This is a genomic window from Allobosea sp. NPDC055332, from assembly GCF_053645455.1.
Window position 1 is genome coordinate 1 of sequence record NZ_JBSHMO010000006.1, and the last position, 57,083, is coordinate 57,083.

The window sequence follows — 57,083 nt, forward strand, 5'->3', positions numbered from 1 at the left end:
GCCGCCGCTGCCGCCGCCACTGCCACCGCCGCCGCCGCCGCTACCGCCACTGCCGCCGCCGCCGCCGCCGCCGCTGCCGCCGCCGCTACCGCCGCTACCGCCGCCGCTGCCGCCGCTACCGCCACTGCCGCCGCCGCTGCCGCCGCTGCCGCCGCCGCTACCGCCGCTACCGCCGCCGCTGCCGCCGCTACCGCCGCCGCTTCCGTTGCTTGCCGAACCGCTTCCCGATCCGCCGCTGCCGGAGTTTCCATCTCCACCGCCGGCCGAGCCGTCATTTCCGTTGCGGCCATTGCCGCCGGAATTCGAATCGCTGCTCGGCCCTCCGGAAGACAGCGCTCCCGTCGTCAATGGCGGGCACATCCAGTACGGGCTGCCGCCCTGCTGAATCAGGGTGCAGGCGGCATTGGGAGCGCGCGTGCGCCGGCCATTGGCGGCAACGGCGCTGTAGTATTGGACATTGCCGGCGTTGGCGCCCTGAGGCGCGGGTGCCGGCGTGCCGATCGACGCGGTGGTCCGTGGCGGGCACGTCCACAACAGGTCGCGGTCATATTGCACGATGATGCAATCCCGGCTTGGCGCGCGCGTTCTGCGGCCGTTCGGGGATGTGGCGTTGTAGTATTGCACCCCACCGGCATCTGCCAGGGTCGGTCCTGCTCCCGACGCTACGCTTTGGCGGAACGGGTTGCTGCGCGCGGCCGGATCGCATTCCCACAGCCATTTGTCTCGGATGAGCTTGCGTTCGCAGGCTCCGTGAGGCCTCGGTGTCGGGCTGCCGTCGATCGCGAAACCCTCGTGGTACTCCGGCCATGAGCCTGCCCCTTGGGCATAAGCAAAGGTCGACGTGGTCGCGAGAAGTCCCGCAATAAAGATCTTGCTCTGCAGGTATCGCATGACGTGCCTCCCGCCCGGGAGGTCTGGTGGCCGCCCAGCGCAAAAAGATGTATTTCGGGAAGGCCTGCTTTGACTTCGGAGCTGGGCCAATCCGACAGGTTAAGCAATAGCATGCGGTATTGGCTTGATTTTATTCTATTCGAGTGAAAGCTTTAGGTCGCTCGAACTAATCCGATGGGATTACTGCTTGACGAAGCAGCCGGGAGGGAGGCGAGAGATGATGACGTCCTGGAAATGGGCAATGCCGGCGCTGGCGGTATTGCTGCTTGCCCATCCGGCGCTCGCCCAGATCGGCACGCCCGGCAATGCGCCGCTGACGCCAGGTGGGCCGCGCCAGGGTCTGGGGCCGCCCTCGATCTTCGACAATACGCCCGATATCAGGCTGCATGCGCCGGGGGCTGGTGGCATTCCCGGCGCCGGCCCGCCGGTCGACTACGGCGGCACGCCGCGTTCGGCGCCGCGCTCGTCGAACCCGATCTACATGCCGCGCTACGGGGCGGATGAAGATCCCTCCCTGCGCAGCACGCTCGCGGCCTATTGCCGGACGCCGCGCCGAAACTGTGCTGCGCCCAGCCGGGCTCGGGCCGGTGCGGCCTGCTTCTGCCGCCTGCCGAACGGGGCGCGGCTGCGCGGGCGCGTCGTGCGCTGAGGCGTTTTGCGAGGGAGCAATCGTTTTTGTGCCGGAGCCGATCTGGCTCACACGGCCTGGCCGGTCGTCGCCGCCGGCCGCGGCCAAACTTTCGCCGCGTCGCTCGGCTTGGCTGTCGTCAGCAATGCACAGATGAGAGGTATTGTTAAAATTTACTAGCAAAAACAATATCTTAAAGGAATAGTATTGCTGTTCAAGCTTTGGGCCGTCGTGCAGCCGCGCCTCGTCCTGCCTTCATTCGGTCGGTTCATTTTCCTGCGGGGCGGTGCTTACAACGCCGCCATCGCGCGCATGCTGCTGGCCGTATCGCTCTGGTATTCTCTCCATCACGCCGGCACCGCGGACAATTGGGACTACTATCTCAAATCGCTCGCGGCCTGGGGCTGGGTGCCGAAGGGGCTCGTCAAGATTCTCAGCCATGTCCTCGGCGGCCCTCCGTCGCAGGATTTCGTGATCGGGCTGCAGAAGGCCGGCTACGTCGCGATCGCGATGATGTTCGTCGGGCTGTTCTCGCGGCTGTCGACGATCGCGGCGGCACTGATCACGACGCTCTATGCCTCCCTCATGGTGTCGTTCGGGCCGTTCTGGTCGCACGCCCTCAACGTCCAGCTTCTGGCCGCCTTGATCTTCATGTTCGGGCGCAGCGGTGACCGGCTGTCCGTCGACGATCTCCTGCGCCGCCTGGCCGGGATGGCGGACCCGGTGCCCAAGCACGATGGCCGCTATTGGTGGCCGGTGCTGTTTGCCGAGCTGGCGACGCACATGTTCATGTGGGGCGCCTTCTTCCAGAAGATGCGCAACGGCAACGGCATCTGGTGGGCGCTCTCCGACAATCTCAGGAACTCGCTGGCGATCTCCTGGGGGCATGGCCGCTTCGATCCACCCGCGGCCGCCGAATGGTTCATGAGCAACCCCTGGATCTACAAGACCGGCGGCCTGCTGCAGCTCGCCGCGCAGGGCACGACGATCTTCGCGATCCTGCTCGTCCGCCGGCCCGTCGCCCGCGCGATCCTCGGCGGGCTCTTCTTCTTCATGGAGATCATGGGGCTGACGCATCTGTTCAGCTTCTGGCATCCGTTCTGGGTGCCGCTCTGCCTCCTGTCGATCGACTGGGAGTGGCTCTGGGGCGTCATCCGCAGGAAAATGCCGGCGCTGCCGGCCGATCGATCCCTGCCGCCGCTCGTCCGCACGCTCTGGATTCCCCGCCTCGCGCCGCAAGCCATCCGGCTGAGCCGCGCCTATCGGGCCGTCGTCTATGCGTTCGCAGCGGTGTTCTTCGGCTACTACACCGCCAATATCGTGTTCAGCCTCGGCGAAAAGCACCTGAACTTCCCGTTCTCCTCGATGGCCTTCTACAGCGAGAACCGGGACATCCCGCCCTATGACGTTCCCGGCTACTTCCCGCTTTATCGCGGCTGGGTCGAGCTCACCGAAACCGGGTCGACCCGGCCTCTCGCATTCGCCTGGCATCACAGCGACATCCTCGACGCCATCATGCGGGCCGAGCCGGGCGAGGCGCAGATGCGGGCGGTTCATGCCTCGATCCGGACCCGGTATGGCGAGCGTGACGTCGGCCTCCAGAGCGGCACGAGACTGCTCCAGGGACTGGGCGAGATCAGGACCTACCGGCAGATCGTCGCCGTTCCTCCGGTCCCGCGCCCGGCTCTGCCCCTGGTCGACCTCCATTCCGGGTTGCTGTCGGTCGAAGATGCCAAGGGCTTCCGGACCATCGGATCGGCGCTGAACTGGGACGAGGCGAGCCAGCGCTATGTCGTCAGCCTGCGGCCCCACGGCTTCCTGAACCCGTCCTTCCGCATCCTGGCGCGGAAGAATGTGCGCGAGGAGCCGAAGGAGGTGCCGGCCCAGCCATTGCCCGGGGAGTGGATCGACTCCAAGTTCTATCTGAGCAACACGCACGAGCCGACGGTCTTCGTCTACACGCTGATCGAAGTGACCGACCCCGTACTTGGGATCGTGGAGACCTATGCCGGCCCCGAGAATTTTCAGACGCATCGATGAGCGAGCCCGACAACTACCTGCTCTATGACGGCGATTGCCCGTTCTGCTCGAACTATGTCGCCTATACGCGGCTGCGGGAGGCGGCCGGGCCGATCGCCATGCGCGACGCCCGCGAGCATCCCGACCTGGTCAGGATGCATGCGCAGGCGGGGCGCGACATCAATCAGGGCATGATCCTGCATCTGGACGGCGCCACCTATTTCGGTGGCGATGTCCTCAACCGGCTCGCCCTGATGAGTACCCGGAGCGACGCCTTCAACGCGCTCACGGCGGCGCTGTTCAGGAGCCCGCGCCTGGCCAGGCTGCTGTATCCCGCCTTGCGCGCCGGGCGGAACCTGACCTTGCGATTGCTGGGAAAGAAGCCGATCGAGCTCTCTCCAGAAGCGAAGGCCGGATCGGATCGCTCCGGCCCGGCCTGATCGGTTCCGGCTTTCGCAAGCCGGTGGGCTGGCGCTCGGTCGGCGCGTCCCGGAGTTCCGCTGTCTTCACCCGCGCCGGGCGACTGCCCTGACCACGCCGTTCTTGCCGCCACCACCGCAATAGAAGCGGTCGCCGCCCGCCTCCATGCCGGCGACGAAGGTGCCTTCCGGCATGCGCATGGCGTCGAGCACCTCGCCGCTCTCAGGGTCGACCCGGCGGATCTCGCTCTCGTCGTTCTCCCAGGTCGCGTGCCAGAGCTCGCCATCGCTCCAGGTCACGCCGGTGACGAAGCGGTTCGACTGCAGGGTGCGCAGCACCTTGCCGCTCTCGGGATCGATCTGGTGGATCTGGCGCTCGCGGTAATGGCCGACCCAGAGCGTGCCTTCCGCCCAGGCGAGGCCGGAATCGCCGCCGCCGGCCGGTGCGGGAATGGTCGAGAGCACTTTTCCGCTGTCCGGATCGATCTTCTGGATGCGGTCCTCGGCGATCTGGTAGAGGTGCTTGCCGTCGAAGGCGGTGCCGGCATGGGCGGGGATGTCGAGGCTGCGGGTCGTCTCGCCGCTCTCGGGATCGAGCGCATTGAGCCTGTCGCCCGAGGCGAACCAGACGTTCCTGCCGTCATAGCTGACGCCGTGCACGGCCTCGATGCCGGGGAAGGGGCCGTATTCGCGGATGATCGTGGCTGTCCTGGTCATGAGATGATCTCCTCTGTTCGGTTGGACCGCCACAGGGTCTAGCCATCCGGCAACGGGGCCGGGAGTAACAAGGCTGTCGGGAAACCCGGCACTGGCGGCGTCAGCCAGCGCCGCGCTCGCGCCTTGCCGAAGGACTGGATCTTGCCGGCTGCGGCCAGCGCCTCGAGCGCGCGCTGCATGTTGCGCTGGCTGGTGCCGAGCGCCAGCGCCAGCGCCGAGCTCGACCAGGCCTCGCCATCGGCGAGCAGCGCCAGCACGTCGGCATGAGCCTCCTCCAGCGGCTGCGCCAGGACCGCGACTTCGCGAGCGCGATGCGGCTTCAGGGCGAAGCCGCGTTTCGTCGCGTTGACCTCGGCGATCCCATGCAGTTCGGCGCGCAAACGCCCGATCTCGACCCGCAGACGGGCGCGATGCGACTCGTCGGCTTCCTTCGCCCCGCAGGCGCGCGCCAGCAGCACCTCACGTGAGACATCCCCGGGCCAGGTTTCGGCGAGCGTGCGGGCGAGTGCGAACAGGACCGGGCGAGTCGCCAGCGGGACGGCAATGCCCGCCTCGCGCACCACATTGCGGCAGGCGTCGACGACGAAGCTGCCCGACGCGAGCAGCGCCGCGACCTCGCCCAGCATCAGCGGGCGTTCTTGGCCCCGGACAATCAACCGCGCCGCCGGGGCCTCCAATACGCGCGCCGCCGCTTCGACCTCGGCGGCGAGCGCCGGGATGCGAGCCCGCTGGGCCGCCTCCGCCGCCCGCGCGAATGCCGCGCGGGCCGGTTCCGCCTGCAGCCGGCGCAAGGCGATGCCGCCTGTCGCGAGCGCGCGCGCCGCCTCCAGTGCCGGCGGCAGAGGGGTCTCGTCGAAACCGGCCAGCATGCGCTCGGCCTCGCCGAGCCGGCCGATCAGCAGCAATCGGCGCACCTCGATGGTGCGGGCATGGGCGGCGTTGAGGCGGTCGCCATGGGCTTCGAGCACCGCACGCGCCGCATCGAGCGCCTTGGCGGGCCAGGAGAGATCGCGCGAGACCAGGGCGATCTCGGCCTCGGCGAGGGCGCAGCGCGCCCGCGCCACCGGTTCCTTGGCGCCGAAGCTCTGGCCGGCGCGCTTGAGCAGAAGCTTCGCCCTGGCGAGATCGCCGAGCTGCGCCATGGCGATGCCGCGCAGCGCCAGCGCCGGCGCATCCTCGCGCAGCGCGACGCGATTGAGCGCCCCGAACGGATCGCCCGCCGCCAGGGCCCGTCCGGCCGCCGTGATCAGCGAATCCATGCCTTAGATCACGATGATTTTGGATCGAAACGATCCAAAATCATAAACGTGATCGATTCCAAAAGTTTAGAGCGGGATCCCCGCGAAAAACCGGTTCCCACTTTTTCGCATCCCGCTCTAGCCCGAAATCCCGCCAAACTTGTCACTCCCGCTCCAAACCGCCCGAGGCCTACCCCTGTTCCCGGCGCCGCATCGCGAAACGGCAGGCGGCGAATGTCAACCGACGACAGGAGCAAGCATGATGACGGCTCACACCATCGGAACCCGCGAAGACTGGCTAAAAGCGAGACTCGACCTGCTCGCGGCCGAAAAGGCACTGACCAAGCAGGGCGATGCCGTGGCGCTGCAGCGCCAGGCCCTGCCCTGGGTCAGGGTCGACAAGGACTATCGCTTCGTCACCGAGGCGGGCGAGGTCAGGCTCGGCGATCTCTTCGCCGGGCGTTCGCAGCTCCTGATCTATCACTTCATGTTCGGCCCGGATTTTTCCGCCGGCTGCCCGTCCTGCTCGCTGATCGCCGACGGCTTCAACGGCATCTATGTCCATCTCGCGAACCATGACGTGACGCTGACCGCGGTGTCGCTAGCCTCGCTCGACAAACTCGTCGCCTTCAAGCGGCGCATGGGCTGGAGCTTCCCCTGGGCCTCCTCGGCGACAGGCGATTTCAACTTCGATTTCAGCGCCTCGTACACCGAGGAGCAGGAGCGGCAGGGCGCGGTCGACTACAATTTCCAGCGCGAGCCGCAGATCGACTGGGCCAGCAACGGTGTCGTCTCCGGGCTCGCCGTGCAGAGCGGCACGACGCCTTCAGGCTATATGCGCGAGCGGCCGGGAATGAGCGCCTTCATCCGCGAGGATGGCGCGATCTACCACACCTATTCCAGCTATGCCCGCGGCATGGACGCGATCTGGAGCATGTATCCTTGGCTCGACCGTGCGCCGAAGGGGCGCAACGAGCCCACCGGGCCCTGGTGGCGCCTGCGCGACGCCTATCCCGCATCGGCAGCCGCGACGGCGCAATCATGCTGTGCCTGAGCCCCCGGGCACACAGACTGATCGCGGGGCGCCGGACATGATGTCCGGCGTCTTCGCCGCCGATGCGGGCCGCGTCTTCCTCGCGGTCTGCATCCTCCTGTTCATCGCCAGCACGGCTGCGACCGTCGCGATCTGCCTCGCCATGGCCGAGATGGGCGAGGTGCCGATGGCCGGCGGCTGGTCGATGTCGACCGCCTGGACGCCGCTCTGCGGCGGTTCGTGGCCGGCCGCTGCCGGAGCGTTCACCGGGATGTGGGCCGCGATGACGACGGCAATGATGCTGCCCTCGCTTGCGCCTGTGCTCTGGCGGCTTCGCGATAGCGCTGCCGAAGCCGGTGAGGCCCGCCCGGGCCTGTTCGCCGCGATCGCCGGCCTTGGCTATCTCCTGGTCTGGTCCGTGCTCGGCCTGGCGGTTTTTGCCGGTGGTGCTCTCCTGCTGGAGGCTGCGCTGGGCTGGCCGCAACTGGCCCGCATCGTGCCCATCGCCGCCGGGCCCCTTGTGAGTGCGGCCGGCTTCTTCCAGGCTTCGCGCTGGAAGCTGGGGCTGCTCGGCCATTGCTCCGTTTCGGCTGCGCAGGGCATCGGCGCGGCGGCCGCAATGGGGCAGGGGCTGCGGCTCGGCCTCGCCTGCTGCGCCTCCTGCAGCGGGCTGACAGTGCTGCTGCTCGTCGGCGGCGTGATGGATCTGCGTGGCATGGCCGTCGTCGCGGCGGCGATCACGGCAGAGCGACTCGCGCCGGCCGGCGGGCGCGTCGCCTGCGCCGCCGGCGGCCTGATGCTCGGAGCGGGTGCGGTCCAGTTCGCGCAGGCGCTCTGGCAGCTCTGAGCGGCGTCGCCATGTCTGCCATGCATTTTTGCATCTGCTCAGAAACGCGCCACGCAGTGCCGCGCCGCCTCGCACTGGCCTATACAGGTCGCAGGCGATCCATGGGTCGGGTCGCACGCAAAGATTGCACGGCTAGAGAGGAAACGCACATGACGATCAAAGCCCGATTCCTGATGGGAGCGGCCTTCGCCACGGCAGTGCTCGCAGGAGCGCCGGCGCGCGCCGACATCACCATCGGCCTGCTCGCGCCGCTGACCGGCCCGGTCGCGGCCTATGGCGACCAGGTCAAGAACGGCGCCCAGGCCGCCGTCGACGCGATCAACAAGAAGGGCGGCATCGGGGGCGAGAAGGTCATCCTGAAGCTCGCCGACGATGCCGGCGACCCGAAGCAGGGCGTCTCGGCCGCCAACCTCCTGGTCGGCGACAAGGTCCGCTTCGTCGTCGGCCCGGTGACCTCGGGTGTCGCCATGGCGGCCTCCGACGTCTTCGCCGAGAGCGGCGTGCTGATGGTGACGCCGACCGCGACCTCGCCGGCTCTGACCAGCCGCGGCCTTTCCAACGTCTTCCGCACCTGCGGCCGCGACGACCAGCAGGCTGAAGTCGCTGCCGCCTATGTCCTGAAGAACCTGAAGGGCAAGAAGGTCGCGGTCGTCCACGACAAGGGCACCTATGGCAAAGGCCTCGCCGATTCCTTCAAGAAGGGCATCAATGCCGGCGGCATCACCGAGGTCGCCTATCTCACTGTGAACCCGGGCGACAAGGATCTGGCGGCGGTGATCACCCGGCTGAAGTCGGGCGGCGCCGAGGTGATCTATTTCGGCGGCTACCATCCCGAGGGCGGCCTGCTCGCCCGCCAGCTGCACGATGCCGGCGTCAAGGCGACGATCATCGGCGGCGAGGGGCTCTCCAACACCGAGCTCTGGGCGATCGGCGGCGACACCGCGGCCGGCACGCTCTTCACCAACGCCACCGACGCGCTGAAGAACCCGGCTTCGGCCGAGGCCGTGGCCGTGCTGAAGGAGAAGGGCATTCCGCCGGAAGCCTTCACGCTCAACGCCTATGCCGCCGTCGAGGTGCTGAAGGCCGGCATCGAGAAGGTCGGCAAGGACGCCAAGGCCGATGCGGTCGCCAAGGCGCTGAAGGCCGGTCTCGAGGTCAAGACCGCGATCGGTACGCTGACCTATGGCAAGACCGGCGATCTGAGCTCGCCGAGCTTCTCCATGTACAAGTGGGAAGCCGGCAAGATCGTCGCCGCCGATTGACGAACACGGTCCAGGACGGAGGGAAGGGGCCTGCGGCGTGCTGCGGGCCCTTTTTCGTTGCGGATCGCGATAGGCTTTCCGTTCTCCTGAACGCGCCGTTCGGGAACCGTTCAGGCGCGGGGCCGTTTTCTCCGGCGATCGAACGGGACTTGTCCATGCCAATCGCCGAACCCGCCACGCAGTCGCTCGCCAAGCCATCCCTGATCGCGATTCGGCGGGAAGCGGACGGCTACGGCATCCGCTTCGGCCTGAACGAGGCGGAGGATGCGGCAATGCCGGGCCCGGTCTTCGCCACGCTCGACGAGGCGATGGCCTGGATCGAGCGTATCGACCGCGCCGGCGGCCACTGAAGCGGCCTGATCGGGGCGATTTGCCCCATGCCTGTCGATCGCGCGTCCGGACGGCTTGTCAAAGCGGGTCGCGATCGGGCATAGAGCCTTCCAACGGAGACGTGGCCGAGAGGCTGAAGGCACTCGTTTGCTAAATGAGCATACCCCACAAGGGTATCGAGGGTTCGAATCCCTCCGTCTCCGCCATTCAATCTAGCTCAACGACATGTCGCCTGGCATGGGCCGAGACGGTCAGCCTGGCCGCACAGGCGCCCTTGAAGCTGCCTCGGATGGTCGCGATGTCTGGAAGGCGGCTGGCGAATGCCGTCGGGACCAGGCAATGTCCCGTTCCAGACTGAGCGAGCGGGTCAAGCATGCGCCAGCGCGCGCCCTCCCAGATCGCGAGCCAGGCATGGCGGCGAACCGGGCGCGCATCGTCGTGCAGCCCGGCCAGGCGATAGCCGCCGACGAAGCGGGCCGGCAGGCCCCGAGCGCGGATGATCTCGACTGCCAGCCGCGCGATCGCTTCGCAGGAGCCTGTGCGTCGCTGCGCGATCTCCCGCAGAGTCTGTGGCTGGTCGCGTGGGTCATCGCTGTAGCGCCAGCTGTCGCGGAGACGGACGAGGACCTGCGGCCAGGGCGTGGAACCTGTCACATCCGCCAGTCCTTCCAGCGCGAGATCCGCTGCAGTCGGAGTAAGAGCAGGCAAGGCCGCCTCAGGATCGACGCGATGATCGAAGCTGGCATTGAGGCGCAGGCGGGAGACCGGTCCGGCGAGCTTCAGCCTGTCGACGGCGACGCCGTTCGCATCGATTTCCGGCGGCTCGAAGCGGGCGTCCGGCTCGCTGGCGAGGCGGATGGGCGGGAGACCGGCCCCGGCGGCGAGCAAGGGCCGCACCCGAAGCTCGATATCGAGATGATGCGCCGGCCGATCGAAGGCGTAGGCGAGATCGAGTGTCAGCTGCACCTGCTCGGCTGGCGGGCGAGCTCCCGATGTCATGCTTCCGCTTCGGCGGCGAGACGCAGGCGCAGGAGCTGCTCGAGGTCCGCGCGGGAGGCGGCCGAATCGGACTTTGGTTTCGCCTGGTAGGGCGTCAGCGACGGATAGAATCGCGCCCGTCCCGCTTCTTCCTGCCAGATCCAGTGCGGCGCGCGCGGCAGCAGCGCGATGCCCGGCCGGCCGAGCGCGCCGGCAAGATGCAGGGCAAGGCAATCCGGCGCCAGCACCAGGTCGAGTGCGGCGATGGCGGCGGCAAGGTCTTCAGGGCCGGCGATCCGATGGCCGGCATCGATGACATCGGGCGCACGAGCGAGCTCGTCCCGCACCGCGCCCATCGCCAGACTCACCACTGTGCCGAACGGCCTGGCGACGGCCAGGACGTCCTCCAGCCCCATTCCGGGGAGGTGGGTCGACCAGACGACACCGATGCGCGGGCCGGGCAATGCGGCGACCGCATCCCGCCAGAGCCGGGCGCGGCCGAGCTCGACTGTGATGTAGGGCGCTGCCATGGCGAGCATGGCCGCATCGGCGCGCAGATGCGCCATCGCTTCGGCGAGAACGAGCGGCTGCGAGACGCCCGTGCCTTCCTCATGCGGGAGGACGGGCGCGAGCGGTGCCAGGAACGGATGCAGGGCGGCCGGCGCCAGCAGCGGCAGGTCCCGGCCGGCTCGCGCTGTCAGCGCCGGCAGCAGGCGCAGAGCGAAGACGACCTCGCCAAGCGGCATGTCGGGCGGGATTATCACCGCGTCGATCCCCGGGCTCGGCTCCGGAAGGTCGCCATAGGCTTCGTCGAAACGTCCGAGCGCGAACAGGCAAGCATGCCGGAGCGGGCGGGCCTCGGGAAGCTGCATCGCCGCCACCCGCTCGCTCGCCAGCAGTGCCTCCGGGAAACGCCCTGCGCCGGCCAGAGCCCGCGCCAGAGTGAGCAAGGCGGGGCCGCTCTGTGCCCCCTCGCGCGCCGCCGCGGCCAGCGCGGCAAAGGCCTGCCGGACCGTCGCATCATCCGTCGCGGTCAGCGCCTGCAGTTCCAGCGCCGGCAGGAAGCCCGGTGCGAGGGCGAGCGCACGCCGGATCAGATCACCCGAACGGCCGGGATCGCGGGCGGCAAGGAGCCGCGCCAGGGTGACGATATGGACCGGATCAGACGGCGCGCAGAGATAGGCCCGCTCGGCGCAGTCGATTGCGATGGCCTCGTCGCCCAGCGAGGCATGGGCTTCGGCGAGATTGTGCCAGGCCTCGATGCAGGCCTCGTCGAGGGCGACGGCCTCGTCGAAGCAGGCGATGGCGAGCGGCCGGTCCGAGGCGGCGAGTGCGCAAAGCCCGCGCAGCAGCCAGGCGCGCGGCCGCTCGGGATCGCATTCCAGCGCCTGCTGGGCCTCGGCGGCTGCCTGCGAGGGGTGCCGCCGCGCCAGGAGGAGCTCGGCCCGGCGTTCCCTGATGCCGGCATGGCGGGGGGCGAGGCGGACCGCCTCGTCGAGGCAGGTCTCGGCGTCGTCGAGGCGACCGCATTCGGTGTGCAGGGCCGCGAGATTGGCGAGGATCTCGGGCTCGCCCGGCAATAATCTCGCGGCGGCACCGATCAGTCTTTCCGCTGCCGCCGTGTCGCGCCGCAGCAAGGCGACGCCGCCGAGCCCGTTCAGAACCCAGGGATCGTCGGCCCCGGTTGCAAGCGCTTCGCGCAGGATCGCCTCGGCCTCGGCGGCCTTGCCTTCGGAGAGGCGCTTCAGCCCGGCCCGTACTCTGGTCGCATGGCTGGTGGCTGCTGCCAGCGCGCTCATCCGATCGTCACGCGCTTGGCGTCGAGGCGGATATCGTCGCGCGCCAGATGCGTCTCGACAGTGGCGCTGACCGTGGTGAGCTCGGTCTGCGAGAGATGCGTGCCGATGCGCTCGCTGTCGATGCCGGCGATCGCGGTGTTGCGCTCCTGCGACGTCACCTCGATGCGCTGCGCCACGGTCGACTGCCGCCCGACCACGGTGGTCAGGGCTTCGCCCACGACGGACGCCAGTCGCGAGATCTGAGTCAGCACGTCCGTGACCAGATGAAAGCGCCGGCTGGTCACGGCCACTTCCGGCGCTTCAAGCCCGAGCCGGGCCGTGGCGTTGAGCGCGATGCTCGGCGCCGCGATGGCAAGGCTCGCGGCTCGGTCCGGTAGGGTAAGCGTCGCGTCGCCGAGCCCGGCGCGGGTCAGGACCGCGAGGATGAAGACACGCCGGCCAGAGGTGACGATGAGCACTTCGTCCTCGGGCTGCGGCTGGATCAGGCAGGAGACGGCACGTGAGGCCTCGCGCGTTCCCGTCTCGTCGTGCACCAGGCAGCGTTCGCCGGTGATAGCGAGCACGCGCGCAGAGTTCAGCCGATCCGCCTCGCGGAAAGGCGCGGAGTTCGCGCCTGCTGACGCTTCGGCCGTCGTGAAGAGGCTGTGCAAAGATTGACTCATGATCTGAAAAGGAAACCAACTTCAACTTTGGTGTCGGCTTTGTTGACGTGAACTGTCTTTGCTCCCACCGAGACCGCTTTGAGATAGGCGGTCATGTCGGCATTCTTCACTTCCAGGCCGAATTTCTTGCCATCGACGCCGACCCATTTGAAATCCATGCCATTGACATATTTGAAGTCCGAACCGAGCACTGCCTTCGTGTCGAAGCCGATGACGCCCTTGAAGGCGACGCCGATGATGATGTTCATGTCGATGGCGAGATTGATCTTGAGATCGATCGCAGCGTTGAGACGAAACTCCACGCCGAGCGCGAGCGTCAGCGTCGCCGCCAGCGTCATGTTGATGCGCGCGGCGAGGTTGGTCGAGATCTGGTCGCCGAGGAAATAGCTGGTCGACACGCCGAAGAACTTCTTCTCCTCGTAACCGTGGAATTCCGTGTACTTCTCGCCGTAGAACCACTCCTTGGCGGTGCCGTAGGTCTTCTTCTCGGAGGTCGAGTAGAGCCATTCCGAGAGCGGCCCCTTGGCCTCGTTCTTCACATAGCCATAGGCGAGCAGGGAGATGTTGGCCGGCGCGTCGGGCGTGCCGGCGGTGATCGAGACGCCGGAGAGCGCGTTCACGGCGAAGACGCCGGCCGGTGCGGTGAATTTGATGTCGCCGTCCGAGACGTTGGTGGTCTGGCCCTTGACGATGTCGACCAGCATGCCGCCGCCGACGGAGAGGTTGACGTCGGAATCGGTCTTGCCGAGGAAGCCGTCGCCGGAGGAGGTCGTCGTCTTGGCCTTGGTCGAGATGGTCAGCAGCTCCATCTGGCCGGCCTTGTTCTTCACGAACTTGTCGCCACGCTTCAGATAGCCCTGCTTGACGCTGCCATCGGCATTGGTCGCGTCGCCCGCTTTGGCCTCGTTGGCGGTCTCGGCCATGGTGACGAAGGGGTTCTTGCCGCTGAGCAGCGCGGTCAGCGACAGGTCCGGGCTCGGTTCGGTCTTGGTCGTGTTCGAGGCGGTGCTCTTGGACAGCGAGAGATCGGGCATCATCGAGCCCTCCTCGCCCTCGACATAGGCGCCGAGGCGCAGATAGGTGCCGCTGCCGAATTCGTCGGGCTTCAGCGGCACGTCGATGCGGGTATAGGGCCGGCCGGCCGCGGCCTCGCCTTCGGTGACCGAGGCATCCTCGTAATGCGGCACCGGCGGCAACGGCTTCGTCTCGCCGTCGATCGCGCCTTCCAGGCCGTTCGGACGAATACGCCGTTCCGGCTGTAGGCTCCGGCCCAGCACGGCGAGGATGTGCCAGCCTTCGCCGCCAGCCCAGGCCAGGACCTCGTCGCCGATCTCCGGCGCAAGCGGGCAGGAGAGGGCAACGCTGGCCGAAGCCTCGCCAGTCTCGCTGCGGAGAAGCAGCTGGTCGCCGGTGCGGGCGACCACCGTCGCCGGGCGCAACGCCGGCATGAGGCCGGAGGTCGGGGTCGAGGTGGTTGCGGCGGGCATCATCGGTGCTCTCCCGTGCGATCAGAAATGCGGCCGTTGTCTCAGGACAGGCAGATCGTGGTGACCTGGCTGGGGGCGAGCGTGACGCCGACGATGTTCGGGCTCATGCCGTTCTGCATGGTCGGGTTGAGCATCTTCGTGGCCGGCGGGCCGCCGAGGAACATCGTCACCGAGCCCATTGCGTGCTTCACCGGCCCCATGACGAAGCCCGAGGCGACGCCGAGCAGGACGCCGGGCTGGTCGCCGAGGCTCATCGGCTTGGCGGTCAGGAGGTTGTGGGCCGGCATGCAGGTCAGGAAGGTGGTGAGCTGCGTCGGGATCGCCGTCGGTGCGAGCGCGAGGTTCGGGTAGGGCACCGGGATCGGCACGACGGCCGGCGTCAGGCAGACGTCGGGAAAGGCGAAGTCGACGGCCGGGATCGGCCCGGAGGAGTTGACGAAGACCATCGCGTGCCTCCTCAGGCCAGGGCCGCGACGCGCGCCGGATCGTAGAGATCGGCCACGGCACGCTGTGGATCGGTCGGAAGGGTCGAGCCCGTCGCATGCTGGAACAGCGTGCCTTCGGCCGAGACGGCATGAAGACTGGTGCGATGGAAGCGCGCCGCGATGAAGGACGCGCCGTCGAGCCGGGCATAGGGAAACTGCGCATGGTCGAGCAAGGCGCGCTCGAAGCGGGCCGCGGCGCAGTCGGCGCGTTCGAACAGGGCGTTGCTCAGCCGCGCATCGGAGAGGTCGGCGCCGGCGAGCTTCGCCTCGCTGAAATTTGCGCTGGCGAGATCGGCTCCGACCAGTTTCGCCGCGGTGAGGTCGGCGCCGACCATCAGCGCCATCGGCAGCTTCGCCCCGGAGAAATCCGCACCCGAGAGATCGGCTTCGAGGAACAGGCTCTGCGAGAGATCGACGCCTTGAAGATTGCAGCCGGCAAGGCGCGCCTTCATCAGATTGATCCGCGACAGCCTGACCTTGCGCAGGTCACGCTGCGACAGATCCGCCTCCATGGCGAACATCGTATCGATGTCGGTGCCATCGAGGATGGCGGTTCGCAGATCGCCCTTGACCAGCGTCAGGCCGCGGATCGTCGCATCCGACAGATCGACGCTCGAAAGGGGGCATTCGATCAGCGCGACCGTCGTCAGTTCGGCCCCGGCGAAACAGGCTCGGGAGAGATCAACCCGCGCGAAGCTCGTGCCGACCAGTTTCGCGCCGGTGAAATCGGCCTCGGTCGCGTCGGCTTCGGCGAACTGGCAATCGCGCAGCGCCGCACGGGCGAAGGATGAGGCGGTCAGGCCGGAGCGGGGCCATTGCACCGTGTCGAAGTCCGCGCCGCTGAAATCCGCCCGCTCGAAACGGCACTGGACGAGCTGGCATCGCTTCAGCCGCGCCTCGCGAAATCGGGCACCGGAGAAGTCGCAGCCGATCAGGATCGCGCCATCCAGAACTACGCCACTGAAATCCGCCCCGGCGAAGGAAGCGCCCTCGATCGGCAGGCCGAGCTCGACGCGCTCAAGCAAATCCTCACGGCGCATCGGCGGGCATCCCGAACAGGGTCTTGTCGAGCAGGGCCTGCGTCAGGTCGGCGCCGACGAGCGAGGCATCCGAGAGATCGCAACCATAGAGATTGGCCCGCAGCAGCCGCGCACCGTCGAGATGGGCGCGGCGCGCCTGGGCGTTGAACAGATTGGCGCCGAAGAGGTCCGCCCGCAGCAGGATCGCCTTGCCGAGCGAGGCCTGCTTCAGCGAGGCGAGGGCGAGGTCGGCCTCGCTGAGATCGGCCTCGCCGAAATCGACCCGGTTGAAGCTCGCCCGCGCGAAGCTGGCGCGGATCAGCCGGGCGCCCCGGAAGGAGCCGTTCATGCCGACGGCACCGTCGAAGCGCGCACCGGTGAGATCGCAGCCGGCATGGAAGCCGCTTTGCTGCAGATGCGCCCCGGAGAAATCGGCGCCCGGCGCCTCCAGCTTCACCGCAGAGAGTTTGAAGGCCTTGAGCCTGCGGGCGTCGAGCCCCACCGCTTTGACCTCGACCAGCGCGCAGCTCTCCATGACCGCATCGGCCAGGACGACCCGCGCCATGTCCGAACGCAGGATCGTGACCCGGTCGAGCCGGGCGCCGGCGAAGGAGACGTCCGATAGATCGGTCTCGATGAAGTTGGCCTGCTCCAGCTGCGCGCCGGCGAAGTCGCATTGCGCGACCTGGCTCTTCAGCCATTGTGCCCGGCGTAAGTCGGCTCCGGTAAAGCGGGCGCCGCGGGCGTCAGCCGTTCCGAAATTGGCCTCCAGCAGATTGGCCTGCGAGAAATCGGCCCCGCGCAGATCGGCGCCGGCGAAGACCGCACCGGTGCAATTGGCGCCGAGGAAGCGCGCGCCGCTGAGATCGCATTGCTCGAAGAAGGCGCCGCTCAGGTCGAGGCCGCTGAAATCCTGGCCGGACAGGTCGGCGCCGGCCATGTCGCGGCCGGCGAGGCCCTTGGCCTTCTCAGCCGCGATTGCCTGGCCGAAGCGGAGCGCCGCTTCCGGCGGCAATGGCGTGATCGGGTGGATCGGCTGCGGGGCGACGCGGCGCATCGTCGCCATGGCTTCACCGAGCTGCGGCTCGAGCTGGTCGAGCTGCGCGCTGGCTCGCGTGAGCTGCGCCTTCGGGTCGGCTGGTTCCGTGGAGGCCGGCAGGATGTCGCCCGCCAGCAGCGTGCCGAGGAGGTCGTCGAGCGATTGCCCCGGTGGTGCCAGATCGGGGAAGGCGCGTCTCAGCTTGTCGTCGGCCGCTTCTGTTTCGGCAGGCAACTGGATCGCCGATCGCTTCCCCTTGTCGGCAGCCATCGCCTCCAGGTCGAGATCGTCGCGCTGGGCCGCCTGCGCTCCGGCGAGGCCGTCGCGCGCGGGGGCAAGAAGCGCTGTGCCAAGCCCGCTGTGGAAGCGCTGTAGCGCCTCGCGCAGTGAAGCTTCCGGATCGACCGTGCTGGGCGGCAGCTTGAAGTCCGGCGGCAGCGCTGTCGCGGCGAGGCTGGGCTGCTCCGGCAGGTCGAGCTCGGCGAGCAGGGCGTCGAGTTCGCCGAGCTCTCCGGTCTGGCGGAAGCGTTCGCCGCGGTTCGCCATGGCATGGGCTTTTGCCTCCAGCTCGCGGCCGTGTTCGTCCATCTGCGCCTGCAGTTGCTGCGTGCCTTCGAACAGCGCGGCGAAATCGATCTCGCCGCTGGCGATCTCCTCCGGCGAGGGCATCCAGGCCGGTGGCGGCTCGGCCGGCGGCAGGTTCGGCATGAAAGCGGCGGGCAGGCCGGCCTTGTCGAGCGCGTCACGCAGGACGAGTCGCTGAGCCTTCTCGGTCCGCTCGCGCTGGCGTTCGTGATGGGCCATGCGGGCAAGCCGGCGCCGCTCCAGCGCGGCGGGATCGGGGAGGGGCGAGAGGGCGCCGTCGGCGAGCGCGTATTTCAGCTTCTCGGCCGGATCGCTGCGCAACCGGAAGGCTTCGGCGTAGTGCTCGACTGGACGCGGCTCGTCGGCGAGGCGCTCATAGGCGAGCATGACATGGGTCACGTCGTCGCCGTCGATATCGGCGACGGGGCAGGCGCCGCGATAGACCAGCACGCCCTTATGGGCGCTGGGGAAGAGCCAGGCGGTGTCGAGCACGTTGGGCAGTTCGAAGAGGCCGTCGCTGCGCGCGATGAAGATGCGCACGCGCAGGCCCGGCAAAGCGCCCTCGATCACCGGATGCTCAGCCGAAAAGCCCGCGAGCCGGTAAGGCTCCTGCCCGGAGAAATAGCCTTCGATGCGCTGATCCGGCGTCGCGACGCAGAACAGGCGCGGATCGGCATCGGCGGCGAGCCCCGGAAAACCGTGCTTCAGCCAGTGATCGTCATAGGTGCCGGCCAGCACCCGGCGGGACGGATGCGCCGGATCGATCGGGCCGAGGCGTATTGGCTCGGGGGCGTCCTCGGCCGTGCGGATCAAACGGTCGGCGCGCTCGATATTGGGCAGCAGGACGATCTCGCCGGCATCGACGCGGCGGGCCGCTTCCATCCCCCGCCCGAGTGGATTGACCGGATGGCTGGGGCCGCCGAAGCAGCGCTCCGGAACGAGCGGCATCTCGGCGAAGGGCTTGGGCGGCTCGAAGACGGGCCCGCCCGCGGTCTGGCGCCAGACGCGATCGCCGAACACGGCGAGGCGCTTGCGGACTGCGCCGAGTGCAATGTCGAGCGAAAGCGCCGGAACCGGTTCTCCCCCCGCAGCGCGGGCAAAGCCGGCGACGAGGACCTCGCCGCAGGGCTTGGGCATCGCCGCGTCGAAGATCGTGCCCGCCGGCATCTGCTCCATCGCCATCGGCCAGAGCGCAGTGTCGGGCTCGAAATCGCTGGGCTCGAGCAGCGAGAACAGCCCCAGCGCCGAGACGACCAGCGTCGCCGAGCTGCCGCGGCGCTCGACCTTGGTCAGGATGCCGAGCTTTCGTGGTTTGATGATCGTCGGCATGAAGCTGTCTTGGTGGCTCGCAGGTGACGCTAGGGCGGGTAGACGACAGGCTGACGACGTTGCTCAGGGTTCGCGTGTGATCAGGATCTCGACGCGCCGGTTGCGGGCGCGCCCCTCGATGCTGGCATTGTCGGCGATCGCCTCGGCCGAGCCGCGCCCGTCGACCGCAAGACGCCCGCCTTCGCGGAGCGCCGGCCGGACCAGCGCTGCGACGGCCTCGGCCCGTGCGACCGAGAGCGCCTGATTGTCGCGGAAGGGGCCGCCGGCCGTGACGGCCTGGTCGTCGGTATGCCCGACGATGCGCACCAGCCCCTTTTCGCCGTCGATCACGCCGGCGATACGGCGCGCGACCGGCACGAAGCCGGGCAGGGCGGTCGCTTGTCCCGAGGCGAAGGTGATGAGGTTGCCGACCCGGATCGCGATCCAGCTGCCGAACGGGTCGACGGTGATCGAGCCGGCCTTGATCTCCTCCGCCAGCGCCGCCCGGATCCGGTCGAGCTGGCTGGGGCGTGGGGCCGGCGCTGGAGCTGGCTGCGCCGCGACCGGCTGTGCGGGCTTGGGCGCCGGTAGCAGGAATGGAATCAACAAGGCGAGCAGCGCGAGCACCGCGATGATCGCGGCGCTGTAGAGGCCGATCTGGACGAATTTCGATCTGACCTGCGTGCTCGTCGCCATCGTTCCCCCTCATGTCGACGCGACAGAACACGATGCGGGTGACGACAGGACGATGACGGAATCGCTATTAGGGAGACGCTGCGGAACCAGCGCCGAAGTTACAGGGAATATTGTATAGTCAAGTAATTAGCCGGCATATTGAAACAATACTGTCAGATTTCCAATCTAGATGTGCCGGCGTGACTTCCTGGCCGCTGACGAGAGACCGTCCGTGACGAAGGTCCTGGGCGATGAGACACCTGCGCGCTTGAACGGAGAGGCCGAGGCTTCTCCGGCCGCAAAGCTGTTTCTGAACGGGACTGCGGCACCCGCTTCTTCTTTCCTGCCAGCCATTCTCGTTCTCGCCGGCATGGTCTGCCTGTTCGCGGCAGGTTCGCTCCTGTTGCGGCAAGCGCTTCGGCCCGAGGAGTTTCGGATCGCCCAGCCTGCCAGCCATGCCGAACGCGAGGCTGGCTTTGCGCTCTACCGTGCCAATTGCGCGAGCTGTCACGGTGCCTTTCTCGGTGGCGCGGCCGGATGGCGCAGCGACCCGCAATCGGCACCGGCGCTGAACGAGAGCGGCCATGCATCCAATCACAGCGATGCGGACCTGTTCTTCCGCGTCGCGGCCGGGGCGCGCACGGCCGATGGCCGCATCGCCATGCCGGCCTTCCGCAGCACCCTTTCGGATCAGGAGATCGTCTCGGTGCTGGCTTACGTCATGTCCTGGTGGCCGGACGAAGAACTCAGGCGCCGTGCCGGCGCCGACTGGACCTTCCAGGCCGTCTGCACGCCGGCCGAAGCCCAGGTTTCCGCGAAGGCCGGGCTTTGACGCGATCCTTTCCTCCAGCGGCAGGCGCCTGGTTCCGGCGGCGAACGGTTCGGCCTGCGCCTGTCTTGTTTGCGCTGGCGGCCCTCTGCGCCTCGGCGGGGACCGCACAGGCGCATGTCAAATGGTTCGCGCCCTACAATGTCGCCGTTCCGCCGGCCGCGCTCTGGGAGGTGTTCTCGATCCCTTTCATGATTGCCCTTTTGCTGTCGATCCTCCTGATCGCGACCGTCTTCGTCGCAGATCGCGCGATGAGCGCCGGCGGCGTCGAAGATGCCGTCGATGCCCTGTTCGAGCCGCTCAAGGCGATCGCGCCCGGGATCATGCGCGTCGGCCTCGGCGCCTTCCTGCTCTGTCTCTGGCTGCTCGGCGGCATCCTGCTCACGCCCGAGCTGAAGACCGACAGCCAGGCCGTCTCCTGGTTCCAGCTTTTCCTGGCCCTCTGCACGATCTGGTGGCGCACGACCTTCATCGCCGGCTTCGGGATCGTCGTGCTCTATGGCCTTGCGGTCGCGCAATATGGCGGCTTCCATTTGATGGACTATCCGCTCTTTCTCGGCATCGCCGCCTATCTGATCATCCATTCGCTTCAGCTGGCCCGGCTCAAGCCCTACGCCCTCTCGATTCTCTACGCCGCCATGGCGCAGACGCTGCTCTGGGCCTCGGTGGAGAAATGGGCCTATGCGTCCTGGACGCTGCCGCTGCTCGCCCAGCACGAGCGCATCACGCTCGGCATCAACCATCACATCTATGTCATGCTGGCGGGTTTCGTAGAGTTCGTCGCCGCCTTCCTGCTCCTGTTCGGCATGCTCAGCCAGCGCCTGGTCGCCGCAATGCTCCTCGGCATCTTCCTCGCCGCCATCATCGACTTCGGCAAGGTCGATGCGGTCGGCCATCTGATGATCATCGCCGCGCTCGGCGTCGCCGTGATCGAGGGTAACACGACGATCAACCACGCCGTGCAGAGCGGCATCCGTTCCTACCGGATCGGCGGGCTGGAGCAGGCCGCGACCTATATCGGTGCCTTCCTGCTCTTCTTCCTGATGTATTACGGCGCACACGGTCTGGCCTATGGCAGCCTGGCATAGCGAGACATCGACGGTGCAACCGGCCGCCGCGGTGGGGGGAATGCCTCCGCGCCTGCGCGGCTGGCGACTGCTGGCCGGTGTCGCGATGGTACTGCTCGCCGGCTGCTCGACCATCGAGCCGCTGATCGAGAGCCCGGCGAGCCTCGATGGCGACAGCGCGTCTCTGACGGCGGAGCAGGCCGAGCAGAAGGCCAGGGCCGCCGCGCGTCCGCTCGACAATGCCGGCCTGCGCGGCAAATATCGCCGGCCAGTCGAATTGCCCGATGGTGCGCGCGCCTCGGCACCGGTGGTCGCGCTCGGCCAAAAACTCTTCAACAGCACCGAATTATCGGGCAATCGCCGCATCGCCTGCGTCAGCTGCCATCTGCCGAACGCCGCCTGGGCCGACCGCAAGGCGAAGCCGATCGCCGATAATGGCCGGCCGATGTCACGGCGTTCGCAGACGCTCTACGACATGGCCTGGGCCAGCGCCTTCCTCTGGGACGGCCGGCAGGATTCGCTCGCCGGCATGGTCAGCGGGCCGATCGCCTCGCCCGACATCATGGGCCTCTCGCTCGATGCGATGGTGCAGCGGCTCGCCTTCTCAGCCGATTTCTCGGCCGATTTCCAGCGCGTCTACCCCAATGTCGGCCCGACACCCGAGACGGTCTCCGATGCGCTGGCAGGCTATATGAACACGCTGCGCTCGCCGCCGACCCGCTTCGACCGCTGGGTCAAGGGCGACGAGCGGGCGCTGACTCCGGCGGAACTGCGCGGCTTCAAGCTCTTCAATGGCAAGGCGAATTGCGTCGCCTGCCATTCGAGCTGGCGTTTCACCGATGAGGGCTTCCGCGACATCGGCCTGAAGGACACCGGTGATCGCGGCCGCGGCCGGATCAAGCCGCAGATCGAAAGCCTCGCCTTCGCCTTCAAGACGCCGACCCTGCGCGGCGTCGCCGAGCGCGCCCCCTACATGCACGACGGCTCGATCGGCACGCTCGAGGCCGTGATCGAGCACTATGACCGCGGCGGCGTGCGTCGGCCCAGCCTGTCGCCCGACATGTTCCCGCTCGGGCTGAGTGCGCAGGAGAAGAGCGACCTCGTCGCCTTCATGCGCTCGCTCTCGGGTCCCACGACATCAGCTCAAACCAATGGCGAGCCGGAGGCCGATATCCAATGAAGCGCTTCCTCGTAATCTCTGCTGCGCTGGCTTGCGCCGGCGCTGTGGTTTCGTCGGTTCAGGCGGCCGAGCTGCGGGTCACCCAGAAAGGCCAGCAGTTCACTCCGCGCACGCTGACGATCAAGGCCGGCGACGAGATCGTCTTCGTCAACGACGACACCGGCACGCACAATGTCTTCTCCGAGAGCCCGGCGAACAGCTTCGACCTCAAGGCGCAGCGTCCGGGCGCCAGCACCAGGGTCGCCTTTCCGAAAGCCGGCAAGGTCGAGGTCCGCTGCGCCATCCATCCTGCGATGCGGATGACGATCGAGGTCGAGTGACCGAGGCCGCCGGCGCGTTCCGCCCGCGGCTGGCGCGCAACTGTCACATGCCCATGCTCCGATATGCCGTCTCGCTGCGTCCCGGCGAGCGGCACGAGGCCCGAGCGTTGAAAATGACCGTCAAACGCAAGCTTTACGGGCTCGCCGCACTCGGCATCCTGATCGCGGCGATCGTCGCCGCCGCAGCGGTCTATGGCGTCGCGGCCATGTCGAGCGCCAGCCATTCGATCTTCAACAACGCCCTGCTGGTCAACAAGAACGTCTCGACGCTGGTCGTATTGTTCGAGCAGAGCCGGACCTTCGTGCGCGGCATCAACGCGAACACCAGCAAGGACGACGTCTCCAGGGCCGATGCGGCCTTCAACGTCATCGACCAGAAGCTCGCCGACACCAGCATCGACGTGTTTCGCTCGATCACCAATGAGGGCGTCCGCGACGCGGTCACCTCCTTCATCGCCGCGCTCGACCAGTCGCGCCGGGTGGCGACCGAGATCTTCGAGTCCTGGAAGGCCGGCGACGCGGAGAAGGCGGCGCGACTCTACGAGGATGACGGCCGCAACGAGGCGGCGATGCGCGACGCGCTCTCGACGCTGACCGCCTTCCTCGACCGGCTTGCCGATCAGGAGCTGAACGCGCTCGAAGAGACGCAGCGCACGACCACGCTCGTCGCCATCGCGGTTGCGGCGGCAGTGCCGTTCCTGATCGTCATCGCCTTCCTGGTGGCGCGCCAGATCGCGACGCCGATCGCGGCGCTGACCTTTGCGGCGCGCGATGTCGAGCGCCGCAAGTTCGAGCCGCGCTCGATCGAGGCCGTCGCCGGCCAGCGCAACGAACTCGGCTCGCTGGCGCGCGTCTTCCAGAAGATGGCGGTCGACGTGCAGCGGCGCGAGGAGGAGCTCGAAGGGCTCGTCCACGAGCGCACGCGCGATCTCGAAACCAAGAACGAACTGCTCGAGAAGCAGCACAAGCGGATGGAGACCGAGCTCGACATCGCCCGCTCGCTGCAGGGTGCGATGCTGCCGCAGCGCATGCCGAAGCATCCGAGCTATTCCGGCCGGGCGATCATGCGGCCGGCGCGCGAATTGGGCGGCGACTTCTACGACTTCTTCGTGATCGGCGAGGACGAGATCGGCCTCGTGATCGCCGATGTCTCGGGCAAGGGCGTCCCGGCGGCCTTCTTCATGGCGATCTCGCGCACGGTGCTTCAGTCCAGCGCGCGCGAGGGCCGCTCGGCCGGCGATTGCCTGGCCGAGACCAACTCGATCCTGTGCGAGCAGAACCCGCTCGATATGTTCGTCACGGTCTTCTACGGCATCCTCAATTTGCGCACCGGCGAGCTGAGCTACGCCAATGGCGGACACAATCCGCCGATCGTCGTGCGCGAGAGCGGCGAGGTCGCCGAATTGCCCGTCACCGGCGGCATCGCCATGGGCATCATGCCCGGCTTCACCTACGAGCAGGGCAGCCTCACGCTGGACAAGGGCGACACGCTCTTCCTCTATACCGACGGCATCTCCGAGGCGATGGACACCGAAGGCCGCGAGTTCACAGTCGACCGCCTGGTCGCCTCGCTGAGCGAGAGCCATCGCCACTCGCTCGATATCGTCGTCTCCAACGTCACCGACGCCGTCAGCCGTTTCGTCGGCGATGCCCCGCAGCACGACGACATCACCTATCTGGTCGTCCGCTACAAAGGCCCACCCGAGTCGGTCGAGCTCGAAACGATCAAGCGGGTCGAAGATGCCGGCGCCGCATGGGCAATGAAAGCCGTCTAATATTGAGCTGGCTTCGTCTTCGCTACGTCTAGGCAAGTCGTAGCGGCCTGCTGATCGGTTTCGGGCGCCATAGTCGCACGGTCATATCAAAGTCATCGAAGCTTCAATAACGGGCGTCATCAACGTCAGCGGGGCCAAATACACAATGGTCGCCGCTGCGAGCGTCGATGTCAGAGTCCAGTTCCACCTTTTTTGATCCGCGGATCGCGAGCGGCATATCGCCTGTGTCCGAGGCGGCGCCGGCCGGCTCGGAGCCGCGCAGCTCGTCCGAATTCGAGGAGCTGGAGAACGAGGTCCGCAAGCTCGAGACCGACGGCCCGCTCGCTGTGAACTGGCGCGAGGTCGCGCGGCTCTCGACTGCCGTGCTGGAGACGCGCGGCAAGGACCTTCTCGTCGGCGCCTGGCTCGCACATGCGCTCTGCCGCGAGGAGCGCTATCATGGCCTTGCCGTCGGGCTCGGCATCCTGCGCGGGATGATCGCCGACCATTGGGACGGCATGCAGCCGCCGGCCGTCCGTGAGCGCGCCCGCGTCGGCGCGCTGGAATGGCTGGTCGGCCGCACCGCCCCGCTCTGCGAAGGCGAGGCCGGGGAGGGCGACGGGCCGGCGGTCCTCTACGCCTATGACGCCCTGACCGAGATCGATACGCTCGCCGGCGAGAAGCTGCGCAAGGAGCAGGTCGCGCTCGGCGATCTCGTGCGCGCGCTCCGGCCGCATCGCGATGCCGCCCGCCGCGCTTTGGCGGAGGCCGAGCAGAAGCGCCAGGCTGCCGAGGCTGAAGCTGCCGCCCGGGCCGAGCAGGAGGCACAGGCCGCCGCACGCGCTGCCGAGGCTCCCGCGCCGACTCCGGCCGCGACGCCCGCACCTCCCACGCCGACACCAGCCGCAGCGCCGGCGCCGGCTGTGTCGGCGGCGCTCGATCTCTCGACGATCGACACCCTGCCCGAGGCGCTGCGCAGCCTCTCGGCGGGGCTGATCGGTCGCAGCACCGCGGATGCGCGTACTTACCTCTTGTCGCGCGTCGCTTCGTGGTGGCGCATTCGGCAATTGCCGCCGAACGAGGGTGGCCGCACCGGGGCGATGCCACCGGTCGAAGAGGCGGCCGCCGTTCAGGCGCAGCGTCAGGCGGGCCAGAACCAGGAGGCGCTCCGCGCGCTGAACGAGCTGGTCTGGACCGCCCCGTTCTGGTTCGAGGGGCATCGCCTCTCTGCCGAGATCCTGAAGGGCATGGGCCCGGATCATGCCGATGCGGCCGCTGCGGTCGGCGGGGCGATGAACATGCTGTTCCGTCGCTTCCCCGAGCTGATGAACTTCAGCTTCGGCGACGGCAAACCCTTCGTCGATCCGGCGACCCGCGACTGGATCGAGGAGAGTGGCGGCGGAGGCGGCGCTGCTTCAGGCGATGCCGACGGGCTCGACCGGGCACTCGGCGAGGCGCGGATGCTGATCGCCGCCGGCAAGGCACTGGAGGCGGTCGACCTGCTGGCGGCCCTGACCCGCGGCGAAATCGGCGGGCGCAACCGCGTGCTGCGCCAGATCGCCCAGGCGCGCTTCTGCCTCGATGTCGGCCTGATCGCCGCGGCGCTGCCGCTGCTCGACCATCTCGAGAACCTGCTCAAGACCCACGACCTCGAGAACTGGGAGCCGCAGCTCGCCGCGCAGGTGGCCGAGCTGCGCTTCCGGGCACTGACCCATGCCGATGCCGCCCGGCTCGTCGCCGAGGACCGGCGCCGCATCGGCCTCGACGAGACGCGCCAGCGCCTCGTCAGGCTCGACCTTGCAACCGCCGCGCGCCTGTTCCGGTGACCGGCTCGATCCGAAGACCAAGTTTCACCACGCTGGGGAGCACGTCATGTCGAAGGAAGTCTCGGTCGCTCCGAAGGAGCGCGTCAACATCAAGTTCAAGCCCGCCACCGGCAATGTGAAGGAAGAGGTCGAGCTGCCGCTGAAGCTGCTGATGGTCGGCGACTTCACCGGCCGCGCCGATGACCGCCCGGTCGAGGAACGTTCGCTCGCCGACATCAACAAGGACAATTTCGACGACGTGCTGAAGGGCCATGAGCTCAAGCTCGACGTCGCCGTCGCCAACAAGCTCGACGAAGCCGCCGATGCGCCCGACGTCCGCGCCTCGCTCTCCTTCAACAAGCTGAAGGATTTCGAGCCGGATGCGGTGGCGCGCCAGGTACCGGAGCTGCGCAAGCTGATGGAGCTGCGCGAGGCGCTGGTCGCGATGAAGGGCCCGCTCGGCAACGTCCCGGCCTTCCGCAAGGCGATCCAGAGCGTGCTCGAGGACGATGCGGCCCGCGAGAAGCTGCTGCGGGAGCTGACTGGCTCCACCGACGGCAAGACCCCCTGATCAAATCAGCACGACAGGACCGCAACCATGAGCAATCAACAACTCGAGATCGCCCAGGATGCTTCGGTCGTCACGACCGAATTGTCGCTGCTCGACCAGATCCTCGGCGAGACCAAGCTCCAGCCGAACGACGAAGGCTATGACGTCGCCCGCCGCGGCGTCGCCGCCTTCATCTCCGAACTGATGTTGCCGGCGCGCAAGGACGAGAAGGTCAACAACGCCGTCATCGACCAGATGATCGCCGCGATCGACAGCAAGCTCTCCGCCCAGCTCGACGAGATCCTGCATGACGAGTCGTTCCAGAAGCTGGAATCGGCCTGGCGCGGGCTGAAATTCGTCGTCGACCGCACTGACTTCCGCCAGAACATCCGCATCGAGCTGCTCAACTGCTCGAAGGACGAGCTCCTTGCCGATTTCGAGGACAGCCCGGAGGTCGTGAAATCCGGCCTCTACAAGCACATCTACTCGGCCGAGTTCGGCCAGTTCGGCGGCAAGCCCTATGGCGCGGTGATCTCCAATTACGAGTTCTCCGCCGGCCCGCAGGACGTGAAGCTGATGCAGTTCATGTCGAGCGTCGGCGCGATCTCGCATGCGCCGATGATCGCCTCGGCCGGGCCGCAGATGTTCGGCGTCGAGAAATACGAGGACATCGCCAATCTCAAGGATCTCGAATCGATCTTCGAGGGTCCGCGCTATGCCAAGTGGAACGCCTTCCGCGAGACGGAAGATGCGCGCTATCTCGGCCTGACGGTGCCGCGCTTCCTGCTGCGCATCCCCTACGGCTCGGACACGGTGCCGGTGAAGGCCTTCAACTACGAAGAGAAGAGCGCCGGCGAGACCGACAACTATCTCTGGGGCAACGCCGCCTACACCTTCGCCACGCGCCTGACCGAGTCCTTCGCGCAGTATCGTTGGTGCCCGAACATCATCGGCCCGCAATCGGGCGGTGCGGTCGAGAACCTGCCGGTCCACAATTTCGAGTCGATGGGCCAGCTCCAGTCCAAGGTCCCGACCGAGGTGCTGGTCACCGACCGGCGCGAATACGAGCTCGCCGAGCAGGGCTTCATCGCGCTGACCATGCGCAAGGGCAGCGACAACGCCGCCTTCTTCTCGGCGAACTCGGTGCAGAAGCCGAAATATTTCGGCAACACGCCGGAGGCCAAGCAGGCGGAGCTCAACTACAAGCTCGGCACGCAGCTGCCCTACATGTTCATGATCAATCGCCTGGCGCACTACATCAAGGTGCTGCAGCGCGAGAACATCGGCTCCTGGAAGAGCCGCGAGGAGCTCCAGGAAGAGCTCGGCAAGTGGATCAGCCAGTATGTCGCCGACCAGGACAATCCCTCGCCGGAGGTCCGGGCGCGCCGGCCGCTGCGCAAGGCCGAGATCCGGGTCGAGGACGTCGAGGGCGAGCCGGGCTGGTACCGCGTCGCCATGTCGGTGGTGCCGCACTTCAAGTATATGGGCGCCGACTTCACGCTCTCGCTGAAGGGCAAGCTCGACAAGCAGTGACCTGATCCTGCTCTGCCCCGTCTCCGATCAGAGACGGGGCGGCTGTGATCGACGAGACGCCCGTGGCGAGCCTGTTCGAACGATTGGAAACCGCGCGCGAACCCGGCGCCGGTTCGCCGGATACCGCGCCGGCCCTGAGCGTGGCCGATAGCGTGCTGGCGAATGTCAGGCGCATCCTCAACGCGCGCCAGGGCTGCTGCGAGACGCGGCCGGATTTCGGCATGCCCGATCTCAACGACATCTCGCGCGAGGCCTCCGAGACCATTCCGGCGATCGCGCGGACCGTGAAGGTCCAGCTCGAGACCTTCGAGCCGCGGCTGCGCGAGGTGCTGGTCAAGCCGATGCCGACGGAGGCGCCCGGCGAGTTCGCCTTCTCGGTCAGCGCCATCATGATCGATGGCGAGAACGGCGAGGCGATGCGCTTCGACACCGTGCTTGGCAATGACCGGCAGATGCGGCTGCGGAGCTAGAGCCGATGTCGCTGAACGCCCATTACGAGGACGAACTCTCCTATCTGCGCGAGCTCGGCCAGGAGTTCGCCCGGGCCAATCCCAAGCTCGCCGGCTTCCTGTCGCGCGAGGCGAGCGACCCGGATGTCGAGCGTTTGCTGGAGGGCTTCGCCTTCACGGTTGCTCGCCTGCGCCAGAAGCTCGAAGACGAGATGCCGGAGCTCGTGCATGGGCTGATCCGGCTGGTCTGGCCGCACTATCTGCGCCCGATCCCGCCGATGAGCGTCGTCGCCTTCGAAGCGGCGGCCGGCGGCGGGGTGGGCGTCACACGGGTTCCGGCCGGCGTCGCGCTGGCCTCGCGGCCGGTCGACGGCGTCTCCTGCCGCTTCCGCACCTGCTACTCGGTCGAGGTGCTGCCGTTCTCGATCACGCGGACCGAGAGCGAGAACCGGCCGACCACGGCGCGGCTCGCGCTGACCTTGCAGGCGGCCGGGCGCGGCACGCTGCAGGGCCTGCAAGGCGGGCGCCTGCGCCTGTTCTTCAACACCGAGCGCGAGCCGCAGGTCGGGCGCACGCTGCTGCTCTGGCTGTCGCGCCATCTGCGCTCGATCACCGTGACCGGTGATGCCGGTGAGAGCGTTGCCCTGCCGGCGAGTGCGATCCGCCCGGTCGGCTTCGAGGACGGGGAGGGCGTGCTGCCCTATCCGTCGAACGCCTTCATCGGCTTCCGGCACTTGCAGGAATATCTCGCCTTTCCGGCGAAGTTCCTGTTCGTGGACGTTACCGGGTTGGAGGCCTTGGCCGGCCTCTCCGGCAAGGCTGCGACCTTCGCCTTCGAGTTCTCGCGGCCCTTCCCGGATCAGGTCCGGGTGGCTGAGGGCCATGTCCGGCTGAACTGCACGCCGGTGGTCAACCTCTTCGCCCATGAGGCGCACCCTCTGCGTGTCGACCGCTCGCGAAGCGAATACCGCGTCGTCGCCGGCGGCCGGGCGGGAGCGGCGATCTACGCGATCGACAAGGTCACCGGCTATCTCCAGGGCCGGGCCGAACGCATCGTCTACGAACCCTTCGAGGCTTTCCGCCACGATCTGCCGGGCGAGGCCGAGAGCAAGCTGTTCTATCGCGAGCGCCTGCGTCCGGCCGTGGTCGGCCGCGGCGTCGACCATTACCTCTCCTTCGTCTCGCGACTGGAGCGGGCCTCGGCTCCGCCAGCCGAGGTGATTTCGATCGGGCTGACCTGCTCGAACGGCGCCTTGGCCGAGCGGCTGCCCGTCGGCGCGATCGACCAGCCGACCTCGGAGACGCCGGCGACCGTCACCTTCGCCAATGTGATGGGCGTGACGCCGCACACCCCGCCGCCGATCGGCGAGAACCTGCTCTGGCGGCTGATCTCGAATCTCTCGCGCAATTATGGCTCTCTCGTCGATGTCGGGGCGCTGCGCACGCTGATCGCGAGCTATGATTTCCGCGCCGTGCACGATGCGCAGGCGCGCCGCCGGCTGGAGCTGCTGCTCGAGGGGCTGGAAGCCTTCGAGAGCGGCGTCGAGGACGGCGTGCTGCGCGGCCAGCCGGTCCGGATCCGCACGATCCGGCTGACCGTGGCCGAGAGCAAGATCGGCGGCGAGGCCGAGCTTTATCTGTTCGGGGCAGTGCTGGAGCGCTTCCTTGCGGTCTATGCCAGCCTCAACAGCCTGCACCGTTTCGCCATCCAGGGCACCGAGAGCAAGGTCGAGTACAAATGGACGCCGCGAGCCGGCACGACGAGCGCGACCTGAGCGCCGTCGCGGCGCTCGACGCTGCGATGGTCCAGTTCAACGCCCTCTGCCTCCAGCTGGAAGAGGCTTTCCCGCAGCCGGGCGGCATCGGCTCGTCCGGCTCGCCGCGGCGCGAGGCCGTGCGCTTCCGCGCCAATCCGACGCTCGGCTTCCCGGCCGAGGAGGTCGCGGCGATCGAGTTGCCGGCGCGTGTCGGCGAGCCCATCGTCGTCACCGCCAATCTCTTCGGCCTGCACGGTCCGTCCTCGCCACTGCCGCCGGCTTTCACCGAGAGGATCGTCTTTGCCGAGGATGGCGGGGCGCTGCGCGACTTCTCCGACTTCTTCAACCATCGCCTGCTCGGTTTGCTCTTCCGGATCTGGAAGCACTACCGCCACCAGCATCGCTACGAGGCGGGCGCGACCGATCCGATCTCCGGCGCGGTCGCGGCGCTCTTCGGCATGTTCGGCGTGGCGCAGGAGGGCGACCGGCCGGCGCGGACGCTGCTCCTGCCCTATGCCGGGGTGCTGGCGCTGCACAGCCGCTCGGCCTCGGTCGTCGCCGGCGTGATCAGCCATTATTTCGGCGTTCCCTGCGCGATCGAGGAATTCGTGCCGCGCGAGATCCGCATCCCGAAGGAGGCGCAGTGGCGCCTAGGTGCTCCCGGTATCGAATTCGGCATTGATACGGTTGCGGGCGAAGCCATGCGCGACGTGATGGGCAAGTTTCGCTTGAAGCTCGGGCCGCTGACCTCCGCGCAATGCGACCGGCTGCTGCCGGGCGGGGCCGATCACGCCACGCTGACCGAACTGATCCGTCTCTCGATCCGCGAGCCGCTGGACTGGGACATCGCCTTCCTGCTCGCGCCGGGAGAGGCGCGCTCCTTCCGGCTCGGCGAGTCCAGGCTCGGCTGGTCCGGCTGGCTCGACGCCGATCCGGCCGCCCCAGTCGAATTCGTCATCTGAGGTCCAGTTGCGTCACATGATTGTTGTTCGCCTCGCCCAACCTTGCGCCAGCAGCGCCAAGAGCCGGCCCGACCGGTCGGCGGGGCATGCGTCGATCTGGGGCCGGGGGTAAGATGAGATTGCTGCTGACCGTGCTCGGGCTGCAACGCAGCACGCTCGGCGACCGGTCTACGCATATCTTCGCGGAAGCCGGCGGCACGCTCGGGCGCAGCGCCAGCTGTGACTGGATTCTGCCGGACGAGCGCAACACCCTCTCGGCCCGGCACGCCCGCATCTCGCATAATGGCCGCGGCTTCGTCGTCACCGACACCAGCACCAACGGCGTCTATCTCAACGCCGTCGATGCGCCGCTCGGGCGAGACCAGAGCGCGCCGCTGAGCAATGGCGATACGATCTACATCGCCGACTACATCATCTCGGTCGCGATCCTGCGCGAGGAGCCGGTGCCTGCGCCGGTGCAGGTCGCCACGGTACCGCCGGCGCCGGTGGCTCCGCCGCCATCGATGCAGCCGATCCCCGTCGCAGTGCCCGCCATCCCGATGGGCCTGGAGCTGTCGGCGCCAGCGCCCGCGATGCTCACTCCGGCGCCGGCTGCGGCTCAGCGCCAGCCGACGCAAGTCCCCGGTCTGATCCCGGATGATTTCGACTTCAGCGATCTTGCACCGGGAAGGCCGCAGGCCGTTCCGGTGCCGGTCGCCGCGACGCAGACCGTACCGCCGCCGGCTCCGGTTATGGCAATGCCCTCTGTCGAGCCGGTTGTGCCTCAGCCGACGCCCGCCGCGGCGGTCGATCCGCTCGCCCTGCTGCGCCAGCGCGCCATGGCGCGGGCTGCCTCGATCGATCTGACGCCGCATGAGCCGGGCGCGCCGTCTCGCCCGATGGCAGACGTCGCGTTACCGGGAGGTTCATCCGCGCCGAACACCGGCGATGCTGCCGCGTTCTGGTCCGGGATCGGGATCGATCCCGCGCGCATCCCGCCCGAGGCGCGGGCGCGTCTGCTGGAGGAGCTCGGCGGCGCGCTGCGCCAGGCGGCGGGCGGGCTGGTCTCGATGCTGTCGGCCCGCAAGTCGATGAAGGACGAGTTTCGCCTCGATCAGACCCGGCTCGCGCCGCAGGAGAACAATCCGTTCAAGTTCTTCTCGCATGGCGACGAGGCGCTGCGCCGGGTCGTGGTCGAGGGCGCGCCCGGCTTCCTGCCGCTCGACATGGCGGTGAAGCAGTGTTTCGCCGACATGCACGCGCATGAGGTCGCGCTCGCCTCGGCGATGCAGACCAGCATCCGCGAATTGCTCGACCGGCTGGCGCCGGCAAGGCTCGAATCCGAAGCCGAACCCGGCCTGCTCGGCCGCAAGCCCGACCGAAGCCGGCTCTGGGAGCGCTATGCCGAATTGCATGGCGAGCTCGCGGGCGATCTCGATCGCACGATCCGCACCCTGGTTTCCGATGAGCTGGCACGCGCCTCCGTCCGGCCGGGAGCGAAGGCGTGAAGCCGGCCATGGGATCGCTGCTGCTGCCGACCCGGCGGTCGCTGCTCGCCGGCTTTGTGGTCGGTGCCGGCGCGCCGTTCATTGCCGCCTGCTCGTCCGGCCCGCCGGCGGCCAAGACCACTTCGCTCGAATTCGGGATCGAGACCGACCAGGAGATCAACGTCAACGCGAACGGCGATCCCTCGCCGATCGTGCTGCGTGTCTACGAGCTCAAGACCAAGAACGCGTTCGAGCAGGCGAGCTTCTTCGAGCTGCTCGACAGCGATACGGCCAAGCTCGGCGCCGATCTCGTCGCCAAGCGCGAATTCGAGGTGAAGCCGGGCGAGAAGAGCTCGGTCAAGCGCGACTCGCCGGCCGAGGCCAAGCATATCGGCGTGATCGCCGGCTTCCGCCAGATCGAGGTCGCGCAATGGCGCTCGCTGGTCGACATCGTGCCGGACCGTGACAACGCCTTCCTGATCACTGTGCGCGCTCTGGCCGTGAAGATCGAGCTGCAGCGCGCTTCCCGCAATTTCGGCCTGATCTGAGGTCGCCCATGCCGGCCTTCGCCCCGACCGCAGAGCCCTTCCGGAGCCGCCCCCGATGACGCTGGTGAGCAAACCGCTCTGGTCCGAGGGCATGCTGATCCGCCCGCAGCACTTCCAGCAATATGACCGCTGGATCGAGCATGTCGTCGAGGGCCGCAGCACCGCGCTCGCCGCGTTCGCCTGGGGCCTGCGCAAGCTGACCCTCGGAGCCGAATTGCTGCCGCTCGGCCGCATCGCCGTCCAGTCGGTCGCCGCCGTGATGCCGGACGGGACCGTGATCGACACCGCCGGTGGCATCGCGATCGAGGCACGGGCGGTTCCGCCGAACACCAAGAACACACTGGTGAAGCTCGCCGTGGCGCTGCGGCCGCTCGACGGCGCCGAGATCGGCGATGGCGGCCGCAGCCGGCGCTATGAGGCGGCCGAACAGGCCGTGCGCGACGCGACCGCGCCGGACCGCGCCTCGGTCAGCCTCAAGGTCGGACGGCTTTCGGCGCGACTGCTGCTGGAAGGCGAAGCCGAGGACGACCTCGTCACCTTGCCGATCGCACGCATCCGCGAGGTCGATGCAACCGGCGCCGTGCTGCTCGACGAGAACTACGTTCCGCCCTGCCTAGACTTCCAGGCCTCGCAGCGGCTCGTGCGCATCGTCGGAGAGATCCGCTCGCTGCTGCGCAGCCGGGCCGAGGCGCTGGCCGGCCAATCGGCGGCTGGTCCCGCCGCGGCGGAGAGCGGCGGGCTCGTCGATCTCGTCGTGCTCTCGATCGTCAATGGCCAGGAAGCTGTGTTCGATCATTTCGCGGCAACGCCCGGCCTGCATCCCGAGCAGGTCTATCGCGCGGCGCTGGCGCTCGCCGGCCAGCTCTCGACCTTCTCGGTCTCGCGCCGGCGCAGCGCCGATTTCCCGGCTTACGACCATCTCGATCTCGACGCCGCTTTTGCAGCTGTGCTCGACCAGTTGCGCCAGCTCCTGGCGGTGGTGATCGAGCGCAATGCGATCGCGCTGCCCCTGCAGGATCGCGGCTACGGCATTCGCCTCTCGACGATCAGCGACCGCACCCTGTTCCAGGATGCGCGCTTCGTTCTGATCGCGCTGGCGAGCGTGCCGACCGAGACGCTGCGCAGCCAATTGCCGATCTCGATGAAGATCGGTTCGGTCGAGCAGATCCGCGATCTCGTCAACCTGCAGCTGCCCGGCATTCCGCTGACCGCGCTGCCTGTGGCGCCGCGCGAGCTGCCCTTCCTGCAAGGCGGTGTCTATTTCGAGCTCGATCAGAGCGTCGAGCTCTGGCGCAACCTGACGCGCTCGGCCGCCTTCGCCCTGCATGTCAGCGGTGACTATCCCGACCTGCATCTCGAATTCTGGGCCATTCGCGGGAAGCGCGCGTGAGCAGCGATCAAAGCTTCGATCCGCCGACCGTCGTCGGGCACAGGCCGGTCGGCCTGGCGCAGCCGCGGCCGGCCGGAGCGGCGCTCCACGATCCGCCGACGACGCCGTTCGCGCTGCCGCGCCAGCCGCTCGCGGCTTCGACCTTCGCTCCACCGCCGGCAGCCCGACAGACCGGCTTCACCCCATCAGCGCCCGCGCCCTCGCTCATCCCGCGGTCAGACCCCGCCAAACCGCAGCCCCGGCGAAGCACATCCGCCTCGACGCGCGAAGCTCCTCCCGCCGCCTTGCAGGCGAGCACCGGCATCGCCGACGGCTCCGATGCACTGGTCGCCGCCGCCAATCCGCTGCTGGCGCTGGTGGCGCAACTGCGCGACGCCGTCGACTTCGCCGATGTCGCGCAGTTGCGCAGCGAGGTGGTCGAGCAGATCCACAAATTCGAGGAGGCGGCGGTCAGGAATGGCGCGGCGGCCGGCGACGTCCAGGCGGCGCGCTATGTCCTGTGCTCGCTGATCGACGAGACGGTGATGACGACCCCCTGGGGTAGCGCCAGCGACTGGAGCACCAACTCGCTGCTCAACCGCTTCCACAACGAGACCTGGGGCGGCGAGAAGGTCTTCGCCATCCTCGACCGGGTGAAGACCGACCCGCGCAAGAACATCTCCCTGCTCAAGCTGATCGACTTCGTGCTGCTGCTCGGCTTCGAGGGCATGCATCGCGTGCTCGACAATGGCCGCGAACGCCTCGCCGACCTGCGCGACGAGGTCGGCCAGCTCGTCGGCCGCAATCTGCCGCCGCCGCCTTCCGAGCTCTCGGCGCACTGGCAGGGCGTCGGCGCCGAGAAGGCGCTGCGGAGCTTCTTCCCGCTCTGGATCGTCTTCGCCGCCGCCGGCTTCCTGCTGGTGACGATGTACAGCTTCCATCGCTATCGCCTCGCGGTCGAGGTCGCGCCGGTGGTCGAGCGCATGCAGGCGCTCGAGAACACGATCGCCTCCGGGGCGGTGCGGCGATGATCCGCTCCTATCTGCTCGGCTTCTTGTCGCTGCGCGGGCTGGTCACCGTCTTCGGCGTGGTCGCGCTCTGCGTGGTGATCTGGGCCGGCGGGCCCTATCTCTCGCTCTTCGGCTGGGCTCCGCTGGTCTCGGTGGAGGCGCGGACGAGCGCGATCATCCTGTTGCTCGCCGGCCTGGTCGGCGTCTCGCTGCTGCGCCTTTATCTGGCGCGGCGCGCCAATGCCCGGATGATCAAGTCGCTGCTCGACACCGGCGGGCTCGCGGCCATGGCCGATTCCGGCGGAACCGACGAGATCGAGATCATCCGCGAGCGCTTCGAAGGGGCGCTGACCACCCTCAAGGAGACGATCTTCGCCGGGCGCAAGGGCGACGCCTATCTGTTCGAACTGCCCTGGTACGTCATCATCGGCCCGCCCGGCTCAGGCAAGACGACGATCCTGAAGAATTCCGGGCTCGATTTCCCGCTGGCGCGCACGCTCGGGACCGATCCCGTCGCCGGCCTCGGCGGCACCCGCCATTGTGACTGGTGGTTCACCGACCAGGCGGTGCTGATCGACACCGCCGGCCGCTACACCACCCATGAATCGAACGCCGCGGTCGACGGCGCCGCCTGGCGCGGCTTCCTCGACCTGCTCAAGACGCATCGCGGCCGCCGGCCGCTCAACGGCGTCGTCCTGGCGATCAGCCTGTCCGACATCCTCCTGCAGAACGAGGTCGAGCGGAAGCGCCACGTCGCGGCGCTGCGTGCGCGCCTGCAGGAATTGACCAAGACCTTCGGCGTCGAATTGCCGACCTATCTGCTGATCACCAAATGCGATCTGATCCCCGGCTTCTCCGAGTTCTTCGACGGTCTGAACGAGAGCGGGCGGGCGCAGGTCTGGGGCATGACCTTCCCGCCCGACGCTAACCTCGCAACGCGCCTGACCGAGCTGCTCGACCAGAACCTGCGCGAGCTTGCCGACCGTCTCGACCAGGTCATGCGCGAGCGCGCCCATGCCGAGCGTGGCCTCAACCGGCGCGGACGCATCTATCTCTTCCCCAAGGAATTCGCCGGCTTGCGTCGGGATCTGGCGAGCTTCGTCCACGAGATCTTCAAGCAGAGCAAATTCGAGACGCAGTCGCGCCTGCGCGGCGTCTACTTCACCAGCGGCACGCAGGAAGGCACGCCGATCGACCGCGTGCTCGCCGCCTTCGGGCGCAGCTTCGGCCTGACCAGCGCCCAGCGCGCGCCGTTCTCGGGGCAGGGCAAGGCCTTCTTCGTCAACCGCCTGCTGACCGATGTCATCTTCGAGGAACAGGGGCTGGTCGGCGTCGACCGCAAGCTCGAACGCAGCCTCGTGCGGGCCCAGAACATCGGCTATGGCGTGGCGGCGGCGCTGGTGATCGGGCTCAGCGTGCTTTGGTGGGGCGCGGCGAGCCGCAGCCAGGCCAGGATCGCCGCGACCAATGACGCGCTTGCTCCGGTCGAGACGCGCCTCGCGGCCGTGCCGGCGCGCGCCACGCCTGCGACGCTGCTGCCGGTGCTGCAGGCGGCCGACGCGGTGCGCGATGCCAGCGGGCAGGGCGGCATCCTCGGCTGGCTCGACGGCTTCGGGCTGAGCGCCACGCCCTCACTCGCGCCGGCCGCGGCGGAGTTGCGCGAGCGCCTCATCGTCGGCCGGCTCTACCCGGCTTTCGCGGCGCGCTTGTCGGAACGTTTGACCGGCCTGTCGCAGATCGGTGCCGAGAACGAGGCGGTGCGCGACCTCCTGCGCAGCTATCTGATGCTGAGCGACACGGAGCGTTTCGACCGCAGCGTGGTGCAGCGTGCCGCGCGCGAGGAGGCGCAGCTCGCCTTCCCGGTCGATCAGAGCCGGGCGGCCGAGCTCGGACGGCATTTCGACGAGCTCGTCGCGCTGCTGCCGCAGCCGCTGCCGACCGACCGGCGCATTATCGATACGACACGGGCGCGATTGATGCGGACCCCGCGCAGCGAGCAGGTTTATGCGCGGCTGCTGCGCGAAGCCGCGCAGAATCCGCGCCTGCGCTCGATCGATCTCCCTACTGCGATTGGTGCCGGCGTGCTCGATTTCGGGCTCGGCCGCACTGGTAACAACGCGGTCTCGGTCATTCCCGCCGCCTTCACCCGCGAAGCCTTCTACGATTTCGTGCTGCCGCGGCTGCCGATCCTGATCCGCGAGGAACTCGGGATCGACTGGGTCACCGGCGGCGAAGCGGCCGGCTCGGGCGTGGTCCAGACCGGGACGCGCGAGGTGATGGACCGCTATGTCGCGGATTACATCCGCTCCTGGCAGGGCGCGATCACGGCGGCGCGGCTCGTGCCCTTCGCCGAGACGCAGCAGGCGCTCTCGGCTGTGCAGGCCCTGGCAGCCGCCAACTCGCCGCTCGAACGGCTGATCGGCATCGTCCGCACCAACACCGAACTGCCTTTGCCGGGCGATTCCCAGCCGGGAGCGCCGGCCGGGGCGACCGCCGCCTTGCCCGGGCCGGCCGGCACCGCGGCTGGCGGCCTCATCGCCGCAGCGGCGAGCAGCGCGGCAAACGCAGCTGCCACTGCGGCGCTCGGGGAGGGGCCCTGGCCCGGCGCAACGATCGCGACGCCGTTCCGCCCACTGGTCGAGCTGGTTGCGCCACCGGGCGGTGCGCAGGCGCCGATGGGACGCATCCGCGAATTGTTCAGCGGCGCCTATGGCGCGCTCAGCAATGTCTCGAACGCGCCCGATCCGCGGCAGGCGGCCTATCAGGCGGTGGCGCGGCGCGGCAGTTCCGGTGCCGATGCGCTCGGCCAGCTCCGCGCGGATTCGGCGCTGCGGCCGGAGCCGGTGCGCGGCATCATGCGGGCGGTGGCGAGCCTCAGCGCCTCCTCGGTGGTCGGCGACTCCCTCGATTACGTCAACCAGGCCTGGCGCCGGGACGTGCTGCCGCAATGCCAGGCGGCGCTCGACCAGCGCTATCCGCTCTTCGCCAGCGCCAAGGACGAGGTCTCGCTGCGCGATTTCAGCGACATGTTCCGGCCCGGTGGCCTGCTCGACGAATTCTTCCAGAAGCACCTCGCGCCCTTCGTCACGGAGCAGCGCAACGGCTACGCGCCGATCACCGTCGATGGAGCGGCGTTGCCGCTGAAGCGCGAGGCACTGGCGCAGTTCTATCGGGCGCGGGCGATCCGCAATGCCTTCTTCGCCGGATCGGGCTCGGCGCCCTCGCTGAAGTTCAGCCTGCGGCCGAGCTTCCTCGACCCCAAGCTGCTGCGCGCGACGCTGGCGCTCGACGGCAAGGACATCGTCTACCGCCATGAGGCGCAGCGCGCCTACGACCTGGAATGGCCGACCAAGACCGATGCCAGCACGGTCGCGGTCACGCTCACCGACCTCAACGGCAAGGACACCCGCGTCGAGCGCACAGGTGCCTGGGCGCTGCTGCGCATGGTCGATGCCGCCTCGCTCGCGGCACGCGGCGGCGCCGACCAGTTCAGCATCACCGTGACCGGCGACGAGAATGCCCGCGTCGTCTACCAGCTGCGCGCTGCGAGCGTGAACAACCCGTTCAATCTCGGTGCCTTGCGCGCCTTCCGTTGCCCGGATTCGCTGTGAGCGAGGCGCCGGCCTTTGGCCTGTTCGGCAAGGTGCCCTGGGCCGGCGATTTCGTGCAGCACGGGCTGCCCGGCCGCTTCGTCACGCCGTGGGAAGCCTGGCTCCTGGCGATGCTGACGGCGAGCCGCGAGGCGCTCGGCGCGCGCTGGGACGACGCCTATCTGCTCAGCCCGCCCTGGCGTTTCCGGCTCGCGCCCGGTCTGATCGGGACGAGCAGCTGGATCGGGGTTTTCGCCAGCTCGGTCGACCGCGTTCGGCGCCACTACCCGCTGACGCTGGCGCTCGAGCTTCCGGTCGAGGATGGCGCCGGCCTCGCCGCGAGCGAGGGGCTGCTCGACCTGTTCGAGGTCGCGGTGCTCGACCTGATCGCGACCGAGCGATCCTTGCCTGACGCGCTCGTGAGCCTGCGCCGCCGGCTCGATGCCCAGCGCGCCGCGGCCAGTCTCTGGCTCGGGCCGGGCGGCGGCCGGCTCGTCGTCGATGGCGAGGCGGAGCGCCTGTCGCTCGGCGCAGCCGATAGCCCGGCGCAGGACGGCGTCAGTCATTGGTGGCATGGCCGCTGGAACGCGCGGCCGGCGACGGCGCTGCGCTGCGAAGGGCTTCCCGATCCTGCTGCCTGCGCCGGCTTCTTTTCGGGCGACTGGTCGCGCCATGGCTGGCGCGCTGCAAGTGCTCGGCCGGGCGCATGAGCCTCACGGGGGAAGTTTGGGAGGTCTCGGTCGCGACGCGGCAGGGCCCGCGCCATGACGTCAACCAGGACAGCTATGCCGCCTTGCCGGAGGCGGGGCTGTTCGCAGTCGCCGACGGCATGGGCGGCCATGCCGATGGCGAGCTCGCCAGCCAATCGATCACCCGCATGCTCGCTGCCGTCTCGGAGCCGCAGGCGGCGCTGACCATGCGCGTTGCCCTCGCCGAGGAAGGGATTGCGGCGATCAACGATGCGCTGCGTGAGCATGCGGCGCGTTCGGCCGAGGGCGACATCGTCGGCTCGACGGTGGTGGTGGCGCTGGTCGGCGAGGGCATGCTCGTCTGCCTCTGGGCCGGCGACAGCCGCGTCTATCGCCGGCGCGACGACGCTCTCGCCCAGTTGACCGAGGATCATGTGCTCGGGCAGGGCCCCGGTGCCGGCCATGTCCTGACCCGCGCGGTCGGCTCGGCCGCCTATCTGCCGATCGCCCGCTGTGTGACGCCGACGCTGCCCGGCGACACGCTGCTCCTGTGCAGTGACGGCCTCAACAAGGCGCTCGCCGACGTCGAGATCGGTGAATTGCTAGACGAGCCGCTGGCGGGCCTCGCCGAGCGGCTCGTCGCCCGCGCTGTCGCCAATGGTGGCCGCGACGACATCACCGCCGTGATCGCGAGGCGGCTGTGAAGGTCCGGCGCAGACGGCGCCGGCGCGTCGCCGAAATGCACGAGGCGCAAGCCGCGACCTCGCCCGCAGCCTCGCCGCCGCAATCCAGCGAACGGGCTCTGCCGGCGCCACTCGGGACGTTGCTGCGCGGACGCTTCGAGCTGATCGAGGTGGTCGGGCGCGGCGGCATGAGCACGGTCTACCGCGCCGTCGACCATGTCCGCAGGCGGGCGCGGGCGCTCGATCCCGAGGTCGCGCTCAAGGTCACCGATATCGGCGACGGCTATCATGACGATGCCGCGACCCTGCTGCATCGCGAGGGCCGGCGGCTGCTGGCGATGCGCCATCCCAACGTCGTCAAGGTGCACGACTTCGACCGCGAAGGGCCGCTGCACTTCCTCGTCATGGAATTGCTGCGCGGCAAGACGCTGGCGCAGGTGATGCAGGAGCGCGACGGTAAGGCGCTGGAGCGCCGGCTGGCGCTGCGCATCGTCACCGAGCTCGGCGCCGGGCTCGCCGCTGTGCATGCCGCCGACATGGTCCATGGCGATCTGAAGCCGGGCAATGTCTTCATCACCCGGGACGGCCATGTGAAGCTGATCGACTTCGGCACGGCCCAGCCGCTACTGCCGCCTGATCACCGGCCATCCGAGGACGAGACCGGCTTCTTCCTCAGGCGTTTGCGCGCGGTCACGCCGGCCTATGCCTCTCCCGCCGCGCTCGCCGGGCAGGCGCCCGACCCGCGCGACGACATCTTCTCCTTTGCCGTGCTGACCTATGTCATGGTTGCCGGGAAGCATCCTTTCGACGGCCGCTCGGCCGCTGCAGCAATGGCGGAGGGGCTGGTTCCGGCCTCGCCGCCCGGCTTTCGCGGCGGCCGCTGGGTGGCGTTGCGGCGCGGCTTCGACTGGGAGGCGGGGACGCGGCCGGGCAGCGCCCTCGATTTCGCCGGGCGCATCCTGCGGCCGCGGCTTTCGGACCATCGCCGCGCCTTGCTCGGCCAGGCTCAAAGCCTGCTCGAACGGCTCAACCGTCGTAAACCTGTCAACGCCCCGCCCTAGCGTCACCTCGTTCCCCTTATCGGACGCGACGTGCCATGCTCGACCGACCCGCCAGTCACGACACCACGATCGCGCTCACCCTCGCCAGCGGTGGCATCAAAGACGGCCTGCATGTCGAGCGGGTCACCGGCCGCGAGGCGATTTCGGAGCCTTACGCCTACCGGATTGCGTTTCGCTCGGACAAGGCGATCAGCGCTGAGGACGTCGTCGGCGAGCGGGCCAAGCTGACGCTGAACACGGAGGCCGGCGAGCTCACGGTGCACGGTGTCGTGGTCGAGTTCGCCGCCGATGATCCGCTCGGCGACCAGGGCCATCTCTACGCGGTGGTGATCGCGCCGCGCCTCAGGATGCTCGAGCTCAGCCGCCAGAACCAGGTCTATGGCTCGACCAGCAAGGTCTCGGTCAAGGACATCATCCAGAAGGAGCTCGAAGGCTCGCTGGCGGCAAATCACGGCCACATCACCATCGACCACGAGCTCAATCTCGCCGCGAGCTATCGCGAGCGCGAGTTCATCGTGCAGTACAATGAGAGCGACCTCTCATTCCTGTCGCGCTGGTGCGAGGGCAGCGGCATCTTCTATTTCTTCAAGCAAGGCGAGGATGGCGAGACCGCGGTGTTCGGCGACAGCAACGTCGCGTTCATCGAAGCGAAATCGCTGCCTTACCGCCATGGCCATGACGCCATCACCACCTCCCAGGCGGCGGTGACCTCGTTCGGCTTCGTCGCCCGGCCGGTGACGAAATCGGTGGTGCTGCGCGAATACAATCCCGAGAAGCCGGCGCTGCTGCTGCGCGCCCGCGCCGAGGTCGAGGGCGGCAAGACCGGCACCATCATCGAATACGGCCAGCATTTCCTCGAACCCGACGAGGGCGACCAGCTCGCCAAGGTCCGGGCCGAGGAGATCGCCTGCCGCGCCAAGGTCTTCCGCGGTGTCAGCAACGCGCCGCAGCTGCGCCCGGGCATGTTCTTCAGCCTGAGCGGGCATCCCTCGCTCGATGATCGCTACCTCGTCATCTCGGTCGAGCACGAGGTCTCGACGCCGGCTCCGGTCGGCTATGGCACGGCTGAGGCCTTCGCCGGCGCGCCCTATGGCAACCGCTTCGAGGCGATCCCGCTCTCCGTGCCGTTTCGGCCCGAGCGGCGCACGCCGCGTCCGCTGGCGGCCGGTTTGTTCAATGCCTTCGTCGACGGCGAGGCGGACGGCACGCGCGCCGAGGTCGATACGCAAGGGCGCTACAAGGTGCGCCTGCGCTATGACGAGGGTGACAGCGCCGAGGGCAAGGCCAGCGAATTCCTGCGCAAGGCCGAGCCCTATGCCGGCCCCTCCGATACCGGCATGCATTTCCCGCTGCTGAAGGGCACCGAGGTCATTCTCAGCTGCGTCAACGGCGACATCGACCGGCCGATCATCGTCGGCGCCGTGCCGAACCCATTGACGCCGAATGTCGTCTCCAAGCGCAACCGCACGCTCAACCGCTTCCGCTCGCCGTCAGGCACGCTGTTCGAGATGAACGACGGCTCGGCGAGCTGAGCGTCGGGCGGTTTCCTGCGATGATCTGGCAAGCACCGACCCGCGAACTCGATCCGCTCGCCGCGCTCGTGCACGAGGCGGTGCGCACCCAGGTCTTCCCGGGCGAGGCGTTCGGCTTCCATCTTGTTCCCGTGCCGGGCGAGAGCTGGCGCGAGGCTGTGCTGCCTGACGGCCGGCCGGTGCGGATCAGGCTGTCGGCGAGCCCGGCTGCGCAAACCGAGCGCGAACGCCGCGCCTGCGCCGGCATCCATGTCAGCGGCGAACTGGTCGCCGGCGACATGGGCTACCGCGTCAGCGCCGACCTCGTCGTCGATCTGGTGACGCGCGCCGTCCTCGCCTGCGACAGCCGGCTGGAAGCCGTGGGGCGCACGAGCGCCTAGAGCCGCTGCCCGGCCCAATTCACCACCGTTGTTCAAATCTAGGTCGTGGCGGTCCTGCTACGCGCAGCCTTCGCTGCTGCGTGGCCAGCATCGCCTGCTTTCCCTCGACGCGGCAGCAGATCGCGGTGAGCGCGCACCTGCGCAGTTAGCCGAATGCGCGCAGGAAACTGCGCAGTCACGGCAGTGACGCAAAGGGATTTATCCAAATTATATCAATATGATAGGTAATTTCGTTCGCTTGGTACGGCCCTTGCCGAGCAGAAGCGCCGGCTTGTGCCGGGGCAACGAATTCCAGGGAAGAGAACAATGGCACTCGACGCCTACATGACCATCAAGGGCCAGAAGCAGGGGGACATCTCCAGCGAGGCCAGCACCATCAAGAGCGCCGGCGCCGGCGCCAAATACGACAAGCACGGCAACGAGATCACCGTGCTTTCCTTCACCAGCGGCGTGATCAACCCGCGCGATCCGAAGTCGGGCTTCACCTCCGGCGCCCGCGTCCACCAGCCGGTCACCTTCACCAAGCTGATGGACCGTTCCTCGCCGCTGCTCTGGCAGGCTCTGGCCAAGGGCGAGACGCTGACCGAGATCGTCTGCAAGTTCTTCCGTCCGGATACCGCCGGCCTCGGCGAGCCGGAAGAGTTCTTCGAGTTCAAGTGGGAAAACGCCAAGCTCTGCGAAGGCAAGTCCTACCTGCCGCTGACCGTCGCCCAGGCGAATGACCATCTGCGCCCGATGGAAGACTGGTCCTTCACCTACGAGAAGGTCACCTGGAAGCACACCAAGGCCTCGACCGAGGGCGAGGACTCCTGGCAGTCCGCCTGATCAGGCAAATTCGGCCGCCGCGCAGCCTCTGCGCGGCGGTCTTGCAACGCTACGGTGACGTAGATGTCATCGGCCAGTCACCTCGACGCGGTGAGGTACGCCATCGCGCAGACCGGGCCTCAAGCCCGGCGCGACATCCGGCGCCAGGCGCCAGGCAGGGGGCGTTCCACCATGGTCCAGGTCGATCTCAAGCAGCTGCTCGGGCGGCTGAACCCTTACGTCAAGCGCGCGCTGGAAACCGCCGCCGGCCACAGCGTCGGCCGCGGCCACTACGAGGTGGCGGTCGAGCATCTCCTGCTGGTGATGTCGGAGGACGAGCAACGCGATCTCGGCATCATCCTGAAGCAGTTCGGGCTCGACGCTTCCAGCCTGAAGCGCGGCCTGCAGCGCGCCACCGAAACTCTCAAGACCGGCAATACCGGCCGGCCGGTCTTCTCGCCCGGGCTGATCGAACTCTTGACCGATGCCTGGCTGATCAGCTCGATCGAGCTTGGCCAGCAGCAGATCCGCTCCGGCTCGATCGTGGCAGCCCTGCTCGCCAACCCCAGCCGCTACGCGATGGCCGACTGGTTCGAGGCGGTACGAGCGATCCCGCTCGCCGAGCTGAAGGCGAAGTTCCGCGACATCGTCGCGCCTTCTGCGGAAGAGCCGACGGTTCCGGCGTTGGCGCAAGGCGCAGCGTCCGGCCAGGCCGGCAACGGGGCGCTGCCGCCCGATGGCGCGCTCGCCCGCTTCACGATCAACTTCACCGAGCAGGCCCGCAAGGGCAAGATCGACCCCGTCTTCGGCCGCGACCGCGAGATCCGGCAGATGATCGACATCCTCGGCCGGCGCCGCAAGAACAACCCGATCTGTGTCGGCGATCCCGGCGTCGGCAAGACCGCGGTGGTCGAGGGCCTCGCACTCAAGATGGCCGAGGGCGACGTCCCGGACTTCCTCAGGAATGTCGAGCTGCTCAGCCTCGATCTCGGCATGCTGCAGGCTGGCGCCGGCGTCAAAGGTGAGTTCGAGAACCGGCTCAAGGGCATCATCGACGAGGTCAAGGCCTCGCCCAAGCCGATCGTCCTCTTCATCGACGAGGCACACATGCTGGTCGGCGCCGGTGCCTCGGCTGGCGGTGGCGATGCTGCCAACCTGCTGAAGCCGGCGCTCGCCCGGGGCGAACTGCGCACCGTCGCGGCCACGACCTGGTCGGAGTACAAGAAATATTTCGAGAAGGATCCGGCGCTGGCGCGGCGCTTCCAGCTGGTCAAGCTCGACGAGCCTTCGCCGTCGGAGGCGATCACCATCGTGCGCGGCCTGCGGGCGGCCTATGAGAAGAGCCACGGCGTCTATGTCCGCGACGATGCCGTCGCCGCCGCCGCCAATCTCTCGGCTCGCTACATTTCCGGCCGGCAATTGCCCGACAAGGCGGTCGACGTGCTCGACACCGCCTGCGCCCGCGTGAAGCTCTCGCTTTCCAGCAAGCCGGCCGGCATCGACGACCAGGAGCGCCGCATCGCGACGCTGCGCCGCGAGCTCGCCGCGCTGGAGCGCGACCGGACCACCCTCGGCAAGGACAATCCGCGCATCGCCGAGATCGAGGAGGAGATCGCCGGGATCGAGGAGCAGAAGGTCGAGGCGATCGCGCAATGGGAGCGCGAGAAGGCGCTGGTCGACCGTATCGTCGCCCTGCGCCGCGAGCTCGGCCTCGGGCCTGACGGTATCGCGACGCTCGAAGCGAAGGCCGCCGACAATGACGACGGCGACGAAGAAGATGACGACGACCGTGACGAGGACGAGGTTGAAGAGGCCAACGACTCGCGCCAGGCGGCCGAGCAGGAGCTGCAGCAGGCCGTTGCCGAGCTGGAGAGGACCCGCGGCAAGACCGCGATGATCCATTACGAGGTCACCGCCGACGCCGTCGGCCAGGTGATCTCGGACTGGACCGGCATCCCGGTCGGCAGCATGGTCAAGGACGAGGCTGCCGCGATCCTCGGCATGGCCGCCAATCTGCGCCAGCGCATCAAGGGCCAGGACCATGCCGTCTCGGCGCTCGACGAGGGCATGCGCGCCGCCAAGGCCGGGGTCAACAATCCCGGCCAGCCCATGGGCGTCTTCCTCTTCGTCGGCACGTCCGGCGTCGGCAAGACCGAGCTTGCGACGCAGCTCGCCGACCTGCTCTTCGGCGGCGAGCGCTTCCTCGTCACCATCAACATGTCGGAGTTCCAGGAGAAGCACACCGTCTCCAAGCTCGTCGGCGCCCCGGCCGGCTATGTCGGCTATGGCGAGGGCGGGTTGCTGACCGAGGCGGTGCGCCAGCGCCCCTATTCGGTGGTTCTGCTCGACGAGTGCGAGAAGGCCGATCCGGAGGTGCTCAACCTGTTCTACCAGGTCTTCGACAAGGGCACGCTGGCCGATGGCGAGGGGCGGATCATCGACTTCAAGAACACGGTGATCATCCTCACCTCCAATCTCGCCACCGACATCATCACGGCGATGGGGACGCAGGAGGAGAAGCCCTCGACCGCCGAGCTGACCGAGGCGATCCGCCCGAGCCTGTCGCGGCACTTCAAGCCGGCGCTGCTGGCGCGCATGCAGATCGTGCCGTTCTACCCGCTGATGCCGGATGTGCTGAGCGAGATCGTCAGGCTCAAGCTCAACAAGGTCGGCAAGCGCCTGCGCGAGAGCCAGAAGATGGCGTTCGACTATTCGGACGCCGTCGTCGAGGCGATCACCGCCCGCTGCACCGATGTCGACACCGGCGCACGCAATATCGACCACATCGTCAACCGCACGCTGCTGCCGGAGATCGCGACCGAGATCATCGGCCGCATGGGCGAGGAGCATGCGCCCGAGAGCCTCTCGGTCGACATCGGCCCTGAAGGTGATTTCACCTACCGCTTCACCGTGCCGGGCTCGTCCGAGCCGGTGGCGCAGGCGGCCGAGTGACGGTGCTGCGCGAGCCCGCCCCATGCACGACCCCCTCTCGGTCGCCGAGGAGCTGATCGAGCTGACCACGACGCTCGCCACCGAGCGTCGCCTCGAGGCCCTGCTCGGGGCCGTGGTCAACTCGGCGCGCCGCCTGACGCGCGCCGAGGGCGGCCGCGTGCTCGTGCTCGACCGCACCGGCCGGCACCTGCACGGCCTCGTCGGCCAGAACGACGTCGCGCCCGATGCCGCGGCGCTCCCCGGCGAGATCCCGGTCTATGCCGAGGGCAACGCCTTCAACCTGCGCGACGCCAATGTCTTCGCGGCGGTCACCGGCAAGATCGTCAATCTCGCCGATGTCTACGACTATAGCGGCTTCGACTTCGTGCGGCTGCGCGAGCAGGACGAGCGCACCGGCTATCGCACGTGCTCCTTCGTGGTGGCGCCGCTCTGGAACGTCGAGGGCGTCACCCTTGGCGTGCTCCAATTGATCAATGTGCAACTGACCCCCGGCGGCGAGATCGGGGCGCTGCCGAAAGCCTTCGAGCGCGTGGTCGGCTCCTTCGCCGCCCACGCCGCGGTCGCAATCGCCAATGCCCGATTGTTCGAGGAGAACCGCGAGCTCATCCGCCAGCTCGACCGGCGCAATGCCGATCTTGCCCGCGAGAATTCGCGGCTTAAGGTGATGACCGCGCCGCGCGAGGAGCAGGTCGTCGGCGAGAGCCCGGCCTTCCAGGCCGCGCTCGACCTGGCACGCCGCGCTGCGTCCTCCTCGGTCGCGGTGCTGATGCTCGGCGAGACCGGTACCGGCAAGGACGTCTTCGCCAACGCCGTCCATCGGCAGGGCAAGCGCCGTGACCGGCCCTTCGTCGCGCAGAACTGCGCGGCTTTGCCCGAGACGCTGCTGGAGAGCGAGCTCTTCGGCCACCGCAAGGGCGCCTTCTCGGGCGCGCTCGCCGACAAGAAGGGGCTGGTGCACGAGGCCAATGGCGGCACGCTCTTCCTCGACGAGATCGGCGACATGCCGCTGCCGCTGCAGGCCAAGATCCTGCGCCTGCTCGAGGAGGGTTCGGTGCGCCGCCTCGGCGACACGAGGCTGGAAAAGGTCGATGTCCGCATCATTGCCGCGACCAATCTCGACCTGCCGCAGAAGATCGCGCAGGGCAGCTTCCGCGAGGACCTCTACTACCGGCTCAGCGTCTTCCCGGTGACGATCCCGCCGCTGCGCGAGCGGCCCTCCGACATCCCGCTATTGATCGATTTCTTCCTCAGGCGCATCGCGCAGGTTCATGGCCGCGAGGGCTTCGCGCTGACGCCGCGCGCGCTCGATGCGCTCTGCCGCTGGCGCTATCCCGGCAACGTCCGCGAACTCAAGAACATGGCCGAGCGCGCCGCGCTGCTGATCGACGGCGACGAGCGCATCGACCTGAAACATCTGCCGGCCCATCTCGCCAAGGCTGCGCCCGACATCATCGTGCAGACGCCCGCGGCCGAGGGCGGCAGCAGCCTGCGCTCGGCCGTGCGGCAATACGAGGCGATCGTCATCGAGAATCGCCTGCGCGAAGCCGGCTGGAACCAGAGCCGGGCGGCCCGCCTTTTGCAGATCTCGCGCCGCAGCCTGGTCGAGAAGCTGCAGCGCTACGCCATCAGGACACCATGAACAGGGCTGGGCGAAGAGGACGCAGCGATGGATAAGGCGGATGAGGCCGACCGCGCCCTTACCGCCTTCGTCTCGGGCAGGATGCCGTTCGAGCGGCTCGTCGCGGCGCTGAAGAGCGTCGCCTTGGGTGACGGCACTGCGCTGTCGGTCCTGGCGCGGCTGGAAAGCTGGGCGAATGAGGGGCGTCTGCCTGCCGATCTCGCGGCCCTCCTTGCGGGCGAGCTTGGCGGCAACGCGCAAGGCGCCGCGCCAGGAGACACTGGTCTCGACCCGCCAACCGTTCCGCTTGCTCCGCCGCGTCCAGTCGCGCCTGAACCGGCTGTTGCCCTGCCGCCGGCCGGCACGATCCGCGACAAGGTCGACGAGGTCGTCGTCAATGCGCTGATCGGCGATTTCGTCGGCCTGCGCGGCCGCAACCGTAGCGGCGAGACCCGTTCCGATGCGGCGCTCGATACCAGCCTCGCCGATTTCCGCAGCCTGCGCTTCCGGCGCGACGCCAGCAACGCCGAGGCCGGCCGCGCCCGCCGCTTCGAGCTCGACCCGAGGCGCGAGACGCGCCAGATCGGCATCGGTGCCATGCTGAAGGACCGTTTCATCCTCGATGCCGAGATCGGCCGGGGCGGGATGGGGACCGTCTATCGCGCCGTCGATCGGCGCCGGCTCGAGGCGATGCGCCACCAGCCCTATGTCGCGTTGAAGCTGCTCGGCGGCGATTTCCGCCATCATCCAGAGGCGTTGCGCACGATCGAGGCCGAGGCGCGCCGGGCGCAGGAGCTCGCCCATCCCAACATCGTGACGATCCACGATTTCGAACGCGATGGCGGCCATCTCTTCATCGTCATGGAGCTGCTCGAAGGCGAGCCGCTCGATCAGCGCATTGACCGTGCTGGTGCGACCGCCGTCGGTTGGGAGGAGGGCAGGGAGATTTTGGGTGGCCTCTGCGCCGGCCTCGCCCATGCGCATGCCCGCGGCGTGGTCCATGCCGACATCAAGCCGGCCAATGTCTTCCTGATTACGGATGGCGGCGTGAAGCTGCTCGATTTCGGCATTGCCAGCGCAGCCCGAGACGGCGGCTTCGATCCGACCTCGCTCGGCGGGCTGACGATGGCCTATGCCAGCCCGCAGATGATCGAGACCGCCGAGCGCCGGGCTGATGACGACGTCTACGCGCTCGGCTGCATCACCTATGAATTGCTCGCCGGGCGCCATCCCTTCGACGGCAAGGCGGCGATCGAGGCGCGCGAGCGGGGCCTGGCACCGGCCAGGCCCGTCGATGTCGAGGACAAGGTCTGGCTGGCCGTGGCGATGGCCCTCGCCTTCGAGCGCGAGCAGCGCCCGGCCGACGCCGGGGCTTTTGCGCAAGCGCTGCTTGGCTGAGCGGTTCTAGCGCTCGCCGCTGTCGACCAGGGCCGTGATCGCCGAAATGCCGTCAGCATAGGCCGATGTCGGCGCGAGCAAGGAAAACAGCCCGCCGCTGCCGAGCCTGACCATGTCCTCGCTGAGCGGCAGCACCGCCGCCACCGGCACGCGATAGGTGCTGGCGATCCGGTCGGAGAGCTGGCGGAAATCGAGCGAGGGCAGCACCTTGTTGACGATCAGCAGCAGCTGGGGCACGCCGAGCCGCCGGGCGAGGTCGAGCGTGACGGCGGTGCCCTGATAGTCCTGATGGTCGGGTCGCAGCACCAGCAGCAGCGTGTCGGAGATCGCGATCGAGAGCAGCGTCTCCTCGTTGACGCCGGGATGGGTGTCGATCAGCAGATAGTCGAGCGCCAGCGCCCGCGAGAGCTCGTGGAAGCCGTCATTGAGCAGGTTGACGTCGTAGCCTTCCTTGACGACGCGTGCGATCTCGCCGGGCCGAACGCTCGACGGCACCAGCATGACGGTTCCGCCGGGGGCGCCGGCGGTCGTCTCGGCGATCCGGTCGGTCACGTTATGGGCGGCTTCCTCGATGCGGCAGCGGCCCCAGAGATAATCATTGAGTGTATAGCGCAGCCGGTCCGGCTCGAGGCCGAAGAGCACATGGATGCCCGGCGACTGGATGTCGGTGTCGACGATGGCGACGCGCCGCCCGCGCAGCGCCAGCTGGGCGGCGATGTTCGCGGTGGTGTTGGATTTGCCGGTGCCACCCCGGTAGGAATGGGTCGAGACGATGATGGTCATGCCCGCTCGCCCTTGTCCTGGCCACCGGCCCCGTGCCGCTGCCGCATCGCCTGGGCCCGCTCCTGCAGCTCCCTGAAGTAGTCGGTCTCGACGATGGCCGCGACCTCACGCTCCTTGCGCGTCTGGTCGATCTCGATGGCGAGCCGTTGCACCTGCGTCTTGAGGTCGGCGTTCTCGCTGCTGATGTTGCGGTTGGCGTCCTCGAGCCGGCGATTGGCCTCCTTGAGCTCCGCCAGCATCTCACCGAGCCGGAACTCGCGCGCCTCGATCTGCACCGCCATGCTGCCGAAGGCCTCGGCGAGCTCGCGCACCGTCTCGGGCGCGTCGGCATCCGCGGTCATGGCGAACAGGCTGTCGATATTGTCGTAGTCGCCGCGGGCGAGCTCGCCGCAGAGATCGCGCAGGCGCCGGGCGAAAAGGTCGGGGGAGGCGAGGCTGTGGGCATCCATGGCAGGCACAGTAAGGGAGCATCGATGACAGAAAGAGGAAGGCGCGGTTGCCCCAAGGCGATGTCAACGTAGTTTCGCAATCGGGCCCTAGCGTCACAGGCGAATGACAATCGCCGATCGAAGGGCGTTGAATGCTGGCGCGCGGTATCCATGTCGTCCTTCGCAGCGACACGCATGAAATCCGGCGTCTCGCCGATGCGATCGAGTATCTCGCCGATTCGCTGCAGCTGCCGCAGCCGATGATCTTCAAGCTCAACCTGGCGCTGGACGAGCTGATCACCAACGTCATCGCCTACGGCTATGCCGAGCAGAAGGACGGCGTCATCGACATCGAGATGCGCCGCCATGACGACCGCGTCGTGGTCAAGCTGATCGACAGCGCCGCCGCCTTCGACCCGCTCTCGGTGACCGAGCCCGATACGGCCGCCGCACTGGAGGACCGCAAGATCGGTGGCCTCGGCATCCATTTCGTCCGCACGCTGATCGACGAGGTCGACTACCGGCGCGACGACGACCGCAACGTCATCACGCTGACGCTTCTCTTGCCGCCGGAGCCGGTGACGGCCAACGGCGCCCACCCTTGACCGAACAGTTCCGGCCTGACCCGCCGCCACAGGAGAGCAACGGCTCATGATCGAGTCGCAGACCATCGGCGAGATGCGCGTCCTGTCGCTCACGGGCCGGCTCGACAGCATCAACGCAGCCGAGACCGAAGCCGCGATCGTGGCCGAGATCCGGGACGGCGCCTCGCGCCTCGTGCTCGACTGTTCGGGGCTGACTTACGTTTCCAGCGCCGGCCTGCGCGTCTTCCTCGTCGTCGCCAAGCGCATGCGCGAGATCGGCGGCCGGGTCGTCCTTGCCGGCCTCGCGCCTTCGGTGAAGGAAGTCTTCGCGATCAGCGGCTTCCTGCAGATCCTCACGGTCTGCGAGAGCCGTGAGGATGCCATCGCGATGTATGAGCAAGAGGCTTCGCGATAGCGATCGCGTCTAGCGAGCCTCATATCCGAAGGGATCGTGAAGCGATGCGGCCGGCTCGGTGAACCAGCGGGCTCCGGCCTCGGTCATGTAGATGATATCCTCCAGGCGGACGCCGAATTCGCCATAGATGCAGATCATCGGCTCGTTCGAGAAGCACATGCCGGGGCGCAGGAGCGTCTGGTTTCCCCTGACCATGTAGGGCGTTTCGTGGACATCGATGCCGAGGCCATGCCCTGTTCGGTGAGGCAGGCCCGGCACCTTGTAGTCCGGACCAAAGCCGGCTTCCTCGATGACGCGGCGGGCCGCCCGGTCGACGGCTTCGCACGGCGCTCCGAGGACCGCCGCATCGAAAGCAGCCATCTGGGCCTTCTTTTCGAGATTCCATATCTGCGCTTGCCGCTCGCTCGGCTCGCCGAACACGAAGCTCCGGGTGATGTCGGAGCGATAGCCGTTGACCTTCGTGCTCATGTCGATCAGCACCATGTCGCCATCGCGCAGGACCTGCGGATGCTTGACGCCATGGGGATAGGCTGTGGCTTCTCCGAATTGGGCCGAACAGCTCGTCCAGTTCACCCCGAGCCGGCGATGCGCCCTGTCCAGAAAATCGACGGTTTCCGTAGTGGTCACCCCGGCGCGCAACCCTCTGGCGGCAGCCCGGTGAACCGCCATCGTGATGTCCATCGCCTTCTGCATCAATGCCAGCTCGTGCGCGGACTTGATCTCGCGGCATAGCGAGGTCAGGCCGCCGCCATTGGCGAAGCTGAAGCCGCCTCCTGCTTTTCTCAGCTCGTCGACCGTGAAGAAGGGCGTATGCGGGTCGAGCGCCACGACGCCCTGTTGTGATCCCAGGCTACGGATCGTCTCGACGACGAGAGCGGCTGGATTCTCATGCTCCTCCCAGCAACGCACGTCGTGGCCGAAGAGCATGAGCTCGCGGGTCTTCGGCTCTTCGAAAGCGGGACAGATGAAAGCCACATCGCCGTCGACAGGGATGACCATACCGTGCAGCCGCTCGCTCGGATTGAGCTGGATGCCGGAGAAGTAGGTAAGATTGCTCGTCGCATCGATGTAGAGCGCTACATAGCCGTTCTCGCGCATGTATTTCTGCGCTTGCGCGATGCGCTCCCTGTATTCGGCTACCGTGATCGGCTCGACGCCGCCCATGTCCGGTTTGAGCTTTGCAAGTTCCGCATCGAAGCTCGAACCGCCTACGCCGATCGTCATTGCTTTATCTCCGGAATGTCGTTCTGTCGGGACTGTAAAATGGTCACATGCGGCGAACGAGGCGCGGTCAGCGGCCCTTGTATCGCCGCTGCACGACCAGGCTCGATAGGCCGGTGAGGGCCAGCGTCGTGATCATCAGGATGAACGCGATCGCCGCCGCGAACGGCCAGTTGTTGTTCTGGGCGTATTCTCGATAGAGCATCGGCGCCATCATCTGGAAGCGCGATCCGCCCAGCAGATAAGGGGTGGCGTAGGCATTCATCGCCAGAATGAAGACGAGGATCGAGCCGGTCCCGATCCCGGGCAGGGAGAGCGGGAGAATGACGTGCCAGAACCGGCGCGCCGGATCGGCACCCAGATTCTCCGCGGCCTCCTCGAGCCTGATATCGATGCCCTCGATCACGCTCTGCAGGGTCAGGATCATGTAGGGTAGGTTGATCGACAGGATCCCAACCGAGACCGCGAAGGTCGTATAGAGCAATGTGGCGCCCGGGCCGCCAAGGGCCGTGTACGCGGCATCGACGAGCCCGCCGCGACCAAGCACGCCCATCCATCCGAGCGCCCGCACGGTTCCCCCGATGAAGAGAGGCAGGATGACGGCCAAGAGGCCGATCGATTTCCATCGGCTTTGCGTTCGCGCCAGCCGGTAGGCGATCGGGAAGGCGAGGACGAGGCAAAGCACCGTCGTCGAGAGGGCGATCCCGACGGTCCGTTCGAAGACATTCGTGTAGAATGGATCGGTGACGAAGCGCAGATAGTTATCCAGCGTCAACGCCTCGACCATGAAGGCATGGCGATCGTAGCGATTGAGGCTGTAGCGTGCGAGCAGCGCGAGGGGAACGAGCAAGGTCACGATGACGAGCCCCGTTGCCGGTCCGATCAGAAGACCGGCTGTGAGGCCCTGGCGAGGTCGGTTCGCCATGATCAGCCTCGTTCGAGCAGGCGGCGCCACCAGTCATTGATGTCGTCGCGTACCGCGCTCAATTTCGGATAAGGCGCCGGGACGAGCTTCGGAGCCGGGGTCGGAAGCGCGAGTTGCTGCCCGAGTTCCCCGTCCAGCGACGCGTTCGACACGGTCGGATGGTAGCTCATTTTCTCGGCAAAGCCGCGCTGCGCTGCCGGGTCGAGCGCGGCATCGAGATAGGCGAAGGCCGCAGCCTTGTTCGGCGCATTCTTCAGCACGCAGAGGCTGGTGACATAGGCAAGGCAGCCCTCCTTGGGGAACGCCGCCTGAATGGGAAGGCCGGCCTTCTTCCAGAACAGGACGCGCGCATACCAGAGCGGGCCGATGTCGATTTCGCCGGACTTCAGCGCCGGCGCGAAGGCTTCTGTCGAGGTGAAGACGCGGGCGCGGTTGCGTATCAGGGCCTCGACCTGAGGCTTGACCTCCGCCAGCAGGCCGACATCGTCCTTGTGCTTCAACGCCAGCGCCATCGCCAGCCAGAGATAGCTGTTCTCGAACAGGCCGACCTTCCCTTTGAAGCGATCGGCCTCCATGTCGGAGAAGGTGGTCGGTGCCTCCGAGACCCGCTCCGGATTATAGGCCAGCACCTGCGGGCTGTAGATGTGCGGGATCGAATAGGTGTTGGCGAACTCCGGCAGGACATATTTGAGGTTCGGCACCTTCTCCTGATCGAGCGGCTCCAGCATGCCGGCCTGTTCGAGATCATAGGCGGCCGGGCCCTGGACGGAGATGACATCGATCGTGCCGGCGGGAAGCCGGCGCTGCGCGATGGCCTTGGCGATGCGCGTCGGCTCGATGCCCGCATCCTGGATGGCCTCGATTCCCAAGGGCGCGAGCAGCGGCTTTTCGATGATGCTCGCCAGATAGGCGCCATAGTCGCCGCCCCAAGTGCTGACGACGACGCGCCCCCGCGCAGGCGCCGCAATCGCCGGCGCGCAGATGAAGGGCAACGGAGCCGCTCCGGCCATAAGCCTGAGCGCCTGCCGCCGAGAGATCGACGAAATGCCCATGTTTCCTCCGATGTTTTTTTGGCTGCTTCAGCTGGCTTGCTTGATCGGCGCCCGAGCCAGGTCCGGACGTAGCGGAACATCTTGTTCGTCGAAGAGATGCTCGTTCACCGCGTCCCAGGTGATCGACAATGTCGCGCCGGCGGCCTGGCGGGCATTGCGATGCACTCCCGCCAGATCGTGCACGCTGATCGCTGTCTCCGCGCCGATGCTGAGCAGATAGTCGACATGGCTGCCGACATAGGTCGCATCCTTCACGACGACGTTCGCACCGGTGCCGGCCGAATCGATCGATGTCCGGAGCTGGATCCGTTCCGGGCGAATGGCCAGGGTGTGCCGGCCTCGTGATTGATAGCGTTGCGCCAGTCGGATCACCGTCCCATCCGGCAACTGCAGGCGATCGCCCCCGACGAGCTCGCCGGAGATGAGGTTGCTATGACCAATGAAGCTCGCCACGAACGGATTGGCAGGCTGTTCGTATAGTTCCTCCTGCGTGCCGATCTGCTGAACCCGACCGTCGCGCATGACCACCAGGCGGTCCGCCATGGTCATCGCCTCCTCCTGGTCGTGGGTGACCATGAGCGCGGTCAGGCCGCGAGCCCGCTGAAGCTGCCGGATTTCGCGTGCAACGGATTGGCGCAGATTGGCGTCGAGATTCGACAATGGCTCGTCGAGCAGCAGCACAGAGGGGTTGATCGCCAATGCCCGGGCGAGTGCGACGCGCTGCTGCTGCCCTCCTGAAAGCTGTCGCGGAAGCCGGTTGGCCATCGGCCTCAGCCTGACCATGTCGAGCATGTCGTCGACACGCGAGCGGATCTCGCCCGCAGCGAGCCGCCTCATCCGCAGCCCGAAGGCGATGTTCTCGGCGATCGTCATATGCGGAAAGAGCGCGTAGCTCTGAAAGACCATCCCCATTTCCCGCCGGTAGGGCGGCAGTCTCGCGTAATCCTT

Annotated in this window: 50 protein-coding genes, 1 tRNA gene and 1 pseudogene (1 of these 52 running past the window's edge); 35 read left to right on the plus strand and 17 right to left on the minus strand. The window is 67.8% G+C overall.

The annotated features are described in order from the left end of the window. A pseudogene (locus ACWIGM_RS28830) lies at positions 1-891 on the minus strand (hypothetical protein); the annotation flags it as partial. 217 nt (positions 892-1,108) lie between these two features. Between ACWIGM_RS28830 and ACWIGM_RS28835 the strand changes: the two are divergent. The 3 genes from ACWIGM_RS28835 to ACWIGM_RS28845 all read left to right on the plus strand — a co-directional run bounded on the left by ACWIGM_RS28835 (position 1,109) and on the right by ACWIGM_RS28845 (position 3,978). After that, entirely contained in the window at positions 1,109-1,540 is a 432-nt protein-coding gene (locus ACWIGM_RS28835; RefSeq protein WP_454029422.1) for a hypothetical protein, read from the plus strand. 186 nt (positions 1,541-1,726) lie between these two features. Then, entirely contained in the window at positions 1,727-3,559 is a 1,833-nt protein-coding gene (locus tag ACWIGM_RS28840) for a hypothetical protein (RefSeq protein ID WP_454029423.1), read from the plus strand. Beyond that, positions 3,556-3,978, plus strand: coding sequence for a DCC1-like thiol-disulfide oxidoreductase family protein (locus tag ACWIGM_RS28845; protein ID WP_454029424.1), 423 nt, complete (start codon positions 3,556-3,558; stop codon positions 3,976-3,978). The genes ACWIGM_RS28840 and ACWIGM_RS28845 overlap by 4 nt, the downstream gene beginning before the upstream one ends. Before the next feature lie 66 nt (positions 3,979-4,044). Here the strand turns inward: ACWIGM_RS28845 and ACWIGM_RS28850 are convergent, their stop codons facing one another. Together ACWIGM_RS28850 and ACWIGM_RS28855 are read right to left on the minus strand one after the other, a co-directional pair. Beyond that, entirely contained in the window at positions 4,045-4,674 is a 630-nt protein-coding gene (locus ACWIGM_RS28850; RefSeq protein ID WP_454029425.1) for a Vgb family protein, read from the minus strand. A 38-nt stretch (positions 4,675-4,712) separates the two neighbouring features. Beyond that, the gene (locus ACWIGM_RS28855) at positions 4,713-5,933 is read right to left on the minus strand and encodes a helix-turn-helix domain-containing protein (protein WP_454029426.1); all 1,221 of its coding nucleotides are present in this window, start codon (positions 5,931-5,933) and stop codon (positions 4,713-4,715) included. A gap of 241 nt (positions 5,934-6,174) precedes the next feature. On the opposite strand from ACWIGM_RS28855, the gene ACWIGM_RS28860 reads away from it, so the two are divergent. The 5 genes from ACWIGM_RS28860 (at position 6,175) to ACWIGM_RS28880 (ending at position 9,590) form a co-directional block, all read left to right on the plus strand. Beyond that, a complete protein-coding gene (locus tag ACWIGM_RS28860; RefSeq protein ID WP_454029427.1) occupies positions 6,175-6,966 on the plus strand; it encodes a DUF899 domain-containing protein in 792 nt (263 codons plus the stop codon). A 37-nt stretch (positions 6,967-7,003) separates the two neighbouring features. Continuing rightward, the gene (locus ACWIGM_RS28865; protein ID WP_454029428.1) at positions 7,004-7,792 is read left to right on the plus strand and encodes a DUF2182 domain-containing protein; all 789 of its coding nucleotides are present in this window, start codon (positions 7,004-7,006) and stop codon (positions 7,790-7,792) included. A 149-nt stretch (positions 7,793-7,941) separates the two neighbouring features. Then, a complete protein-coding gene (locus tag ACWIGM_RS28870; RefSeq protein ID WP_454029429.1) occupies positions 7,942-9,054 on the plus strand; it encodes a branched-chain amino acid ABC transporter substrate-binding protein in 1,113 nt (370 codons plus the stop codon). Positions 9,055-9,209: 155 nt separating this feature from the next. Then, the gene (locus ACWIGM_RS28875) at positions 9,210-9,404 is read left to right on the plus strand and encodes a hypothetical protein (protein WP_454029430.1); all 195 of its coding nucleotides are present in this window, start codon (positions 9,210-9,212) and stop codon (positions 9,402-9,404) included. Between the two features lie 95 nt (positions 9,405-9,499). Next, positions 9,500-9,590: transfer RNA gene (locus ACWIGM_RS28880), tRNA-Ser, on the plus strand. A 1-nt stretch (position 9,591) separates the two neighbouring features. Here ACWIGM_RS28880 and ACWIGM_RS28885 read toward each other — a convergent pair. From ACWIGM_RS28885 to ACWIGM_RS28920, 8 genes are all read right to left on the minus strand, one after another. Beyond that, positions 9,592-10,383 carry a transglutaminase-like domain-containing protein gene (locus ACWIGM_RS28885; protein ID WP_454029431.1) on the minus strand — a complete coding sequence of 264 codons (792 nt, stop codon included), beginning with the start codon at positions 10,381-10,383 and terminating at the stop codon, positions 9,592-9,594. After that, positions 10,380-12,161 carry a tetratricopeptide repeat protein gene (locus ACWIGM_RS28890; protein WP_454029432.1) on the minus strand — a complete coding sequence of 594 codons (1,782 nt, stop codon included), beginning with the start codon at positions 12,159-12,161 and terminating at the stop codon, positions 10,380-10,382. The genes ACWIGM_RS28885 and ACWIGM_RS28890 overlap by 4 nt, the downstream gene beginning before the upstream one ends. Continuing rightward, complete coding sequence (locus ACWIGM_RS28895) at positions 12,158-12,724, minus strand: DUF3540 domain-containing protein (protein WP_454029433.1); 567 nt, start codon at positions 12,722-12,724, stop codon at positions 12,158-12,160. The genes ACWIGM_RS28890 and ACWIGM_RS28895 overlap by 4 nt, the downstream gene beginning before the upstream one ends. A gap of 95 nt (positions 12,725-12,819) precedes the next feature. Next, positions 12,820-14,313 carry a DUF3540 domain-containing protein gene (locus tag ACWIGM_RS28900; RefSeq protein ID WP_454029434.1) on the minus strand — a complete coding sequence of 498 codons (1,494 nt, stop codon included), beginning with the start codon at positions 14,311-14,313 and terminating at the stop codon, positions 12,820-12,822. A gap of 38 nt (positions 14,314-14,351) precedes the next feature. After that, complete coding sequence (locus ACWIGM_RS28905) at positions 14,352-14,756, minus strand: DUF4150 domain-containing protein (protein ID WP_454029435.1); 405 nt, start codon at positions 14,754-14,756, stop codon at positions 14,352-14,354. Positions 14,757-14,767: 11 nt separating this feature from the next. Next, positions 14,768-15,835, minus strand: a complete 1,068-nt coding sequence (locus ACWIGM_RS28910) for a pentapeptide repeat-containing protein (protein WP_454029436.1) — start codon at positions 15,833-15,835, stop codon at positions 14,768-14,770. Beyond that, positions 15,825-18,767 carry a DUF2169 family type VI secretion system accessory protein gene (locus ACWIGM_RS28915; protein ID WP_454029437.1) on the minus strand — a complete coding sequence of 981 codons (2,943 nt, stop codon included), beginning with the start codon at positions 18,765-18,767 and terminating at the stop codon, positions 15,825-15,827. The genes ACWIGM_RS28910 and ACWIGM_RS28915 overlap by 11 nt, the downstream gene beginning before the upstream one ends. Before the next feature lie 63 nt (positions 18,768-18,830). Then, positions 18,831-19,442: an OmpA family protein gene (locus ACWIGM_RS28920; RefSeq protein WP_454029438.1), complete on the minus strand. Its 612-nt coding sequence runs from the start codon at positions 19,440-19,442 to the stop codon at positions 18,831-18,833. Positions 19,443-19,653: 211 nt separating this feature from the next. On the opposite strand from ACWIGM_RS28920, the gene ACWIGM_RS28925 reads away from it, so the two are divergent. From ACWIGM_RS28925 to ACWIGM_RS29045, 25 genes are all read left to right on the plus strand, one after another. Further along, entirely contained in the window at positions 19,654-20,253 is a 600-nt protein-coding gene (locus ACWIGM_RS28925) for a c-type cytochrome (protein ID WP_454029439.1), read from the plus strand. Between the two features lie 188 nt (positions 20,254-20,441). Then, the gene (locus tag ACWIGM_RS28930) at positions 20,442-21,338 is read left to right on the plus strand and encodes a hypothetical protein (RefSeq protein WP_454029440.1); all 897 of its coding nucleotides are present in this window, start codon (positions 20,442-20,444) and stop codon (positions 21,336-21,338) included. A 40-nt stretch (positions 21,339-21,378) separates the two neighbouring features. Beyond that, positions 21,379-22,497, plus strand: coding sequence for a cytochrome-c peroxidase (locus ACWIGM_RS28935; RefSeq protein WP_454029441.1), 1,119 nt, complete (start codon positions 21,379-21,381; stop codon positions 22,495-22,497). Beyond that, entirely contained in the window at positions 22,494-22,817 is a 324-nt protein-coding gene (locus tag ACWIGM_RS28940) for a cupredoxin domain-containing protein (protein WP_454029442.1), read from the plus strand. Before ACWIGM_RS28935 ends, ACWIGM_RS28940 begins: the two co-directional genes overlap by 4 nt. A gap of 113 nt (positions 22,818-22,930) precedes the next feature. Next, a complete protein-coding gene (locus ACWIGM_RS28945; RefSeq protein WP_454029443.1) occupies positions 22,931-24,592 on the plus strand; it encodes a SpoIIE family protein phosphatase in 1,662 nt (553 codons plus the stop codon). 167 nt (positions 24,593-24,759) lie between these two features. Then, entirely contained in the window at positions 24,760-26,397 is a 1,638-nt protein-coding gene (gene tssA / locus ACWIGM_RS28950) for a type VI secretion system protein TssA (protein WP_454029444.1), read from the plus strand. 46 nt (positions 26,398-26,443) lie between these two features. Continuing rightward, positions 26,444-26,947: a type VI secretion system contractile sheath small subunit gene (tssB, locus tag ACWIGM_RS28955; protein WP_454029445.1), complete on the plus strand. Its 504-nt coding sequence runs from the start codon at positions 26,444-26,446 to the stop codon at positions 26,945-26,947. 27 nt (positions 26,948-26,974) lie between these two features. After that, positions 26,975-28,459 (plus strand): type VI secretion system contractile sheath large subunit, encoded by a 1,485-nt coding sequence (gene tssC, locus ACWIGM_RS28960; RefSeq protein ID WP_454029446.1) that lies wholly within the window; start codon positions 26,975-26,977, stop codon positions 28,457-28,459. A 62-nt stretch (positions 28,460-28,521) separates the two neighbouring features. Beyond that, positions 28,522-28,929: a type VI secretion system baseplate subunit TssE gene (tssE, locus tag ACWIGM_RS28965; RefSeq protein WP_454029447.1), complete on the plus strand. Its 408-nt coding sequence runs from the start codon at positions 28,522-28,524 to the stop codon at positions 28,927-28,929. A gap of 5 nt (positions 28,930-28,934) precedes the next feature. Then, entirely contained in the window at positions 28,935-30,683 is a 1,749-nt protein-coding gene (tssF, locus tag ACWIGM_RS28970) for a type VI secretion system baseplate subunit TssF (protein WP_454029448.1), read from the plus strand. Beyond that, complete coding sequence (gene tssG, locus ACWIGM_RS28975) at positions 30,647-31,627, plus strand: type VI secretion system baseplate subunit TssG (RefSeq protein ID WP_454029449.1); 981 nt, start codon at positions 30,647-30,649, stop codon at positions 31,625-31,627. The genes tssF and tssG overlap by 37 nt, the downstream gene beginning before the upstream one ends. A gap of 113 nt (positions 31,628-31,740) precedes the next feature. Continuing rightward, a complete protein-coding gene (gene tagH, locus ACWIGM_RS28980; RefSeq protein WP_454029450.1) occupies positions 31,741-33,114 on the plus strand; it encodes a type VI secretion system-associated FHA domain protein TagH in 1,374 nt (457 codons plus the stop codon). Further along, positions 33,111-33,641, plus strand: a complete 531-nt coding sequence (tssJ, locus tag ACWIGM_RS28985) for a type VI secretion system lipoprotein TssJ (RefSeq protein ID WP_454029451.1) — start codon at positions 33,111-33,113, stop codon at positions 33,639-33,641. The genes tagH and tssJ overlap by 4 nt, the downstream gene beginning before the upstream one ends. 55 nt (positions 33,642-33,696) lie before the next feature. After that, complete coding sequence (tssK, locus tag ACWIGM_RS28990; protein ID WP_454029452.1) at positions 33,697-35,031, plus strand: type VI secretion system baseplate subunit TssK; 1,335 nt, start codon at positions 33,697-33,699, stop codon at positions 35,029-35,031. Further along, on the plus strand, positions 35,028-36,041 hold the full coding sequence (icmH, locus tag ACWIGM_RS28995) for a type IVB secretion system protein IcmH/DotU (protein WP_454029453.1): 1,014 nt from the start codon (positions 35,028-35,030) through the stop codon (positions 36,039-36,041). The genes tssK and icmH overlap by 4 nt, the downstream gene beginning before the upstream one ends. Next, positions 36,038-39,631, plus strand: a complete 3,594-nt coding sequence (gene tssM, locus ACWIGM_RS29000) for a type VI secretion system membrane subunit TssM (protein ID WP_454029454.1) — start codon at positions 36,038-36,040, stop codon at positions 39,629-39,631. Before icmH ends, tssM begins: the two co-directional genes overlap by 4 nt. Further along, complete coding sequence (gene tagF / locus ACWIGM_RS29005; RefSeq protein WP_454029455.1) at positions 39,628-40,320, plus strand: type VI secretion system-associated protein TagF; 693 nt, start codon at positions 39,628-39,630, stop codon at positions 40,318-40,320. The genes tssM and tagF overlap by 4 nt, the downstream gene beginning before the upstream one ends. After that, positions 40,317-41,003: a PP2C family protein-serine/threonine phosphatase gene (locus tag ACWIGM_RS29010; RefSeq protein WP_454029456.1), complete on the plus strand. Its 687-nt coding sequence runs from the start codon at positions 40,317-40,319 to the stop codon at positions 41,001-41,003. The genes tagF and ACWIGM_RS29010 overlap by 4 nt, the downstream gene beginning before the upstream one ends. Next, on the plus strand, positions 41,000-42,043 hold the full coding sequence (locus ACWIGM_RS29015; protein WP_454029457.1) for a serine/threonine-protein kinase: 1,044 nt from the start codon (positions 41,000-41,002) through the stop codon (positions 42,041-42,043). The genes ACWIGM_RS29010 and ACWIGM_RS29015 overlap by 4 nt, the downstream gene beginning before the upstream one ends. 35 nt (positions 42,044-42,078) lie before the next feature. Next, the gene (locus ACWIGM_RS29020) at positions 42,079-43,575 is read left to right on the plus strand and encodes a type VI secretion system Vgr family protein (protein ID WP_454029458.1); all 1,497 of its coding nucleotides are present in this window, start codon (positions 42,079-42,081) and stop codon (positions 43,573-43,575) included. 20 nt (positions 43,576-43,595) lie between these two features. After that, positions 43,596-43,955: a hypothetical protein gene (locus ACWIGM_RS29025; RefSeq protein WP_454029459.1), complete on the plus strand. Its 360-nt coding sequence runs from the start codon at positions 43,596-43,598 to the stop codon at positions 43,953-43,955. Positions 43,956-44,261: 306 nt separating this feature from the next. Next, positions 44,262-44,780 carry an Hcp family type VI secretion system effector gene (locus ACWIGM_RS29030; RefSeq protein ID WP_454029460.1) on the plus strand — a complete coding sequence of 173 codons (519 nt, stop codon included), beginning with the start codon at positions 44,262-44,264 and terminating at the stop codon, positions 44,778-44,780. A gap of 63 nt (positions 44,781-44,843) precedes the next feature. Continuing rightward, a complete protein-coding gene (gene tssH / locus ACWIGM_RS29035) occupies positions 44,844-47,711 on the plus strand; it encodes a type VI secretion system ATPase TssH (RefSeq protein ID WP_454029461.1) in 2,868 nt (955 codons plus the stop codon). Positions 47,712-47,733: 22 nt separating this feature from the next. Further along, a complete protein-coding gene (locus ACWIGM_RS29040; RefSeq protein ID WP_454029462.1) occupies positions 47,734-49,350 on the plus strand; it encodes a sigma 54-interacting transcriptional regulator in 1,617 nt (538 codons plus the stop codon). 27 nt (positions 49,351-49,377) lie between these two features. Beyond that, the gene (locus ACWIGM_RS29045) at positions 49,378-50,727 is read left to right on the plus strand and encodes a serine/threonine-protein kinase (protein ID WP_454029463.1); all 1,350 of its coding nucleotides are present in this window, start codon (positions 49,378-49,380) and stop codon (positions 50,725-50,727) included. A gap of 6 nt (positions 50,728-50,733) precedes the next feature. Here the strand turns inward: ACWIGM_RS29045 and ACWIGM_RS29050 are convergent, their stop codons facing one another. Both ACWIGM_RS29050 and ACWIGM_RS29055 read right to left on the minus strand, forming a co-directional pair. Continuing rightward, entirely contained in the window at positions 50,734-51,510 is a 777-nt protein-coding gene (locus ACWIGM_RS29050; RefSeq protein ID WP_454029464.1) for a MinD/ParA family ATP-binding protein, read from the minus strand. Continuing rightward, positions 51,507-51,959, minus strand: a complete 453-nt coding sequence (locus tag ACWIGM_RS29055; protein ID WP_454029465.1) for a hypothetical protein — start codon at positions 51,957-51,959, stop codon at positions 51,507-51,509. Before ACWIGM_RS29055 ends, ACWIGM_RS29050 begins: the two co-directional genes overlap by 4 nt. 131 nt (positions 51,960-52,090) lie before the next feature. On the opposite strand from ACWIGM_RS29055, the gene ACWIGM_RS29060 reads away from it, so the two are divergent. Both ACWIGM_RS29060 and ACWIGM_RS29065 read left to right on the plus strand, forming a co-directional pair. Continuing rightward, positions 52,091-52,543, plus strand: a complete 453-nt coding sequence (locus ACWIGM_RS29060; protein WP_454029466.1) for an ATP-binding protein — start codon at positions 52,091-52,093, stop codon at positions 52,541-52,543. Positions 52,544-52,589: 46 nt separating this feature from the next. Then, the gene (locus ACWIGM_RS29065) at positions 52,590-52,937 is read left to right on the plus strand and encodes an STAS domain-containing protein (protein WP_454029467.1); all 348 of its coding nucleotides are present in this window, start codon (positions 52,590-52,592) and stop codon (positions 52,935-52,937) included. A 9-nt stretch (positions 52,938-52,946) separates the two neighbouring features. Here the strand turns inward: ACWIGM_RS29065 and ACWIGM_RS29070 are convergent, their stop codons facing one another. The 4 genes from ACWIGM_RS29070 to ACWIGM_RS29085 form a co-directional block, all read right to left on the minus strand. Continuing rightward, positions 52,947-54,161 carry a M24 family metallopeptidase gene (locus ACWIGM_RS29070; RefSeq protein WP_454029468.1) on the minus strand — a complete coding sequence of 405 codons (1,215 nt, stop codon included), beginning with the start codon at positions 54,159-54,161 and terminating at the stop codon, positions 52,947-52,949. A 67-nt stretch (positions 54,162-54,228) separates the two neighbouring features. Next, complete coding sequence (locus ACWIGM_RS29075) at positions 54,229-55,083, minus strand: ABC transporter permease (RefSeq protein ID WP_152014885.1); 855 nt, start codon at positions 55,081-55,083, stop codon at positions 54,229-54,231. Positions 55,084-55,085: 2 nt separating this feature from the next. Further along, the gene (locus ACWIGM_RS29080) at positions 55,086-56,075 is read right to left on the minus strand and encodes an extracellular solute-binding protein (protein WP_454029469.1); all 990 of its coding nucleotides are present in this window, start codon (positions 56,073-56,075) and stop codon (positions 55,086-55,088) included. A gap of 87 nt (positions 56,076-56,162) precedes the next feature. Further along, a protein-coding gene (locus tag ACWIGM_RS29085) for an ABC transporter ATP-binding protein (RefSeq protein WP_454029470.1) crosses the window boundary here: on the minus strand, positions 56,163-57,083 show its 3' portion. Its footprint extends 207 nt past the window's final position; the window shows 921 of its 1,128 coding nt (coding positions 208-1,128); the start codon falls outside the window, past its right edge; the stop codon is at positions 56,163-56,165.

Coding starts and splice junctions, on each gene's coding strand:
- ACWIGM_RS28885 (WP_454029431.1), bottom strand. CDS start 10,383: ATGACATCGGGAGCTCGCCCGCCAGCCGAGCAGGTGCAGCTGACACTC.
- tssA (WP_454029444.1), top strand. CDS start 24,760: ATGTCAGAGTCCAGTTCCACCTTTTTTGATCCGCGGATCGCGAGCGGC.
- ACWIGM_RS28910 (WP_454029436.1), bottom strand. CDS start 15,835: ATGCGCCGTGAGGATTTGCTTGAGCGCGTCGAGCTCGGCCTGCCGATC.
- ACWIGM_RS28905 (WP_454029435.1), bottom strand. CDS start 14,756: ATGGTCTTCGTCAACTCCTCCGGGCCGATCCCGGCCGTCGACTTCGCC.
- ACWIGM_RS29020 (WP_454029458.1), top strand. CDS start 42,079: ATGCTCGACCGACCCGCCAGTCACGACACCACGATCGCGCTCACCCTC.
- ACWIGM_RS28930 (WP_454029440.1), top strand. CDS start 20,442: ATGATTGCCCTTTTGCTGTCGATCCTCCTGATCGCGACCGTCTTCGTC.
- ACWIGM_RS28935 (WP_454029441.1), top strand. CDS start 21,379: ATGCCTCCGCGCCTGCGCGGCTGGCGACTGCTGGCCGGTGTCGCGATG.
- tagH (WP_454029450.1), top strand. CDS start 31,741: ATGAGATTGCTGCTGACCGTGCTCGGGCTGCAACGCAGCACGCTCGGC.
- ACWIGM_RS29065 (WP_454029467.1), top strand. CDS start 52,590: ATGATCGAGTCGCAGACCATCGGCGAGATGCGCGTCCTGTCGCTCACG.
- tssG (WP_454029449.1), top strand. CDS start 30,647: ATGGACGCCGCGAGCCGGCACGACGAGCGCGACCTGAGCGCCGTCGCG.
- ACWIGM_RS29030 (WP_454029460.1), top strand. CDS start 44,262: ATGGCACTCGACGCCTACATGACCATCAAGGGCCAGAAGCAGGGGGAC.
- ACWIGM_RS28920 (WP_454029438.1), bottom strand. CDS start 19,442: ATGGCGACGAGCACGCAGGTCAGATCGAAATTCGTCCAGATCGGCCTC.
- ACWIGM_RS28915 (WP_454029437.1), bottom strand. CDS start 18,767: ATGCCGACGATCATCAAACCACGAAAGCTCGGCATCCTGACCAAGGTC.
- ACWIGM_RS29025 (WP_454029459.1), top strand. CDS start 43,596: ATGATCTGGCAAGCACCGACCCGCGAACTCGATCCGCTCGCCGCGCTC.
- tssC (WP_454029446.1), top strand. CDS start 26,975: ATGAGCAATCAACAACTCGAGATCGCCCAGGATGCTTCGGTCGTCACG.
- ACWIGM_RS29070 (WP_454029468.1), bottom strand. CDS start 54,161: ATGACGATCGGCGTAGGCGGTTCGAGCTTCGATGCGGAACTTGCAAAG.
- ACWIGM_RS28870 (WP_454029429.1), top strand. CDS start 7,942: ATGACGATCAAAGCCCGATTCCTGATGGGAGCGGCCTTCGCCACGGCA.
- ACWIGM_RS29045 (WP_454029463.1), top strand. CDS start 49,378: ATGGATAAGGCGGATGAGGCCGACCGCGCCCTTACCGCCTTCGTCTCG.
- ACWIGM_RS28875 (WP_454029430.1), top strand. CDS start 9,210: ATGCCAATCGCCGAACCCGCCACGCAGTCGCTCGCCAAGCCATCCCTG.
- ACWIGM_RS29050 (WP_454029464.1), bottom strand. CDS start 51,510: ATGACCATCATCGTCTCGACCCATTCCTACCGGGGTGGCACCGGCAAA.
- ACWIGM_RS28890 (WP_454029432.1), bottom strand. CDS start 12,161: ATGAGCGCGCTGGCAGCAGCCACCAGCCATGCGACCAGAGTACGGGCC.
- ACWIGM_RS28845 (WP_454029424.1), top strand. CDS start 3,556: ATGAGCGAGCCCGACAACTACCTGCTCTATGACGGCGATTGCCCGTTC.
- ACWIGM_RS28860 (WP_454029427.1), top strand. CDS start 6,175: ATGACGGCTCACACCATCGGAACCCGCGAAGACTGGCTAAAAGCGAGA.
- ACWIGM_RS28940 (WP_454029442.1), top strand. CDS start 22,494: ATGAAGCGCTTCCTCGTAATCTCTGCTGCGCTGGCTTGCGCCGGCGCT.
- tssF (WP_454029448.1), top strand. CDS start 28,935: ATGTCGCTGAACGCCCATTACGAGGACGAACTCTCCTATCTGCGCGAG.
- ACWIGM_RS29055 (WP_454029465.1), bottom strand. CDS start 51,959: ATGGATGCCCACAGCCTCGCCTCCCCCGACCTTTTCGCCCGGCGCCTG.
- ACWIGM_RS28900 (WP_454029434.1), bottom strand. CDS start 14,313: ATGATGCCCGCCGCAACCACCTCGACCCCGACCTCCGGCCTCATGCCG.
- ACWIGM_RS28835 (WP_454029422.1), top strand. CDS start 1,109: ATGATGACGTCCTGGAAATGGGCAATGCCGGCGCTGGCGGTATTGCTG.
- tssH (WP_454029461.1), top strand. CDS start 44,844: ATGTCATCGGCCAGTCACCTCGACGCGGTGAGGTACGCCATCGCGCAG.
- ACWIGM_RS28855 (WP_454029426.1), bottom strand. CDS start 5,933: ATGGATTCGCTGATCACGGCGGCCGGACGGGCCCTGGCGGCGGGCGAT.
- ACWIGM_RS29040 (WP_454029462.1), top strand. CDS start 47,734: ATGCACGACCCCCTCTCGGTCGCCGAGGAGCTGATCGAGCTGACCACG.
- ACWIGM_RS29060 (WP_454029466.1), top strand. CDS start 52,091: ATGCTGGCGCGCGGTATCCATGTCGTCCTTCGCAGCGACACGCATGAA.
- tssK (WP_454029452.1), top strand. CDS start 33,697: ATGACGCTGGTGAGCAAACCGCTCTGGTCCGAGGGCATGCTGATCCGC.
- ACWIGM_RS29075 (WP_152014885.1), bottom strand. CDS start 55,083: ATGGCGAACCGACCTCGCCAGGGCCTCACAGCCGGTCTTCTGATCGGA.
- tssM (WP_454029454.1), top strand. CDS start 36,038: ATGATCCGCTCCTATCTGCTCGGCTTCTTGTCGCTGCGCGGGCTGGTC.
- ACWIGM_RS29010 (WP_454029456.1), top strand. CDS start 40,317: ATGAGCCTCACGGGGGAAGTTTGGGAGGTCTCGGTCGCGACGCGGCAG.
- ACWIGM_RS28850 (WP_454029425.1), bottom strand. CDS start 4,674: ATGACCAGGACAGCCACGATCATCCGCGAATACGGCCCCTTCCCCGGC.
- ACWIGM_RS28865 (WP_454029428.1), top strand. CDS start 7,004: ATGATGTCCGGCGTCTTCGCCGCCGATGCGGGCCGCGTCTTCCTCGCG.
- ACWIGM_RS28945 (WP_454029443.1), top strand. CDS start 22,931: ATGACCGTCAAACGCAAGCTTTACGGGCTCGCCGCACTCGGCATCCTG.
- tssB (WP_454029445.1), top strand. CDS start 26,444: ATGTCGAAGGAAGTCTCGGTCGCTCCGAAGGAGCGCGTCAACATCAAG.